The 56,442-nt window shown below is 71.3% G+C and carries 51 protein-coding genes and 2 pseudogenes (1 of these 53 only partly in view); 23 read left to right on the top strand and 30 right to left on the bottom strand.

The window, feature by feature from the left end; translation table 11 throughout:
- The 4 genes from fxsT to ACFQS1_RS20225 all read right to left on the bottom strand — a co-directional run.
- Positions 1 to 1,876 carry the 5' portion of an FxSxx-COOH system tetratricopeptide repeat protein gene (gene fxsT / locus ACFQS1_RS20240; protein ID WP_378970518.1) on the bottom strand. It extends 1,865 nt beyond the left edge of the window, so the window shows 1,876 of its 3,741 coding nt (coding positions 1–1,876); its start codon is at positions 1,874 to 1,876; the stop codon falls past the left edge of the window.
- The gene (locus ACFQS1_RS20235) at positions 1,873 to 3,930 is read right to left on the bottom strand and encodes a VMAP-C domain-containing protein (protein ID WP_378970515.1); all 2,058 of its coding nucleotides are present in this window, start codon (positions 3,928 to 3,930) and stop codon (positions 1,873 to 1,875) included. Before ACFQS1_RS20235 ends, fxsT begins: the two co-directional genes overlap by 4 nt.
- A 525-nt stretch (positions 3,931 to 4,455) precedes the next feature.
- Positions 4,456 to 6,273 carry an HEXXH motif domain-containing protein gene (locus ACFQS1_RS20230; RefSeq protein WP_378970513.1) on the bottom strand — a complete coding sequence of 606 codons (1,818 nt, stop codon included), beginning with the start codon at positions 6,271 to 6,273 and terminating at the stop codon, positions 4,456 to 4,458.
- 11 nt (positions 6,274 to 6,284) lie between these two features.
- A complete protein-coding gene (locus tag ACFQS1_RS20225) occupies positions 6,285 to 6,434 on the bottom strand; it encodes a hypothetical protein (protein WP_378970511.1) in 150 nt (49 codons plus the stop codon).
- A gap of 316 nt (positions 6,435 to 6,750) precedes the next feature.
- On the opposite strand from ACFQS1_RS20225, the gene ACFQS1_RS20220 reads away from it, so the two are divergent.
- Both ACFQS1_RS20220 and metH read left to right on the top strand, forming a co-directional pair.
- Positions 6,751 to 8,424 (top strand): bifunctional 3'-5' exonuclease/DNA polymerase, encoded by a 1,674-nt coding sequence (locus tag ACFQS1_RS20220; RefSeq protein WP_378970508.1) that lies wholly within the window; start codon positions 6,751 to 6,753, stop codon positions 8,422 to 8,424.
- Positions 8,425 to 8,542: 118 nt separating this feature from the next.
- Positions 8,543 to 12,172, top strand: coding sequence for a methionine synthase (gene metH / locus ACFQS1_RS20215; RefSeq protein ID WP_378970505.1), 3,630 nt, complete (start codon positions 8,543 to 8,545; stop codon positions 12,170 to 12,172).
- A gap of 21 nt (positions 12,173 to 12,193) precedes the next feature.
- Here metH and ACFQS1_RS20210 read toward each other — a convergent pair whose 3' ends face one another.
- The 3 genes from ACFQS1_RS20210 to ACFQS1_RS20200 are packed head-to-tail and all read right to left on the bottom strand — an operon-like array spanning position 12,194 to position 14,620.
- Complete coding sequence (locus tag ACFQS1_RS20210; protein WP_378970503.1) at positions 12,194 to 12,718, bottom strand: RBBP9/YdeN family alpha/beta hydrolase; 525 nt, start codon at positions 12,716 to 12,718, stop codon at positions 12,194 to 12,196.
- Between the two features lie 10 nt (positions 12,719 to 12,728).
- Positions 12,729 to 13,763 carry an L-glyceraldehyde 3-phosphate reductase gene (mgrA, locus tag ACFQS1_RS20205; protein ID WP_378970500.1) on the bottom strand — a complete coding sequence of 345 codons (1,035 nt, stop codon included), beginning with the start codon at positions 13,761 to 13,763 and terminating at the stop codon, positions 12,729 to 12,731.
- Between the two features lie 11 nt (positions 13,764 to 13,774).
- Positions 13,775 to 14,620, bottom strand: coding sequence for an aldo/keto reductase (locus tag ACFQS1_RS20200; RefSeq protein ID WP_378970498.1), 846 nt, complete (start codon positions 14,618 to 14,620; stop codon positions 13,775 to 13,777).
- Between the two features lie 78 nt (positions 14,621 to 14,698).
- On the opposite strand from ACFQS1_RS20200, the gene ACFQS1_RS20195 reads away from it, so the two are divergent.
- Positions 14,699 to 15,556: a LysR family transcriptional regulator gene (locus ACFQS1_RS20195; protein ID WP_378970495.1), complete on the top strand. Its 858-nt coding sequence runs from the start codon at positions 14,699 to 14,701 to the stop codon at positions 15,554 to 15,556.
- Between the two features lie 9 nt (positions 15,557 to 15,565).
- The gene (locus ACFQS1_RS20190; RefSeq protein ID WP_378970493.1) at positions 15,566 to 16,432 is read left to right on the top strand and encodes an NAD(P)-dependent oxidoreductase; all 867 of its coding nucleotides are present in this window, start codon (positions 15,566 to 15,568) and stop codon (positions 16,430 to 16,432) included.
- Between the two features lie 112 nt (positions 16,433 to 16,544).
- Here ACFQS1_RS20190 and ACFQS1_RS20185 read toward each other — a convergent pair whose 3' ends face one another.
- The 3 genes and pseudogenes from ACFQS1_RS20185 to ACFQS1_RS20175 form a co-directional block, all read right to left on the bottom strand.
- Entirely contained in the window at positions 16,545 to 16,697 is a 153-nt protein-coding gene (locus ACFQS1_RS20185) for a hypothetical protein (RefSeq protein WP_378970788.1), read from the bottom strand.
- A pseudogene (locus tag ACFQS1_RS20180) lies at positions 16,690 to 17,031 on the bottom strand (MmyB family transcriptional regulator); the annotation flags it as partial. The gene ACFQS1_RS20185 and the pseudogene ACFQS1_RS20180, both read right to left, overlap by 8 nt.
- Positions 16,971 to 17,330: a helix-turn-helix domain-containing protein gene (locus tag ACFQS1_RS20175; protein WP_378970490.1), complete on the bottom strand. Its 360-nt coding sequence runs from the start codon at positions 17,328 to 17,330 to the stop codon at positions 16,971 to 16,973. The gene ACFQS1_RS20175 and the pseudogene ACFQS1_RS20180, both read right to left, overlap by 61 nt.
- Before the next feature lie 68 nt (positions 17,331 to 17,398).
- On the opposite strand from ACFQS1_RS20175, the gene ACFQS1_RS20170 reads away from it, so the two are divergent.
- Positions 17,399 to 17,704 carry a hypothetical protein gene (locus tag ACFQS1_RS20170; protein ID WP_378970488.1) on the top strand — a complete coding sequence of 102 codons (306 nt, stop codon included), beginning with the start codon at positions 17,399 to 17,401 and terminating at the stop codon, positions 17,702 to 17,704.
- A 193-nt stretch (positions 17,705 to 17,897) separates the two neighbouring features.
- Positions 17,898 to 19,085: an SGNH/GDSL hydrolase family protein gene (locus tag ACFQS1_RS20165; protein ID WP_378970486.1), complete on the top strand. Its 1,188-nt coding sequence runs from the start codon at positions 17,898 to 17,900 to the stop codon at positions 19,083 to 19,085.
- Positions 19,086 to 19,118: 33 nt separating this feature from the next.
- Here the strand turns inward: ACFQS1_RS20165 and ACFQS1_RS20160 are convergent, their stop codons facing one another.
- A complete protein-coding gene (locus ACFQS1_RS20160; RefSeq protein WP_378970483.1) occupies positions 19,119 to 20,483 on the bottom strand; it encodes an MFS transporter in 1,365 nt (454 codons plus the stop codon).
- A 159-nt stretch (positions 20,484 to 20,642) separates the two neighbouring features.
- On the opposite strand from ACFQS1_RS20160, the gene gntF reads away from it, so the two are divergent.
- The gene (gene gntF, locus ACFQS1_RS20155; protein ID WP_378970480.1) at positions 20,643 to 21,974 is read left to right on the top strand and encodes a guanitoxin biosynthesis pre-guanitoxin forming N-methyltransferase GntF; all 1,332 of its coding nucleotides are present in this window, start codon (positions 20,643 to 20,645) and stop codon (positions 21,972 to 21,974) included.
- A 441-nt stretch (positions 21,975 to 22,415) separates the two neighbouring features.
- Here gntF and ACFQS1_RS20150 read toward each other — a convergent pair.
- Positions 22,416 to 23,450, bottom strand: a pseudogene (locus tag ACFQS1_RS20150) (aminotransferase class I/II-fold pyridoxal phosphate-dependent enzyme); the annotation flags it as partial.
- Positions 23,451 to 24,250: 800 nt separating this feature from the next.
- Between ACFQS1_RS20150 and ACFQS1_RS20145 the strand changes: the two are divergent.
- Entirely contained in the window at positions 24,251 to 24,466 is a 216-nt protein-coding gene (locus ACFQS1_RS20145) for a hypothetical protein (RefSeq protein ID WP_378970478.1), read from the top strand.
- Between the two features lie 152 nt (positions 24,467 to 24,618).
- Here ACFQS1_RS20145 and ACFQS1_RS20140 read toward each other — a convergent pair whose 3' ends face one another.
- The 8 genes from ACFQS1_RS20140 to murD all read right to left on the bottom strand — a co-directional run bounded on the left by ACFQS1_RS20140 (position 24,619) and on the right by murD (position 34,051).
- Positions 24,619 to 25,536 (bottom strand): carbohydrate ABC transporter permease, encoded by a 918-nt coding sequence (locus ACFQS1_RS20140; protein ID WP_378970475.1) that lies wholly within the window; start codon positions 25,534 to 25,536, stop codon positions 24,619 to 24,621.
- Positions 25,537 to 25,545: 9 nt separating this feature from the next.
- Positions 25,546 to 26,451, bottom strand: a complete 906-nt coding sequence (locus ACFQS1_RS20135; protein WP_378970473.1) for a carbohydrate ABC transporter permease — start codon at positions 26,449 to 26,451, stop codon at positions 25,546 to 25,548.
- Between the two features lie 19 nt (positions 26,452 to 26,470).
- The gene (gene ngcE / locus ACFQS1_RS20130) at positions 26,471 to 27,910 is read right to left on the bottom strand and encodes an N-acetylglucosamine/diacetylchitobiose ABC transporter substrate-binding protein (RefSeq protein ID WP_378970470.1); all 1,440 of its coding nucleotides are present in this window, start codon (positions 27,908 to 27,910) and stop codon (positions 26,471 to 26,473) included.
- 42 nt (positions 27,911 to 27,952) lie between these two features.
- Positions 27,953 to 28,849, bottom strand: a complete 897-nt coding sequence (locus ACFQS1_RS20125; protein ID WP_378970467.1) for a carbohydrate ABC transporter permease — start codon at positions 28,847 to 28,849, stop codon at positions 27,953 to 27,955.
- Positions 28,849 to 29,826 carry a carbohydrate ABC transporter permease gene (locus ACFQS1_RS20120; RefSeq protein ID WP_378970465.1) on the bottom strand — a complete coding sequence of 326 codons (978 nt, stop codon included), beginning with the start codon at positions 29,824 to 29,826 and terminating at the stop codon, positions 28,849 to 28,851. Before ACFQS1_RS20120 ends, ACFQS1_RS20125 begins: the two co-directional genes overlap by 1 nt.
- 61 nt (positions 29,827 to 29,887) lie before the next feature.
- Entirely contained in the window at positions 29,888 to 31,201 is a 1,314-nt protein-coding gene (locus ACFQS1_RS20115) for an extracellular solute-binding protein (protein WP_378970462.1), read from the bottom strand.
- A 43-nt stretch (positions 31,202 to 31,244) separates the two neighbouring features.
- On the bottom strand, positions 31,245 to 32,195 hold the full coding sequence (locus tag ACFQS1_RS20110) for a MurR/RpiR family transcriptional regulator (RefSeq protein WP_378970460.1): 951 nt from the start codon (positions 32,193 to 32,195) through the stop codon (positions 31,245 to 31,247).
- A gap of 506 nt (positions 32,196 to 32,701) precedes the next feature.
- A complete protein-coding gene (gene murD / locus ACFQS1_RS20105; RefSeq protein ID WP_378970457.1) occupies positions 32,702 to 34,051 on the bottom strand; it encodes a UDP-N-acetylmuramoyl-L-alanine--D-glutamate ligase in 1,350 nt (449 codons plus the stop codon).
- Between the two features lie 77 nt (positions 34,052 to 34,128).
- Between murD and ACFQS1_RS20100 the strand changes: the two genes are divergently transcribed.
- Both ACFQS1_RS20100 and ACFQS1_RS20095 read left to right on the top strand, forming a co-directional pair.
- Entirely contained in the window at positions 34,129 to 35,415 is a 1,287-nt protein-coding gene (locus ACFQS1_RS20100; protein WP_378970779.1) for a MurL-like N-terminal domain-containing, read from the top strand.
- Complete coding sequence (locus tag ACFQS1_RS20095; protein ID WP_378970455.1) at positions 35,412 to 35,786, top strand: cupin domain-containing protein; 375 nt, start codon at positions 35,412 to 35,414, stop codon at positions 35,784 to 35,786. Before ACFQS1_RS20100 ends, ACFQS1_RS20095 begins: the two co-directional genes overlap by 4 nt.
- Positions 35,787 to 35,798: 12 nt before the next feature.
- On the opposite strand, the gene ACFQS1_RS20090 is transcribed toward ACFQS1_RS20095, so the two are convergent.
- Positions 35,799 to 37,685 (bottom strand): flavohemoprotein, encoded by a 1,887-nt coding sequence (locus ACFQS1_RS20090; protein ID WP_378970452.1) that lies wholly within the window; start codon positions 37,683 to 37,685, stop codon positions 35,799 to 35,801.
- 115 nt (positions 37,686 to 37,800) lie between these two features.
- A complete protein-coding gene (locus ACFQS1_RS20085; RefSeq protein WP_378970450.1) occupies positions 37,801 to 38,685 on the bottom strand; it encodes an LLM class flavin-dependent oxidoreductase in 885 nt (294 codons plus the stop codon).
- 66 nt (positions 38,686 to 38,751) lie between these two features.
- Here ACFQS1_RS20085 and ACFQS1_RS20080 point away from each other — a divergent pair, with 66 nt between their 5' ends.
- The 5 genes from ACFQS1_RS20080 (at position 38,752) to ACFQS1_RS20060 (ending at position 41,764) form a co-directional block, all read left to right on the top strand.
- Positions 38,752 to 38,979 (top strand): DUF3072 domain-containing protein, encoded by a 228-nt coding sequence (locus ACFQS1_RS20080; RefSeq protein WP_378970777.1) that lies wholly within the window; start codon positions 38,752 to 38,754, stop codon positions 38,977 to 38,979.
- 197 nt (positions 38,980 to 39,176) lie between these two features.
- The gene (locus ACFQS1_RS20075; protein ID WP_378970447.1) at positions 39,177 to 39,932 is read left to right on the top strand and encodes a GNAT family N-acetyltransferase; all 756 of its coding nucleotides are present in this window, start codon (positions 39,177 to 39,179) and stop codon (positions 39,930 to 39,932) included.
- Between the two features lie 57 nt (positions 39,933 to 39,989).
- Positions 39,990 to 40,181 carry a hypothetical protein gene (locus ACFQS1_RS20070; RefSeq protein ID WP_378970445.1) on the top strand — a complete coding sequence of 64 codons (192 nt, stop codon included), beginning with the start codon at positions 39,990 to 39,992 and terminating at the stop codon, positions 40,179 to 40,181.
- A 47-nt stretch (positions 40,182 to 40,228) separates the two neighbouring features.
- Positions 40,229 to 41,023, top strand: a complete 795-nt coding sequence (locus ACFQS1_RS20065; RefSeq protein WP_378970443.1) for a TrmH family RNA methyltransferase — start codon at positions 40,229 to 40,231, stop codon at positions 41,021 to 41,023.
- A 93-nt stretch (positions 41,024 to 41,116) separates the two neighbouring features.
- Positions 41,117 to 41,764, top strand: a complete 648-nt coding sequence (locus ACFQS1_RS20060) for a cellulose binding domain-containing protein (protein ID WP_378970440.1) — start codon at positions 41,117 to 41,119, stop codon at positions 41,762 to 41,764.
- A gap of 7 nt (positions 41,765 to 41,771) precedes the next feature.
- Here the strand turns inward: ACFQS1_RS20060 and ACFQS1_RS20055 are convergent, their stop codons facing one another.
- A complete protein-coding gene (locus ACFQS1_RS20055; RefSeq protein ID WP_378970438.1) occupies positions 41,772 to 42,710 on the bottom strand; it encodes an EamA family transporter in 939 nt (312 codons plus the stop codon).
- 78 nt (positions 42,711 to 42,788) lie between these two features.
- On the opposite strand from ACFQS1_RS20055, the gene ACFQS1_RS20050 reads away from it, so the two are divergent.
- Positions 42,789 to 43,664, top strand: coding sequence for a LysR family transcriptional regulator (locus ACFQS1_RS20050; protein WP_378970436.1), 876 nt, complete (start codon positions 42,789 to 42,791; stop codon positions 43,662 to 43,664).
- Positions 43,665 to 43,808: 144 nt separating this feature from the next.
- Here ACFQS1_RS20050 and ACFQS1_RS20045 read toward each other — a convergent pair whose 3' ends face one another.
- Positions 43,809 to 44,396, bottom strand: a complete 588-nt coding sequence (locus ACFQS1_RS20045; protein WP_378970433.1) for a dihydrofolate reductase family protein — start codon at positions 44,394 to 44,396, stop codon at positions 43,809 to 43,811.
- A gap of 160 nt (positions 44,397 to 44,556) precedes the next feature.
- A complete protein-coding gene (locus ACFQS1_RS20040; RefSeq protein ID WP_378970431.1) occupies positions 44,557 to 45,234 on the bottom strand; it encodes a hypothetical protein in 678 nt (225 codons plus the stop codon).
- Positions 45,235 to 45,685: 451 nt separating this feature from the next.
- Between ACFQS1_RS20040 and ACFQS1_RS20035 the strand changes: the two genes are divergently transcribed.
- Positions 45,686 to 46,405, top strand: a complete 720-nt coding sequence (locus tag ACFQS1_RS20035) for a hypothetical protein (protein ID WP_378970429.1) — start codon at positions 45,686 to 45,688, stop codon at positions 46,403 to 46,405.
- A gap of 61 nt (positions 46,406 to 46,466) precedes the next feature.
- Here ACFQS1_RS20035 and ACFQS1_RS20030 read toward each other — a convergent pair whose 3' ends face one another.
- Complete coding sequence (locus ACFQS1_RS20030; RefSeq protein ID WP_378970427.1) at positions 46,467 to 47,585, bottom strand: SPFH domain-containing protein; 1,119 nt, start codon at positions 47,583 to 47,585, stop codon at positions 46,467 to 46,469.
- 9 nt (positions 47,586 to 47,594) lie between these two features.
- A complete protein-coding gene (locus ACFQS1_RS20025; RefSeq protein WP_378970425.1) occupies positions 47,595 to 48,044 on the bottom strand; it encodes an NfeD family protein in 450 nt (149 codons plus the stop codon).
- Positions 48,045 to 48,143: 99 nt separating this feature from the next.
- Between ACFQS1_RS20025 and ACFQS1_RS20020 the strand changes: the two genes are divergently transcribed.
- The 3 genes from ACFQS1_RS20020 to ACFQS1_RS20010 all read left to right on the top strand — a co-directional run bounded on the left by ACFQS1_RS20020 (position 48,144) and on the right by ACFQS1_RS20010 (position 51,549).
- Complete coding sequence (locus tag ACFQS1_RS20020) at positions 48,144 to 49,448, top strand: serine hydrolase domain-containing protein (protein ID WP_378970422.1); 1,305 nt, start codon at positions 48,144 to 48,146, stop codon at positions 49,446 to 49,448.
- Positions 49,449 to 49,748: 300 nt separating this feature from the next.
- Positions 49,749 to 51,188, top strand: a complete 1,440-nt coding sequence (locus ACFQS1_RS20015) for a glycosyltransferase family 39 protein (RefSeq protein ID WP_378970419.1) — start codon at positions 49,749 to 49,751, stop codon at positions 51,186 to 51,188.
- 1 nt (position 51,189) lies between these two features.
- Entirely contained in the window at positions 51,190 to 51,549 is a 360-nt protein-coding gene (locus tag ACFQS1_RS20010; RefSeq protein ID WP_378970416.1) for a VOC family protein, read from the top strand.
- Here ACFQS1_RS20010 and ACFQS1_RS20005 read toward each other — a convergent pair.
- Positions 51,495 to 52,469, bottom strand: a complete 975-nt coding sequence (locus ACFQS1_RS20005; protein ID WP_378970413.1) for a DMT family transporter — start codon at positions 52,467 to 52,469, stop codon at positions 51,495 to 51,497. The two genes, ACFQS1_RS20010 and ACFQS1_RS20005, sit on opposite strands and share 55 nt — an antisense overlap.
- Positions 52,470 to 52,491: 22 nt before the next feature.
- On the opposite strand from ACFQS1_RS20005, the gene pdxR reads away from it, so the two are divergent.
- Entirely contained in the window at positions 52,492 to 53,916 is a 1,425-nt protein-coding gene (pdxR, locus tag ACFQS1_RS20000) for a MocR-like pyridoxine biosynthesis transcription factor PdxR (protein ID WP_378970411.1), read from the top strand.
- On the opposite strand, the gene ACFQS1_RS19995 is transcribed toward pdxR, so the two are convergent.
- Positions 53,903 to 54,700, bottom strand: coding sequence for a DUF3097 domain-containing protein (locus ACFQS1_RS19995; RefSeq protein ID WP_378970408.1), 798 nt, complete (start codon positions 54,698 to 54,700; stop codon positions 53,903 to 53,905). The genes pdxR and ACFQS1_RS19995 overlap by 14 nt on opposite strands.
- A gap of 89 nt (positions 54,701 to 54,789) precedes the next feature.
- Between ACFQS1_RS19995 and ACFQS1_RS19990 the strand changes: the two genes are divergently transcribed.
- Complete coding sequence (locus ACFQS1_RS19990; RefSeq protein WP_378970406.1) at positions 54,790 to 55,572, top strand: hypothetical protein; 783 nt, start codon at positions 54,790 to 54,792, stop codon at positions 55,570 to 55,572.
- Positions 55,565 to 56,059 carry an NUDIX domain-containing protein gene (locus ACFQS1_RS19985; protein ID WP_378970403.1) on the top strand — a complete coding sequence of 165 codons (495 nt, stop codon included), beginning with the start codon at positions 55,565 to 55,567 and terminating at the stop codon, positions 56,057 to 56,059. Before ACFQS1_RS19990 ends, ACFQS1_RS19985 begins: the two co-directional genes overlap by 8 nt.
- On the opposite strand, the gene ACFQS1_RS19980 is transcribed toward ACFQS1_RS19985, so the two are convergent.
- Complete coding sequence (locus ACFQS1_RS19980) at positions 56,034 to 56,330, bottom strand: DUF1905 domain-containing protein (RefSeq protein WP_378970401.1); 297 nt, start codon at positions 56,328 to 56,330, stop codon at positions 56,034 to 56,036. The genes ACFQS1_RS19985 and ACFQS1_RS19980 overlap by 26 nt on opposite strands.
- Positions 56,331 to 56,442: the final 112 nt, after the last annotated feature.

Raw genomic sequence — 56,442 nt, 5'->3', positions numbered from 1 at the left:
TGGCCAGCGGCAGGTCGTCGAGCACCGCGGCGAGCCGGTCGGCTTCTTCCTCGGTCAGATCGGGATTGCGCTTGCGCAGCAACGCGATGCTCTCGTCGCGGGCGAACACCCCGATCTCCAGCGTCTCCGCCAGCCCGGACCACTGCACGTTACGCGAGGTGACCAGCACCTTGCCGGTTCCGCCCGTGGGCAGGTAGGGCTGAACGGTCTCCAAGGTCTCCGCGTTGTCGAAAATCAAGAGCCAGTTGGCGTACGGGTGTCCGGCCTGCAAGGTCTCCTGCACCGCCGCGACGGCGGTCTTCGCGTCCTGCCCGAGCGCCAGTCCGAGGCGTTCGCCCAGCTCCATCAGGGCTCGGAAGATCTGGGTCGGTTGCTCCGAGGGAACGAACCACACCACGTCGTAGTCGGCCAGGTGCCGATATGCGTATTCCGTGGCTATTTGCGACTTCCCAACGCCACCCATACCGTGCAAGGCCTGCGGCAGAACCGCCGTGACCCGCTGGCGGCGCAGCTGCCGGTCGAGCATGTCCAGCAACTCCTCCCGTCCGGTGAAGTCACCGTTGCGCGGCGGCAGGTTCCCCCAGACCGCGGCCTCGCCCTCGGGCTGGAGCAACGCGTTGATCGCGGTCGGGGCCGCCGGGCCGGTGTAACCCGACGGGCGTGCGGCACGGCGCGAGCCCTCCGCCCCCGCCGGAGCCGGCATCGTAGTGGCAAAGGCACCCGCCGGTTCGTCGCCGAGCCCGCCGATGGCGCGCTCCAGGCGCGCGGCGCGCACGGCGTACGGGCCGGACAGCGCCCGCAGCACCGCCAGCTCGAGCCGGGCGAACTCGGCCGTCTCCGGAGTCACCTCGGTGTCCGGCTGCACGTCCGGCTCCTCGATCGCGCGGAGCAGGTTCCGCGCCGGCTCACCCAGGTATCCGGAGACCACTTCGACGACCCGTACGGTGTCCTCCCGCGCCGCCAGCGCGAGCAGCTCCTCCCGCACCCCGGGCCGGAAGGCCAGCTGCCGGCGGTCGTCGATGAGCAGCGGACTGGTGACCACCTCGGCCAGGTGCACCGGAAGCGAGCCGGGCAGCAGCGCGCCCTGCACCATCCGCAGCGCGTCCAGCTCCAAGGGAGCCGAGGCGACGAAGGTGGCCAGCCGGAAGGCCGGCGCCGAGGCCTCGGCGCGGAAGCGGCCGACCAGCTCGCGCGGCCCGGCGTCCACCGGCACCGGGTCGGCGGCCGGGCGGCCGGGGCCGGGCGAGCGGTCCGGGTCGGCGATGTGCGCCACCGCGTCCAGCCAGCCGCCCGCCGGCCCGCCCAGCAGCGAGGCCCACCAGGTGAGCCAGCGCGGGCTCAGCTCGAGCAGCGGCACCACGACGGCGGCCTCGTGCAAGGGGTCGTCGAACGGGTTGGTCCATTCGGCCGGCTCGCGGATTTGCAGCTCGGCGTTCGGCGACATGGCTCGGGACGCGGCCAGCTGCACCATCCGCGGCGAGAGGTTGGAGCGATACCAGCGCTCCTGCGGGTACGGGTTGACGATGGCCACCGGCACGTCCCGTCCCCAGCCCTGCAGCACCCGATCGGCGGGCGGCTGCGTCCAGAACTCGGCCAGCCCGTCGCTGAGCACCATGACCAGTTGCCCGTCCGGCGACCCGGGTGCCTCGGAAGTGCGCCGGAACGGCTCCAGGGAATAGGTGTTCACCTCGTCGAACACCGTGGCGGCCAGCTCGTGGAAGGCGCTCGTGGTGGGCGCCCAAACGCGCATGGACGGGCTGTCGTCGACGACCAGGGCGAGCGTCGTCACCGGAACGAACCGGCGCAGCGCCTGCGCGAGCTGGTCCCGTCCGGGGAGCGCGGTCACCGGGTGCGGATCGAACGGCCGGCCGGTCACGACTCGGCCCCCGGTCCGGTCAGCAACCGCCGGGGATCGTCCCAGAGCAGCGCCACCCAGCGGCCGAAGTGCTCGGGCTGGGTGGCGGCGGCAAGGTGGGCCTCGATACGTACCCGCCGAGTGTTGCCGGGCAGCTCCGGCGGTTCGGCAATCAGCCGATCGAGGCCGTGCGTGCCGTCCGGCGGCCGGGACAGCCGCTGGTCCCAGAGGATGACCGGCACCCCGGCAACGAGCGCGGCGTGCAGCTCGTGCCGGCCCCACGGGGAGTCCGGCGGCTCGCTGAGCACGACCACCGCGTACCGGTCGTCGGCGCGCAGCCGGCCCGCCCAGGTCTCGAGTGTCTGGTCGTCGCCGCGGCCGGCGCCCCACAACACCCGGCCGGTGAACGGCTTGGCGTCGATCTGCCGCCAGCGGTTGCCCCACGAGCGGCGGACTCGCGTCTCGTGCATCCGCTCGCGGCTGCGCACGGTCACCGTGTACTCCAGGCAGAGCGGGTCGGCCCGGTCGAACAGTCGCGGCCCGCTGAACCATTGCACCGGGAGGTTGAGCAGGCGCAGAGGCATCACGAACTCGATCGAGGCCGGCTCGTCGGACCGCGTCCACATCCGCTCGGCCTCGGCGACGAGCTCGCGGGCCGCGTCCTCGAGGCCGGACACCGGCACGTCGGCCGGGCCGCCCGGCACCGGCCGGGGCAGCGATCGGTCGCCGTCCTGGAGGTACGGGACGATGCGGCAGCTCTCGCGGTCGATGCCGTCGGCCATGATGTCGACCAGCAGAACCGGTCCCGGGCCCGGCGGTCGCTCACCCGGCACGCCCAGCCGGTCTTGCAGTGCCGCGCCGGCCCTCGCCGCCGCGGCACGCGCCTCGGCCCAGGCGAGGAGCTCGGCGCCGACCGGATCCGCGACGAGCGCCTGGCCCAGCCGCCCGACGAAGACCACGGCCGGGTGCAGTCCGGCGGCGTCCGCGTTCAAGCCGGTCAAGTACTCGATCGCGGCGGCCGGCGTCGCCAGCATCTCCGGCGACGGCCGGGGCAGCTCAGGCACCGCCGCCTGCCACACCGCCTGGACGTCCACTCCGGACGGTATGCGCTGCAGCAGCGCCTCCAGCTCGACCTGCTCGGCCGCAGCGAGCACCGGCAGCGCTCGCCCGCCGAGCCGCATGGCCTGGCCGGCGAGTGCCGGCGTCCTCTCCAGCAACGCCCGCACATAGCACGCGGCGGCGTACGACGCGAAGGGATGCCAGAGATCGTTCTTCCCGGATGCCTCGGCGTAATCGGCCACACCCCGGACCATGAACCACGCCCGATCCTCAGCCGCCGTGCTCGCGGCTATCCCCGACCCTTCCATCTCGATCGCGAGCATGTCCGGGAACCTCTCGGCCAGTTCGTCCCGGGCGTCCTCGTCCCGCATGAGCACATCGCCCGATCCGATCACGCCGTGGTGCACCCGCGGCAATCCGTCGAGCGACGGACCGCCCGGCCGGTCCGGGTGCGGCACCCGGATGTCGCGCACGTAGAGGACGTCGGTGTCGGCGGGTGGGCGCACGGCGAGCGGGCTGCGCTCCGGGTTCAGGTAGTGCGCCCACCGCCGGACATCGCGCAGATCTTCCAGTTGAAGCTCGCGGGCCGCGCGGAGCAGGCGCTGGGAGATCAGGCCGGCGGCCTGCCGCCCGCGGGGCTCGGCCCGGCCGCGCTCCCGGCGTACGTGCGAGATGTCGATGATGCCGTCGGCCGCCACCACGATGTCGCCGAGCCGGACGTGCCGTTCCGGCGTTCGTGGCCGGGGCATACCCCCGGCGATGCCCGCCATGATCACGACCTGGATGCCAGGGAAGGTCCGTAACATGTTCGCGCAGTAGTACGCGGCCGACCGGGTGCCGTCCCTGGACATCATGAGTACGGTCACCGCGTGCGGCCGCGCCGGGTCGGTGCTCGGCACGGTGCCGAGCCAGTAATGGTTCTGGTCCTGCGGATCGTGGAAATTGCCCACGTCGTCGAGCAGGCTCACCACCGCGTTCGCCTCGCACGGCAGCGCGGTGAGGATGCCGATGGTCACCGCCTCCGGCGGGGATCCACTCGGCCAGGAGGGAAGAGAGGACGGCGACATCGGCCACGCTCCAGGATCGGTCCCGGCGCAGGTCGGCCCAGCGGCCGATCTGCCGCGCACGAATCAACACCAGAGTGATCCCGAGAGCCGCAATTGCGGCCATCAAGATCCAGACGCCGGCCAGCGTAGGGCGGACGATGACCGCGATCAATCAGGGCAATCCGAATATGAGCACGGCGACGCGGCGGGCAATGACTCCGCATCAACCGATAACCGAGATCGTCACGTCGCTCATCAGGCGTTATCTGCGCGACGCCGCAGGTTGGAGGGGCAGCATGAGGGGCGAATCGAGCGACCTCATCTCCCTTGGACACGCCCCCGCTCCGTCCGGCCGTGATCAACTGCGGTCCGCCGCGCAACGACGGGAACCAAGTATCGCGCACGAATCCGCCTCGCGTACAGGCGTGAAATGACCCACCATTCGCATTTACCGATAAGACTGTGCAGCCGAATTCGCGGATTCCCACGATGGCGTCACGTGCCGGGCGCGCGCCGTTCCGGTCCCAGCGTCACCCGCTCGACCCACGCCGCGACCGCAACGGGCTCGGGCTCCCCGTTCAGCTCGCGATGCAGTGCCAGCACAAGCTCCGGGCGATCGAGCAAGGCGTCGCCGCCAGGTACGCGCTCGCCGGCCAGCGCGAGGCCGAGCCCGGTCCACGCGTCGGCCTCGTCCGGGTCGTCGCCGAGCCGGTCGGCGAATCCCTTCCGCGCCGCGACCGCGTCACCGATGAACAGCGAGAAGTCGGCGTCGGTCAGGCCGGTGCCCCACGACTCGTTCCGGACGTCCGCGTACCGGTCCGGCATGGCCAGCCGCCGCCGGGCCAGCCCCAGCCGGGCGTTGGACCATTGCCGCATCTGATGGTCGGGCAACACCTCGGGTGGGCCGATCGGCACCGCATCGGTGCGGCCGGCGCGCCACTCACGCGCCAGCGCGGCCACTTCCGCGGGCGCCGGGCGGCAGTGCCGGATGCGCCAGCCCGCCCGGTGCCCGTCTGCGACCAGGGCCGCGAGCCGCCGGGCGTCCGGATCCAGGCGGTCGTCGCCCCACTCGTCCATCTCGGCCGCCAAGCGATCGGTGAACCGCCGGCCGGCCTCGGTCAGCGCGCCGTCGACCCGGGCCACCGCCAACGCCTCGCGAGTCTGCGCGCGCGAGTAGGCGTACTCGAAATCGGCGAGCCGGTTCGGCCCGGTGGCCGCGTGCCGCTGCCCCCGCCAGAATCGTGCAATGCCGAAAAATGCGTAAATTCCCTGGAGCAATCCCGCCGCCGGTCGCGGGTCGTCCCGCCAAGGTGCGTAAAGGCATGGCCGGCCCGGCCCGTCGGTGAGCGCGGTCAGATGCATCAACCCGCCGAGTTTGATGTGCATGAATTCGTGCGCCAGCGAGACCGCCAGCGTCTCGGCGTCGGGCGGCAGCGAGCACATGATCGCCCCGAACGCGTCTCCGCTCGACGCGCTACGGGTGTCCCGTCCCGCCCCGGACGGCAACGGCACCAGAGAGGTGACACCGACGGCGAGCGCCTCCGCGACCGGCCGGTGCCGATCGACGAGAATGGCCCAGGCGCCGGCCAGCAGACCGGTCCAGCGTTCGACCGCGGCATCCGAGAGCCGGGCCGGCGGAACCGGGTCGGCCAGATCCCGCATCGGGTCGAGGTCGTCCAGCCACACGGTGAGCCGCGGCCCGTCGCCAACCGTCACCGACCGCAACGACCACCATCCCGGAGCATCCGCGCGGCCCGGCGGCACGTCGATCCGCACACCTTCGCGGCACAACCAGACCCGCCCGCCTTCAGTCGCCACCTCGGCGGTATCCCAGGCCTCGCAACCATCGAACGTGGCCATGCCGAGCCGCGGCAGCATCACCCGGCCATCCCGCAACGGCACCACCGAGCGGTACGACAGCCCGGCGGCGGCCGACGCGACGATCGCGACCGCGTGCACGAAGCCGAAGTCGACCCACGACGGCGCGGCCGAGGTGGCGCCTCCGCGGTGGCGGCGCAGGGAATACCCGAGCGCCCCGCCGACGTGCGGATGCAGGAGGATCGCGGCTACCGTCTCGGGCGCAACGACCTCTACGGCTTCGAGCGCCGGCCACGCCTGTTCGACCGGCGGCAGGGGCCCAGCCGATGCCGGGTCCGCGGCGGCCGCATCAAAAAAGGCGCGCAGCAACACGAGCCGCCGGCTGAGCTCGGCGGTCCACAGCTTGCCGATCACATGCGGATCGCCGCCACCGGATGCGAGCTGTTCGAAGGCTTCCTCGGACGGCCGGATCCGGTGCGCACCATAGGTCATCATGCCGCGACCCGTCAGTCGGCCCGGCCAGGCGGGCCGGAACCACCGAGGTTGACCCGGGGACGCTCGACCTGCCGCAGCACGAGTCGGATGGCCTCGGTCAGCTCCGGGCTGCGGTCGGCCCGCAGGTCGGCAAGCGAATGGCCGGTGAGCGTCCGGCCCACGTGGGAAGGCGGATCCGTTTCGGCGGCATCGCCCCGCAATGCGCCCATTGGCGGGCCCCCTTTACTAACGACCACTAGTCGTGTGCTCAACATTTATGCACAACAGGGATCCGCTCGCAAGTCACCAACACTGATCGTGAGACAAACTCGCGGTTTGCCGCCGGATATTTCGTGATTTTGTGGTCACAGAACATAGGTTGCTGCGGCATTATCCCTAGCCGAACGGCCAGATCCAAGTCATCCGAACGGCGCGTTCCCGGCAAATGCCACCTTAGTACCTCCCCGGAATGTCGTACCCCTCAACGACGATGGCTCCATGCACGTTGCGGTGGCTTCCGATCCCGACGGCCCTGGCGGCCGCCTGGCGGATCTGCCGGCCGGCGCCCCGAGGCACGTGCCCGACCTCGCCGCCGCCATCGCCGAGCGCGAGACCACCGACCAGCCACGCTGGGTCTGGCCCGCGACCTCGGAGATCTATCCGGCGCTGCTGCGCGCCGGCGTGCGGGTGGCTCGCTGCCACGACCTCGAGCTCACCGAAGCCCTCCTGCTGGGCCACGAGGGCCGCTGGGGCGCCCCCCGGTCCCTCGCCGCCGCCCGCGCCCGCCTGCACCATCTCCCGGTCCCCGCCGATCCGCCGCCGCGGCAGCCCGAGCCGCCGGGCTTTGCCCAGGCGGCGCTCTTCGAGACCACTTCCGCGCCGCCGTCCGCCGCCGGCTTCGACGTTCTTCAGGCGATTCGTGAGGTGTACGAGGATCAGCAGGCCCGCACCGCCGCCACCGAGCATCCGGGGCGGTTCCGGCTGCTGATCGCGGCCGAGTCGGCGGGGGCGCTGGTCGGGGCCGAGATGGGGCATGCGGGGCTGCCCTGGCGGGCCGACGTGCACGATCAGTTGCTGCGCGAGCTGCTGGGGGCGCCGCAGCCGGTCGGGCCGCCCCGGCGGCTGGCCGAGCTGACCGCCGCGATCAACGACGCGCTCGGCATGCGCGGGCTGCACCCGGATTCGCCGGCCGAGGTGGTGCGGGCCTTCGCGCGCAACGGTGTGGAGATCCCCAACACCCGGGCCTGGGTGCTCAAGCGGGTCGACCACCCGGCCGTGCGTCCCCTGATCGAGTACAAGGAGCTCTACCGGATCTGGACAGCGCACGGCTGGTCCTGGTGCGACTCCTGGGTCAAGGACGGTCGCTTCCGGCCCGAGTACGTTCCGGGCGGGGTGGTCTCGGGCCGGTGGGCCACCCGCGGCGGCGGCGCCCTGCAGGTGCCCAAGGTGGTGCGCCGGGCGGTGATCGCCGATCCGGGATGGCGCTTCGTGGTGGCCGACGCGGGGCAGCTGGAGCCGCGGGTGCTCGCGGCCGTGTCGGGCGACCGGCGGCTGGCCGCGGCCGCCGCCGCGGGTGACCTCTACGCGGCGCTCGCCACCGATTCGTTCGACGGCGACCGGGCCAAGGCCAAGGTCGCCCTGCTCGGCGCCATGTACGGGCAGACCGGCGGCGCCGCCGTCCCGGCGCTGGCCGTGCTGCGCAAGCACTACCCGGTGGCGTTCGAGTTCGTCGAGGCGGCGGCCCGCACCGGCGAGGCGGGCGGCCTGGTCCGCTCCTGGCTGGGCCGCACCTGTCCGCCGGCGGCCGCCGCGTGGCGCGACGCCGGGCTCGATCCGCCCGAGGAGGCCGGCTCGGCCGAGCTGCCGCAGGGCGGCGCCTCCGGCCGGGCCCGGGGGCGGTTCACCCGCAACTTCGTGGTGCAGGCGACGGCCGCCGAGTGGGCGCTGGTGCTGCTGGCGACGTTGCGCACCGCCCTGGAGGGCAGCAAGGCCGAGCTTGTCCTGTTCGTGCACGACGAGGTGGTGGTGCATTGCCCCGAGGAGGAGGCGGCCGGCGTCGCCGAGGCGGTGCGGGCCAGTGCCGTGCAGGCCGGGCGGCTGCTCTTCGGCGACACGGCGGTGCGGTTCCCGCTCGACGTCTCAGTAGTTGGCGCGTACGCCGACGCCAAGTGACATTGAGGTAAGTTTGGTGGTCCGATGCGAGAGGCGCTGCAACGGGGTGACACCCGCCACGCTCGCTCGGTGAATTCCGACCAAGGGCGCCTCCGTTGTTACCACGGAGGTGGTCGGTATGCAGAGAAGAGCCCGTGTCGCCGAGCTGAAGCGGCTGCTGAGCGAGCGTGTCCTGGTGCTCGACGGCGCGTGGGGCACGATGCTCCAGGGCGCCGACCTCAGACCCGGGGACTACCGCGGCGAGCTGATCCCGGCCGATCATCCGCAGGACGTGACCGGCGACCCCGACCTGCTCATCCTCACCCGGCCCGACCTGATCCTCGACGTCCACCGGCAATACCTGGCGGCCGGGGCCGACATCACGACCACCAACACGTTCACCGCCACGAGCATCGCCCAGGCCGATTACGGCCTCGAGGCGTACGTGAAAGAGATGAACCTCCGCGGCGCGCAACTGGCCCGTCAGGCGGCCGATGAGGCCGCCGCCGCGGACGGCCGGATCCGGTTCGTGGCCGGCTCGGTCGGCCCGCTGAACGTGACGCTCTCGCTCTCCCCCAAGGTCGACGACCCGGCCTACCGCGCGGTCACCTTCGACCGGGTCAAGGCGGCCTACGCGGAGCAGATCGCCGGGCTGGCCGAGGGCGGCGTCGACCTGCTGCTGATCGAGACGATCTTCGACACGCTGAACGCGAAGGCGGCCATCGCGGCGGCGCACGAGGTGGCGCCCGAGCTGCCGCTGTGGATCTCGGTGACGATCGTCGACCTGTCCGGCCGCACGCTGTCCGGGCAGACCGTCGAGGCGTTCTGGCGATCGATCGAGCGCGCCCGCCCGCTGGTCGTCGGCGTCAACTGCTCGCTCGGCGCGACCGAGATGCGCCCGCACGTGGCCGAGCTGGCCCGGCTGGCCGACACCTTCGTCGCCGCCCACCCCAACGCCGGCCTGCCCAACGCGTTCGGCGGGTACGACGAGACCCCGGCCCAGACCTCGGCCCTGGTCGGCGAGTTCGTCCGGGCCGGCCTGGTCAACATCGTCGGCGGCTGCTGCGGGACGACGCCCGCGCACATCGGGCGGATCGCCGCCGAGGCCGCCGGGCAGGCGCCCCGCCGGATCGACGCGCCGGCGCCCACCACCCGGTTCAGCGGCCTCGAGCCCTTCGAGATCGGCCCCGACACCGGCTTCGTGATGATCGGCGAGCGCACCAACGTCACCGGCTCGGCCCGCTTCCGCCGGCTCATCGAGGCCGACAACTACCAGGGCGCCGTCGAGGTGGCGCTCGACCAGGTGCGCGGCGGCGCCAACCTGCTCGACGTGAATATGGACGCCGACCTGCTCGACAGCGAGCAGGCGATGACCACGTTCCTCAACCTCATCGCCACCGAGCCCGAGGTCGCCCGCATCCCAGTCATGATCGACAGCTCCAAGTGGAGCGTGCTCGAGGCCGGGCTCAAGTGCGTGCAGGGCAAGGGCGTGGTCAACTCGATCAGCCTCAAGGAGGGCGAGGAGGTCTTCCTCGACCACGCCCGCCGCATCCGCGAGTTCGGCGCCGGCGTGGTCGTGATGGCCTTCGACGAGCAGGGCCAGGCCGACACCCGCGACCGCAAGGTCGAGATCTGCGGCCGCGCCTACGACCTGCTGGTCGGCGCCGGCTTCGCGCCCGACGACATCATCTTCGACCCGAACGTGCTGGCCGTCGCGACCGGCATCAGCGAGCACAACGGGTACGCGAAGGCGTTCATCGAGGCGCTCCCGCTGATCAAGCAGCGCTGCCCCGGCGCCCGCACCAGCGGCGGCATATCCAACCTGTCGTTCTCGTTCCGCGGCAACGACGTGGTCCGCGAGGCCATGCACTCCGCTTTCCTCTTTTACGCGGTCCAGGCCGGGCTCGACATGGGCATCGTCAACGCCGGCCAGCTCGCCGTCTACCAGGACATCCCGGCCGACCTGCTGGAACTGGTCGAGGACGTGCTGTTCGACCGCCGGCCGGACGCCACCGACCGGCTGGTGACCTTCGCCCAGACCGTCACCGGCAAGGGCAAGCAGCGCGAGGTCGACCTGTCCTGGCGCGAGGGCCCGGTCGCCGAGCGGCTGTCGCACGCGCTCGTGCACGGCATCGTCGACTTCATCGAGGAGGACACCGAGGAGGCCCGGCAGCTGTACCCCCGGCCGCTCGAGGTGATCGAGGGTCCGCTCATGGACGGCATGAAGATCGTCGGCGACCTGTTCGGCTCGGGCAAGATGTTCCTGCCCCAGGTGGTCAAGAGCGCCCGGGTGATGAAGCGCTCGGTGGCCTACCTCGAGCCGTACATGGAGGCCGAGAAGGAGCAGGCGCGCCTGGAGGGCCGGGCCGAGACCAGCCGCGGCCAGGGCAAGGTCGTGCTGGCCACGGTCAAGGGCGACGTGCACGACATCGGCAAGAACATCGTGGGCGTGGTGCTGGGCTGCAACAACTACGAGGTGATCGACCTCGGCGTGATGGTGCCGGCCGCCAAGATCCTGGACACCGCGGTGGCCGAGGGCGCCGACGTGGTCGGGCTGTCCGGCCTGATCACCCCATCGCTCGACGAGATGGTCGCGGTGGGCGCCGAGATGGAGCGGCGCGGCCTCAAGGTCCCGCTGCTGATCGGCGGCGCAACCACGTCCAAGCAGCACACGGCGGTGCGCATCGCCCCGGCGTACGCGGCGTCCACGGTGCACGTGCTCGACGCCTCCCGGGTCGTCGGCGTGGTCTCCGACCTGCTCGACCCCGACCGCGCGGAAAAGCTGGACGCCGCCAACCGGGCCGAGCAGGAGCGGCTGCGCGAGCAGCACGCCAACCGGCACGCTCAGCCGCTGCTCTCGCTGGCGGCGGCCCGCGCCAACCGCGAGGTGGTCGACTTCAGCGACCTGCCCACGCCCGCTTTCACCGGGGTACGGGTGGTCGAGCCGTCCATCGCCGAGCTGCGCGAGATGGTCGACTGGACGTTCCTGTTCCTGGCCTGGGAGCTCAAGGGCAAGTTCCCGCAGATCCTCGAGCAGCCGGTGGCCCGCGAGTTGTGGGACGACGCCAACACCCTGCTCGACAAGATCATCGCCGAGGGCTCGTTCCAGGCCCGCGGCCTGTACGGCTTCTGGGGAGCGCACGCCGAGGGCGACGACATCGTGTTGGACAACGGCGCGAAGTTCCCGATGCTGCGCCAGCAGACCCAGAAGCCGGCCGGGCGCGCCAACCGCTCGCTGGCCGACTACATCGCGCCGGCCGGCGACCACCTGGGCGGCTTCGCGGTCGCCATCCACGGCGCGCAGGAGCTGGCCGCCCGGTACGAGGCCGAGAACGACGACTACCGGGCCATCATGGTCAAGGCGCTGGCCGACCGCCTGGCCGAGGCGTTCGCGGAGTACCTGCACCTCAAGGTCCGCCGCGAGTGGTTCGAGCCGGACGCCCAGCCCGCCCTGGAAGACCTGCACGCCGAGCGCTTCCGCGGCATCCGGCCGGCCCTGGGCTACCCCGCGAGCCCCGACCACAGCGAAAAGAAGGACCTGTTCGACCTGCTCGGCACCGACGCGATCGGCGTGGACCTGACGGAGTCGTACGCGATGACCCCCGCCGCGGCCGTGAGCGGCCTGATCTTCGCGCACCCCGACTCCCGCTACTTCACCGTCGGCCGGCTCGGCGCGGATCAGATCGCCGATTACGCGGCCCGGCGCGGCATGCCGGTCGAGGAGGTCGAACGCTGGCTGCGGCCCAACCTGGCCTACGAGCCCGAGTGACGCCCCCGCTGCCGGGCCGGGTCAGCCGATGAGCCGGTCCAGCAGCGGGAACTCGTCGTAGTCCTGGTTGTAGTCGCCGAAGTGCCCGTCGTTGCGCACGATCTGGGTGCCGCCGAGCCGGTCGAACATGGCCCGCCCCTGGCCGGCGTCGCAGCCGTAGGGGTCCTCGGCGGAGTTGATGAAGTAGATGTCCCGCACGTTCGAGCGGATCACGTCCCAGTCGTAGCTCTCCTGCAGCACGGGCTCGTCCGAGGTGTTCGGCTGCGTGCTGTAGCCGGCCACCAGGAACGCCCGGTCCACCCGCACGTGCTCCAGGACCGCGAGCAGCAACGCGGCCCCGCCGGAGTGCCCCACCAGCACGGTGTGCTCGTCGAACTCATGGTTGGCGAGCACACCGGGGAGGAAGCCGGCGATCGGCGCGACGTTCAGGTCCGGGTAGGGCGGCACCTCGACCTCGTAGCCGCGGGACCGGAGTCGTTCCGCCAGCCACGGATACCACGCGACGTCCGGATTTCCCCCGGTCCCATGGAAGATGATCGCTTTCACGCCGTGGACTCTAACCGGCCTCGCTGGACCGCGCCCACAGGTTGATCCCCGACTCGGTGGCGTACTTGTCGATCTCGGCCAGCTCGTCGGCCGTGAAGGACGCGTTGGTCAGCGACGCCACGTTGTTCTCCAGTTGGGCCACGCTGCTCGCGCCCAGCACGACCGACGTCATCCGCGGGTCGCGGATGGACCACGCGATCGCCATCTGGGCCAACGACTGGCCGCGGCGGGCGGCGATCTCGTTCAGCGCCCGGATCTTCTCCAGATTGCCGGACGAGAGCAGCTCGGTGGAGAGCGACTTGCCCTCGCTGGCCCGCGAGCCCGACGGAACCCCGTCGAGGTAGCGGTCGGTCAGCATGCCCTGCGCCAGCGGGGAGAAGCCGATGCAGCCCGCCCCGGCCTCCTCCAGCACGTCGAGGAGCCCGTCCTGTTCGATCCAGCGGTTCAGCATCGAGTACGACGGCTGGTGGATCAGCAGCGGCGTCCCGAGGTCGCGCAGGATGCCGGCGGCTTCGGCGGTTTTGGCCGGCGAATACGACGAGATGCCGACGTAGAGCGCCTTGCCCGCGCGCACGGCCGAGGCCAGCGCCCCCATCGTCTCCTCGAGCGGGGTGTCGGGGTCGAGCCGATGCGAATAGAAGATGTCGACGTAGTCGAGGCCCATCCGCCGCAGCGACTGGTCGAGCGAGGCGGTCAGATACTTCCGTGACCCCCACTCGCCGTAGGGGCCGGGCCACATGTCGTACCCGGCCTTGGTCGAGATGATCAATTCATCCCGGTGGCGAGCGAAATCCGCCGCCAGGTGGCGGCCGAAGTTGGTCTCGGCCGAGCCGTACGGCGGGCCGTAGTTGTTGGCCAGGTCGAAGTGGGTGATGCCGAGGTCGAAAGCGCGCCGCAGGACGGCCCGCTGGGTCTCGAACGGCCGGTCGTCACCGAAGTTGTGCCAGAGGCCGAGCGAGATCTCGGGCAGCTTGAGCCCGCTGCGGCCGGTGCGCCGGTACGCCATCGACGAGTACCGGTCCGGGAAAGCTTCGTAGGCAGACACGCCATTGATCCTCAGGGAAGAAGAGCGAGATCGTCGGCCGAAAGCGACAAATCAGCCGCCGCGGCCGAGTCGGCGATCGAGGACGGGCGGGACGCGCCCGGGATCGGGATGACCACCGGCGACTTGGCCAGATGCCAGGCCAGGCACACCTGCTGCGGGCTGACCCCGTACCGCTCGGCCACCGTGGCGAACCCGCCGGCCAGATCGCCGGCCCGCCCGATGCCGCCCAGCGGCGACCACGGCAGGAAGGCGATGCCCAGCTCGTCGCAGAGCGCGAGCTCCGGCGCCGAGGAGAGGAACGACGGGGAGAACTGGTTCTGCACCGAGACCAGGCGGCCGCCGAGGATCTCCTGCGCCTCGCGGATCCGCGCGGGGTTCGCGTTCGAGACGCCGGCCATGCGGATCTTGCCGGTGTCGAGCAGGTCGCGGATCGCGCCGATCGAGTCGGCCCACGGCACCCGCGGGTCGGGCCGGTGGTACTGGTACAGGCCGATCGCCTCGACGCCGAGGCGCTTCAGCGACGCCTCGCAGGCCGCGAAGATGTGCGACGGCGACCCGTCGATGGTCCAGCTGCCGTCGCCGGGGCGCAGGTGGCCGCCCTTGGTGGCGACCAGCACCGACGAGGTGTCCCCGCCGTACGACGCGAGAGCCCGCGCGATCAGGGTCTCGTTGTGCCCGACCTCGTCGGCGTGGATGTGGTAGGCGTCGGCGGTGTCGATCAGGGTGATGCCGGCGTCCAGCGCGGCGTGCACGGTGCGGACCGAGCGGTCCTCGTCGGGCCGTCCTTCGATCGACATCGGCATGCCGCCGAGACCGATGGCGCTGACCTGGACATCGCCGATACGTCGAGTTCGCATGCGTCCCAGCCTGGTTCACGCGCGCGGTCCCGTCCAACAGAAGAAACCGCTCGGATTCAGCACCTAGACTTCTGAATCGTGGAGCTTCGCCATCTCGAGTATTTCGTCGCGGTCGCCGAGGAGCGGCATTTCACCCGGGCCGCCGAGCGGATGCGGGTGGCCCAGTCCGGGCTGTCCGCGTCGATCCGGGCCCTGGAGAAGGACCTGGACGCCGACCTCTTCGTGCGCAACACCCGCCGGGTCGAGCTGACCGACGCGGGCCGGGCGCTGCTCGCCGAGGCGCATCGCACGCTGGCCAGCGCGTCGGCGGCCCGGGACGCGGTGGCGGCGGTGCGCGGGCTGCTGCGCGGCAGCCTCACCGTCGGATCGGAGCACTGCCTCGGCGTGATCGACCTCCCGCCGGTGCTGGCGTCGTTCCGCCGGGCCCATCCGGGAGTGGAGATCCGGCTGCGCTACGCGGGCTCGGGCCAGATCGTGGAGCAGATCCGGCAGGGCCGGCTCAATGTCGGTTTTGTCGCGCTGCCCGGTCCGGCGCCCGAGGGCGTACGTCTGATGCACCTCGCCACCGAGGACATGATGCTGCTCACGCACCCCGGCCACGCACTTGCCGATCTTGACGTGGTCGCCGTGGACGATCTCCGGGACGAGGACTTCGTCGACTTCAGCGCGGATTGGGGCGCCCGCCGGGTCAACGATCTGGCGCTGGCCGACCGGCGGATCAGCGTCGAGGTCAACGACGTGCACACGCTGCTCGACTTCGTGCGCCAGGGCCTCGGGGTGGCGCTGGTGCCGGCCCCGGTGACCCGCAAGCCGCAGGCCAAGGGCTTGCACGCGGCGGCGCTCAAGACCCAGGAGGCGTCCTGGCAGGTCTCCGTGGCGCTGCCCGCGACGCCGCCGGGCCCGGCGACCGAGGCGCTGCTGAAGATGGCGTTGTAGAAAGGGCGTATGAGTGAAGGACTGAAGGTAGCCGTCCTCGGCGCCGGCATCATGGGCGCCGCGATGGCGAAGAACATCGCGACGGCCGGCCACACCGTCACCGTGTGGAACCGCTCGCCCGAGAAGGCCGAGGCGACCGGCCTGCCCACCGCCGCCACCCCGGCCGAGGCCGTCCGGCACGCCGACGTCGTGCTGACCATGCTCTTCGACGGCGAGACCGTGCGCGAGGTCATCGAGCAGGCGGCCGGCTCGCTGCGCCCCGGCACGTACTGGATCCAGTCGACCACCTCCTCCCCCGCCGACGTCGCGAAGCTCGCCGCCGCGGCGGCCGAGCGCGGTGTGATCTTCTTCGACGCGCCGGTCCTGGGCACCCGCCAGCCGGCCGAGGCCGGGCAGCTCAGCGTGCTGGCCGCCGGCCCGGCGCAGTACCGGTCCGCCGTCCAGCCGATCTTCGACGCGGTCGGCGCCCGGACCGTCTGGACCGGCGACGACGCCGCCGACGCCAGCGCCACCAAGCTGAAGCTGGTCGCCAACAGCTGGGTGCTGGCGGTGACCCACGGCGCGGCCGAGACGCTGGCGCTGGCCACGGGCCTGGGCGTGGCGCCCGACGCGTTCTTCCAGCTCATCGCGGGTGGTCCGCTGGACATGGGCTACCTGCACGCCAAGTCCCAGCTGATCCTCGAGGACCGGCTCACGCCGGCCAGCTTCGCGGTGGGCACGGCCGAGAAGGACGCCCGCCTGATCGTCGAGGCCGGCCAGGACAACGGCGTACGCCTGGATGTGGCCGCGGCCGGCGCGGAACGCTTCCGCCGGGCCGGCGAAAAGGGCCACAGCGACGCCGACATGGCCGCGTCGTATTTCGCCAGCTTCGACTGAAAGTTACGCTTTTTTCGCGTACGGGCCCCGCACCAGCACCCGGCGCGCCGGACGGCCTGGCTGCAACAACAGCCCCGCGCCCGGCCGCCGGGCGGGCCCGGTGGCAGACGCGTTACGGTCCTCGCGTGAAGAACGAGGCGCTCTCCGCGTCGGCCGGGTAGTAGGACTCGATCGCGATCTCGTCGATCGTGATGTCCATCGGGGTGCCGAACGTGGTGATGGTCGAGAACAGCCGCACCTCGCGGCCGCCGATGCGCAGAATCATCGGGATGACCACGTCGGCGCCGGCCCGTGGTCCCGCCGCGTCGCCGGGGTGGGGAGGTCAGCAGTTCCTCGTAGAGAGCGGTGAGCTCCGGATCGGGGGCGGCGGCGAGCTGGCGTGAGATGCGGCTGCGGAAGACCGCCCGTACGTCGGCGAGGTTGACCACCATCGGCGCGAAGCCGCGCGGGTCCAGGCCCAGCCGCACCAGGTTGACCGGCGGCCGGAGCAGCTCGGGATCGACCCGCGCCAGGAACGGGTCGACCGCGCTGTTGGTCATCACAATGTTCCACCGGCGGTCGAAGACCAGCGCGGGATAGGGCTCGTGCGCCCGGAGCACCCGGGCACCGCGTCGAGGGCGGCGGCCATCGCGCCGTCGTCGAGCGGGCTTTCCGCGTACCGCGGTGCGAAGCCGGCGGCGAGCAACAACCGATTCCGGTCACGCAGCGGAACGTGCAGTTGATCCGCGAGCCGGAGGACCATGTCGGCACTCGGCTTCGACTTGCCGGTCTCGAGCAGGCTGACGTGCCGCGCCGACACGTCCGCGGCGATGGCCAGGTCGAGTTGACTGAGGCCCCGGCGCTGCCGCCACTGACGCAGAAGCTCTCCCACCCCGTACACCACCGCGAGCGTACTCATCCTCCCGCCGGACGCCATGAACTCCCATTTCATCGACAGCCGGCGGCGGGGGCCAGACACTTGCGGTCATGACCACGGAGAACAAGCGCATCGTCCAGCAGGCGCTGGCCGGCCTGATGGAACCGGGCGGCGTCGACGCGCTCGGCCCGACGGTCGGCATGCAGATCGAGATCCACCACCTGCTGTCCGACGGCGACCACGTCATGGTCCACTCGCGGCGCCGCCTGCCCGACCATGGCTCGGACGTTGTGGTCGTCGACATCCTGCGCCTCGACGGCAAGCTGGTCACCGACATCTGGGAGATCATCGAGCCCACAGCCCACGCGGCCGCCAACGCGACGTGGTGGGAGCCCATCCCAGCGCCCGCTCAGTGACCCCGGCCAGGCCTCTCGCCACCGGGCGATTTGTCGCCGCGAGCGGGTCACAGGCAAGCACCGATGAGCTCGACGCCGCCAGACTGTCTACATCCTCAGGCAGATCGATATGGCGGAGAGCGAGGTACGAATGATGACCAGGGCCTTACGCGCGGCGGGCGCAGTTGTGCTCGCGGTGCTGCTGGCGACACCCATGACCGCTGCTCCTGCGACCGCACATCCCGGCCACCCGGGACGGCAATGGACCGCGACGTGGGCGACGGCGAACATCGCCGCGGCTCCGGACCCCTTCGGGGGTGTGAACTGGGCCGATGGCTTCGAGAACCAGTCCCTTCGACAGGTTGTCCGGATCAGCCGCGGCGGCTCCGAGGTACGCGTCCGGTTGTCCAACGTTTACGGCACCGGTCCGCTGCGTCTCACCGGCGCCACCATCGGCCGGACGGCCGAGGGCGCGTCCATCGTGCCGGGTTCGCTGCGCCCGGTGCTTTTCGCCGGCAAGCGTTCGACCGTCGTCCCGGCGGGCCGGCAGGTCGCCTCCGACGCCGTGCGGCTTCGCGTCGCCCCGCTGGAGCGGCTGACCGTGACCTTCTACTTCGCGAAGCGCACCGGACCGGCCACGTTCCACCCGTTCGCGCTGGCGACCTCCTACCGCGCCGCGGGCAACCATCTGCGGGACGGGTCGGCCGGCTCGTACACGGAAACGTCGCAGTCCTGGTACTACCTTTCCGGCATCGATGTGTCCGGCCGGCATGGCGGCGCGGTCGTGGCGTTCGGCGACTCGATCACCGATGGGTCGTTCTCGACGCCGGATGCGAACAACCGCTACCCGGATGAGCTGGCCGAACGATTGGTCGCCGCGCACTGCGACAAAGGCGTCGTCAACGCCGGCATCGGGGGCAACCGGGTCCTGACCGACAGTCCGGGCTTCGGGGACCGGGCCATCGCACGGTTCGGCCGGGACGCGCTGGGCCAGCCGGGCGTACGAACGGTGATCGTGCTCGAGGGCATCAACGACATCGGTCTGGGCGTCGGCCCCGATTCGAAGGCGGTGACCGCGGAAGAGTTGATCGCCGGGCACCGGAAGCTGATCCGGGCCGCCCACGCCCGGGGGGTCACGATGGTCGGCGCGACCATCCTGCCGTTCGCCGGCGTGACGTATCCCGGCTACTACACCGAAGACGGTGAGAAGGTTCGCGACGCGGTCAACCAGTGGATCCGCACCAGCGGCGAGTATGACGAGGTGGCCGACTTCGACCGCGCGCTGGCCGACCCGGCCGATCCGGACCGGTTGAACCCGGCCTACGACGGCGGCGACGGCCTGCACCCCAACGACGCCGGGATGCGGGTCATGGCCGAGACGATCGATCTGGACGAGCTTTAGCAGTGGCGCCGGGCGGATCCACGATCCGCCCGGCTACCTCGGCTGATCGGGGCGGGCGACGTGATCGGTGACCGACGCGTCGGCCCCGGTGAGCGACGGGACCTCGACCAGATCGCCGGTATCGGGGCCGGAGGCGCGGGCGTCGTTCAACACGTCGGGCGGCACGTGGGTCTCGAGGAACCGCCGCGCCAGCCGGGTCGAGGGGTGCACGCCGATGGTGGCCACCACGACGATGCCGGCGATCACCAGCCAGCCGGCGGCGCCCCAGTTCATGGCGAGGAAGGTGTACACCGCCGGCGCCCACACCTTGCCGAGAGTGCCGGCCATGTCGGCCGCGCCCTGGTATGCCCCCCGCTGCCGCGGGTCCATCAGCTCGGCCTCGAACGTCCAGTTGGCCGCCGAGAGGTAGAGCTCGGCCCCGGTCACGGTGACGTGCCCCAGCCAGACCAGGAAGATCGTGACCCAGCCGACGGTGTCGTGCGTCACCAGCGTGATCAGGCAGGAGATCACGAAGAAGGTCGACGACACCCGGACCGCCCGCAGCGCGGTGGAGATGCCGGTGACCCCGCGCGCCGCGACCATCGGCAGGAAGATGCACATCACCGTGTTGGTCCCGAACAGGAAGGCGAGCAGCACCCGCGGCGCATCGGTCTGCTCCACCAGCCACAACGGGATCACGACGTTGAGCAGCACCTGGTTGGTCCAGAACACCCCGTCGAAGAAGTTGGTGAGCAGCCACCCGGGGTTGCGCAGCGGCCCCGGCCCGGGCACCTTCACCTTGCGTTCCACGGGCGTGCGGTTGTCGTGCCGGGCCCGTGGCAACCGGCTGATGGCGGCAGCGTTCACCAGGAAGACCGCGGCGGTGAACCAGGGCAGCGCGTGCAGGATCTCGTTGGAGTGGAATGCCAGCGCGACGCCGCCGATGAGGGAGCCGAGGGTGAAGCCGAGATTGAGCGCCGAATACATGTAGGCCCGTGACTTCACCCGCTCGCCGGGCGGCAGGGCGTCGATCGTGTACGCGCCGTGCGCGGCGCCGCCGAGGGCGCCGATGACCTCCATGACGACGGCCATCGCGACGTAGCCGCGGAAGTCGGTGATGAGCGGCCAGACCGCGAACATCGCCGCCTGCCCGCCCGCGCTGACCGCCCACATCCGCTTCGGCCCGAAGCGGTCGACCAGCTTGCCCATCGGCAGCGCCGCCAGGAACGCGGCGATCCCCGCGCAGGTCAGGCCGAGTCCGACCTGGGCCGCGGACAGCCCGACGATCTGGGTGAAGAAGACCGCCGAGCCGGTCAAAAAGGCGCCTTCACCGAGGGCGAAGAGCAACGACTGGACCGAGAGCCGTCCGGCCAGACGTGACGGCGGACGCGCTTGGCGAAGGACTGCGTCGACGATCACCCGGAAAGTTTCCGGGTCCGGGCGACAGATGTCGCGCCATTTTCGCGTACGTACGGACGGAGCCGGGCGCCATTGGACAGTATCTGGCCTGGAAAGTGAGCACCCGGCCGGCCGATCCTCGGGCCACATCTCTTCCACGAGCCAAACGGGGATATCACCATGAACGCACGGGCGGTCGGGCTCAGAAACTGGACTGTCAGCCTCGCCGCCACCGTGGCGTCGAACTACGCACTGGACGCCTTCGCCGCGGCGGCCGGGGTCGCCCTGGTCGCTTCCGGGCTGATCGCCGGCCTCGACCGCTCGTGGCTGCTGCTGTTCCTGGCGCTCACCTATGCTGCCTGGGCCGTCGGGCTGCGGGCCAGTCTGCGGGCCAACTGGAATTTGCTGCTGACCACCGGGACCAGCACCAACGTCCTGTCCAAGGCGGCGTACGACCTCGCCCGCCGCACCTCGAGCAACACCGGCGTGTCGCGGCTGGCCGCGGCAATCGGGTACGCCGGCACGCAGGTGGCCGCGGAGGGCGTCTACTACGCCGGCGCCTTCGGTACCGCGGCGCTCAGCGACACCGTCACCGGCACCGATGCTCTCGCCTTCCTCGCCGGCGCCAACCTCGCCGCCGCACTGTACGAGTACGGCCTCGCCGGCATCACCGTCGGCCTGCTGCGTCGCTGCCGCCGGTACGCGTCGTTCGACACCGACTGGGAACCGGCGGAGTACCTCGCCGGCTACTACCGCACGGTGGAACCGGACGAGGTGGCCACCGTCGCGTTCCTGGTCGACGCCATCCGGCACGCCGAAGCCGGCCGGCCGGTGCTGTTCTTCGGCGTCGGGCCCACCCTGCACCACGTGTTCGCCGCGGCCGAGACCGCGTCCGAGATCCACCTGGGCGACTACCTGCCGGCGAACCTGGCCGAGATCCGGCGGTGGATCCGCCGCGAACCGGGAGCCCACGACTGGCGTCCGTTCGTCCGCTACACCCTGCAGTGCGAGGGCATCAGCCACCCCACCGACGAGGAGATCGCCGCACGCGAGGACCTCACCAGAACAAAAATCACCAGACTCGTACGGGTCGACGCCCGCCACCCCCGCCCGGTCGACCGTCACTACGCCACCGTGATCAGCCCCTACTGCGCGGACTCCGCCACCGCCGACCGCACGACCTGGTTGCTGTTCATGCGGCACATCACCGGCCTGGTCCAGCCCGGCGGCCTGTTCATCACCGCCGCGCTACGCCGCTGCCGGGGCTACACCGTCGCCGGAAAGACCTTTCCCGGCGCCGACGTCGACGAACACGACCTCCGCGCGGCGCTGCGGCCCGAGTTCGACCCACTCGACGGCTCGATCCAGGTCCGAGAGACGTCGCAGGACGCCACCCACGGCTACTCGGCGATCGTGCTCTGCCGGGCCCGCAGACGCACCCAGCCGAACCACAGCGGCGACGCCATCGAGGCCGGCCCGGACTCTTTCGACCCGGTCGGTAGCACCCCGTAGCACAATCGCGACCCCGCCGAACGGGCCAGGCGGACCAGCGTCCTGCAGCACCCCGAGACGACCTTCGACCCCATCGCGGCGGCGAACCGGCTTCCGCTCTACACCACCCATCCCGGCGATTTCGTCGGGCTGGATCGGCTGGTCAAGGTTGTGGCCGTGCCGCGTCCGGCCGAGCGATGACGACAGGCGCTCGGCGTCCGGCAAGGGTGGAGCATGCAACGTTCCGCCGAGCCCGGGCGCAAAGGACAGTCGCGCCGTGCGCATGATTACATCGTCGCTTGCGTCGGAACAGAGCCGGTCGGGTGCGGCTGCCGGGTCAGGCGGCGGCGGGCAGGGCGGGCTGTCGCCGCCGTCCGGCTCGAACGCCCAGCCGAGGCTCGCGAGGCTCTCGCCCTCCTCGGCAAGCGCCTGTGGCAGCGCCTCGGCCAGGACGTCCACGATCCCGGCGATGTCCTCGTCGGTGTGGTGGGCGGTGATGGTGATGCGGGCGCCGGAGCGCTTCGCCGGTACCGCCGGGGAAGTGGCGACATCGGTAAAATATCCGGCGGCGCGGAGGCGGTCGGCCAGATGGAACGCCACCTGCGGGCCGCCGGCCGCGATGCAGCGGATCGGCGCCTCGCTGCGGCTCACGAGCGGTAGCCCGCGGTCGGCGGCGAGCCGGTTGAAAAGCCGGATGAGGTGCAGGAGGCGCTCCTGGCGCTCGGCCACCTCCGCGGTTCCGTGCAGCTGGACGGAGGCTAGGACGGCGCCGAGCATCGGCGGCTGCACCGGACCCGAGAAGATCAGGGGCCCGCCGAGAGTGAACACCCGCCGGCGCATCTCGGCGTCGGGGAAGCTCAGCGCGCCACCGGCGGCGGCGAAGGACTTGTTCAGCGATCCCGCCACCACACTGCGTGACAGCGCGAGCGGGCTGAGCTCCTCCAGCGCCCGGCCTCGACCGTGCCGTCCGGTCCACGAGAAGGAGTGCGCGTCATCGACGTACAGCCAGAGCTGCTCGTGCTCGGCCATGAGGTCGTTCAGCTCCGCGAAAGGAGCGAAGTCGGCGTACATGCTGTAGAGCCCGTCGAGCGCGTACCAGATCCGCGGGTGCGCATGCCGGAGATCTCGAATGCGCTGCCGCAGCGTGTGCAGCTCGTTGTGCGGGATGACCTCGACTCGGCTGCCCTGCGCCTGGGCCAGCTTGGCGGCGGTCTGCACGCTGTTGTGCACCTGGTGGTCGAGCAGCAACAGGTCGTCGCCGCCGATGACGGTCGGCATCGCGGCCATGTGACCCATGGTGGTGCTCGGGGCGAGGATCGTGGGACGGCCGAGCAGCTCGCCGATCGCCGATTCGACCACGGGGTAGCCCGGCGACGACAGATACGCCCGCGACGAGGAGAACTGGGTACCGAACCGATCCAGGGCGTCGACCACGCCGGCCCGCAGCGCCGGATAGGTCTCCAGCCCCAGGTAGCTGCAGGAGCCGAAGTTCACCATCGGCCGGCCGCCCAGCGTGATCGTGCGCCCGTCGAGCCGCTCGTCCTCGGCGACGTTGTGCACCAGCCCGCGCCGGACCGCTTCCGAGATCACCTTGTCGTACCGACGCAGTACGTCGTCGGCCTTCGCCATGAACGGGCTTCCTCACTGTCGATTCCGGCAGTGCCCATCGGCCCCGACGGGACGCCCATGACGCAACGTGACCCAGCACACGGGACGATCCACCATGCGTCCGCGGTGCCGAGCTGACGTCAGCGTGCCGCACGGCCTGCTCCGGCACCATCTGCTCCGGCACGATCTGCTCCGGCGCGATCGGTTCCGGCATGCTGGGCGTCGACTCTGGCGAGACAGCCGACCGGCTGTGTGCCTGCTCGGACGTTCCGGACGCGGACGCCGCCGTGCCGCGGTCGCGCCCCTCGGCCCTCAATTCCTCGTCGCTCGGGATGTGGCCGTAAATGGAGCGCAGTTTGCGCGCGTGGCGTTGTGCCAAACCCCAAACGCGATGCCGCTGATGCTCCCGCCGGAATCTCTCGGCCTCGGCGGAATAGTTGCGACGCTTCGTCGTATCGCGCATCGTCGCCAATTGCGCCGTGGTGAACAACTGCAGCTGCCGCATAAACCATTTTCCCGCAGACCGACCCGGCCAGGCCACTGTTCGATCATTCCGAAGGACAATAAGTTTTCACGGGATCCGAAGGCACCGGGGCATCGAGCTGATTGGCGAACAAACGGACAGAAGAACGCCCTGCCCGGCCGCCAACCGCGAAGTACCATAGGGTCTCCCGGGGAGGCGAGGGCCTGTGAATCCGTTTCGTCAAGACGGTGTCGGGTGGACCTCGGTCGCGCTGTTCGTGGTCGGGCTGGTCATCGTGCTGGCCAATGCGCTGGATGCGGACGTCTGGTTCCTGAGTGCGCTGAACGCCATTCCGATGGTCTTCGGGTGGGTGGTCCTGGCCGTCGGCGGAGCGCTGATCCTGGCGGGACTCTTCGGCGGCAAGGAGACGGAGGGCGCCTGACCGTCCGCGAGCGCTGAGTTGATGGGTAGTCCGCCGGCCACGCGGGACAGCCCGGCGGCCGCGCGCGGAGGGTGACCCACTGCGGCGCCGGGCGGCTCGGCGGGGGCTTATGCGAACGCGTACCGGAAAAGAAGCGCAACCACGGCGGACGTCTACTTCACCGCGCCGGCCGTGAGGCCGGCCTGGATCTGGCGCTGGAAGATGGCGTAGACGACGATCATCGGGAGGATCGACAGGGTCAGGGCGGCGAACAGCGTCGACCACTGGGCGTGGTAGCCGGCCGAGACGCTGATCTGGGCTATGCCCTGGGTGAGCAGCATTTTCTGCTCGGCGCCGGGGCCGCTGATCACCACTACCGGCAAGAGGTACTGGTTCCACTGGCCGACGATGTTGAAGATGGTGATGCTGACCAGGCCGGAGCGGGCCATCGGCATCATGATCTGGAAGAACTTGCGAGTGTGTGAGGCGCCGTCGACGGTGGCCGCCTCCTCGATCTCGTAGGGCAGCGTCTTGAAGAACGCCGCCAGGAAGAAGACCGTGAACGGCAGCGAGTAGGCGATGTAGACCAGCACCAGGCCGGTGTACGTGCCGAGCAGGCCCATGTTGCGCAGGATGTAGAACAGCGGGCCCAGGGCCATGAAGGTCGGGAAGGCCAGGCCCGAGACGAACAGGTAATAGATGAACCGGTTGCCGAAGAAGCGGTAGCGGGCCAGCACGTAGGCGGCCATCGAGCCGAGGACCATGGTGCCGGCGGTGCTGAGGAGGACCACCAGGACGCTGTTGAAGAAGTAGCGACCGATGTGCGCCTCGGTCCACGCGTCCACGTACGTCTGGAACGAGAAGCTCTGCGGCAGCGCGAACGGCTTGCCGAGGAAGATCTCGGTGTTGCTCTTGAAGGACGCGAGCAGCACCCAGATGAGCGGGCCGGCGGTGACGATCGCCCACAGGACCAGGCCGATGTGCGCCATGCCGGTGAGCGCGTTGACCTCGCGCTTCTGGCTGGGCTTGACGCCGGCGCTCTTGGCCGTGGTGTCCGGGACGATCGCGGGAGCGTTGGTGACGTTGGTCATCGCTCGACCTCAGGCTTCGACGGACTCGCGCCGGGTGACCCGCAGGGTCAGCGCCGCGAAGGTCAGGGTCAGGAAGAACAACACGACGCCGAGCGCGGAGGCGTAGCCGACCTGCGAGAACTCGAAGGTGTTGCGGTAGATCATGAGGCTCAGCACGGACGACGCGCCGTTCGGGCCGCCGCGGTCGACGGTGATGATGTTGACGATCGCGAACGCGTCGAAGGCCGCGATGCCGAGGTAGACCCAGGCGACCTGGATCGTGCCCCACAGCAGCGGGACCGTGATCCGGAAGAACAGGGTGATCCGGGAGGCGCCGTCGAGGGCGGCGGCCTCGTAGATGTCGGACGAGATCGAGCCCATGCCGGCCGAGAACAGCACCACGTAGAAGCCGATCGCCTGCCAGATCAGCACGACCAGGATGCACGTCATGGCCCAGCGCTCGTCGGCCAGGAACAGCCACGGGCTCCACGAGTCGGGGAACAGGCCGTTGAGCATGCCGCTCTTGTCGGGGCCGAACACCCGGCCGAAGATCACGGCGACGATGGCCAGCGCCAGCAGCTGCGGGAAGAAGAAGATGATCCGGTAGACCTTGGAGCCCCGCACGCCGCGGGTCACGCCGCCCTTGTGGCTGCCGCCGACGTTCAGCAGGAACGCGAAGACCAGCGCCACCGCGATCGTGATGATCGGCAGCAGGATGAGCAGGAACAGGTTGTGCCGCAACGACTCCCAGAACAGGTCGTCGTGCCAGAGCTTGGTGAAGTTGTCGAAGCCGACGTACTTGATCGGCCCGAAGCCGGACCAGTTGGTCACCGATAGCTGGAAGGCCTGGATGTAGGCCGCCACCACGAAGGTGCAGTAGAGCGCCACCGGCACGACAAGGAAGCCGATGATGAAGGGATACTTGCCGTGCCGCATGGCGCCTACCTCTTGGTACTCAGCTACGGGTGAACTTGGTGATCGAGGAGTCCTTGGCGACGGCCTGGGAGGCCGCCTCCATCCGCTCGCAGAACTTGTTGGCGTCGCCACCCTTGAACATCAGGTCGTTGACGGCCGCGCGCGACTCGTCGTCGAGCTTCTTGTACCAGGTGTCGAACAGGTAGCCCATGAACACGTCCTTGCCGGCCTTGCCGAGCACGTCGTTCGCACTGGTCAGACCGGGCGAGATGGTCTGGCCGTCGGCCGCGCCCGCCACCACCGTAAGCGACTTGGTGAGCTTGGTGAAGCCCAGCGCCGCCTCCTTGGAGAGCATCGCGCGGATGTACTCCTTGCCGCCCTGCGGGTTCTTGCCCTTGGCCGCCGCGAAGTAGATCTCGCCGGCCGCCGCGTTGATGGCGGTCGCCGGGAGCTTGTCCGAGCCGGTCACGCTCGGGTACGCCTGCACGGCGTACTCGAAGGTGGGCGGGGTGTCCTTCGCCTGCTCGTTCTCGAGCCAGGAGCCGCAGGGGTAGAACGCCAGCTTGTCCTGGTTCTGCTGCAGCTGGACCTCGGTGTGCTTGAGGCCCAGGAAGGTCTTGTTGATGTACTTGGTGCCGATCTCGCCCCACGCTTGCGCGGCCTGCTTGATCGGTTCGGCCGTCCACGCGCCCGGCTTGAGGTTGTCGATGTCCTTGAGCGCCTGCTCGGTGCCGATCTTGGCGGCGCTGGTGAGCAGGGCGCGGACCATGTAGTACGACGCGTTGGCGCCGGCGTAGCCGAACGGCGTGATGCCGGCCGCCTTGATCTGGTCGCAGAGCGCGGTGAACTCGGCCCAGGTGGCCGGGTTCTTCCAGCCCTTGGAGTCGAAGAGCTTCTTGTTGTACCAGAGGCCGAAGACGGTGAACGAGTAGTTCATCGCGAACGGCTTGCCGTCGTACGAGCCCTGCTCGACGGCGCCCGGCACCAGCGTCTCGGCGACGGTCTTGCCGGCCACGTCCCAGGACGGCGCCGCGAACAGGTCGGTCAGGTCGGCCGCCTGGCCGGCCTTGACGATCGCGCCGAAGTCCATCAGGTTCGAGCCCGAGTTGTTGATCATGTCCGGCGGGGTGCCGGCGTTGATCCGGGGCTGCACGACCGTCGAGATCTGCTCGGTGGCCGAGTAGGTGATCTTGGCGTCCGGCCACTTCTTGTTGAACAGCGGGGTGTCCACGTCGGTGGCGTAGGCCGTGCCCAGGCCGCCGTTGAAGATGATGATCTCGACGCCCGCCTTGGGGTCGATGCCCAGCGGGTTCTCGGCCGACTTGGTGCCGGTCGACTGCTCCTGGGACTTGTCGTCGTCACCGCCGCCCACGCAGGCGCTCAGCATGCCCACCGCCGGGGTGGCCATCAGGCCGACGGCGGCCGCGCGACGCAGCAGCGTACGGCGATCCACCTCGGCCTTGGCGAATATCTCGGTCACAGCATCTCCTCAGTGCTTGTGCTCATCTGTGGGGGAACCCGATCAGCCCTTCACGGCACCGGCGGTGAGACCGGTGGCGATGTTGCGTTGGATGATCAGGAAGAAAATCACCACCGGGATCGAGGTGATGATCGCACCGGCCATGAGGGGACCCCAGGCGGTACCGCGAGTCGTCTGGTTCTGCAGCAGCCAGGCCATCAGGTTCTGCTTGGCCGGGCTGTTGAGCGTGTTGATGATGATGAATTCGTTCCAGGCCTGGATGAATCCGTAGACGCTGGTGGCCACCAGGCCGGGCCCGGTCAGCGGCAGGATGATGCGCCAGAACACCTGCCCGCGCGAGCAGCCGTCGATCAGAGCCGCCTCGTCGAGCTCGCGGGGAATCCCGGAAATGAAGCCACGCAATGTCCACACCGTATAGGGCAAGATCAGGACCAAATAGGTGATACTCACACCGATCAGACTGTTGGTCAAGTTCGCGCTCTGCAGCATCAGGAACAGCGGGATCAGCAGCGCCAGCAGCGGCACCAACTGCACGCCGAGGATGACCAGGATGATCGCCTTGCGGCCGTAGAAGTTGAACCGGGCGATCGCCAGCGAGGCCAGGAAGCCGACCACCAGCGCGCCGGCCACCGCCAGCAGCGTGACGATCAGGCCGTTGAGCATGTTCTGCAGGAACAGCGGCGCCTTGAACGCCGACACGAAGTTGTCGAAGGTCGGGTGCTTCGGCACGAACGTCGGGGTCAGCGCGAGCACCTCGTCGGCCGGCTTGAAGGCGGTGTTGAGCACCCAGTAGACCGGGAACAACATCAGCAGCGAGAAGATCACGCCGGTCGTGTTGGCGACGATCGTGCCGCCGCGGCTGCGGCCGACGGTCACCACGCCGTCGTCGGTGCGCCGGCGCCGGCGCACCGCGGGGGCGCCCGGAGTCGTGGCGACCATCAGTCCACCTCCCCGATCTTGAACATCTGCCGGATGTAGAACGCCATCACGCCGAGCATCAGCACCACGGTGATCACCGAGATCGCCGAGCCCAGGCTGTAGCGGGACTGGCCGAACGCCTGCGTGTACGAGTAGGTCGCCAGCGTCTGGAACTGCGGCTCGGGGTGGCCGTCGCGCAGCGCCCAGTTCTGGGTGAACAGCCCGAAGTCCCAGATCACCGACAGCGTCGTGACGATCGTCAGCAGCGGCTTGAGGATCGGCAGCGTGATGCTGCGCAGGGTCTGCAAGGACGATGCGCCGTCCACCGTGGCCGCCTCGACGAGCTCCTTCGGCACCTGGGTGAGCCCGGCGTTGAGGGTGATCGCGAGGAACGGGATGCCGGCCCAGACCACCAGCGTGGTGATCACCGACCAGCCCTGCCACGGGTTCACGAACCAGCTGTGGTTCTGGTAGTCGACGCCGGGCAGCATGTCGATCAGGTAGTTGAGGACGCCGAAGTCGGAGTCGGTGATCCAGCGGAAGGCCTGGGCCGCGACCAGCTGCGGCATGGCCCAGACGAACATCATCGCGACGATCATGAGCAGCCGGACCCCGCGGGCGACCCGCCGCATCAGCAGCGCGATCGCGAGTCCGATGACGACCGAGACGGTCACGGTGACCACCGTGAAGGCGACGGTGCGGCCGACCACGGTCCAGAAGACCGAGTCGGTGAGGACCTTGGTGTAGTTGTCGAAGCCCACCCAGGGTGGGGTGCGTCCGCTGAGCAGTTCGCGCAGCCGCATGTTCTGGAAGGACAGCACGATCATCCGCACCAGCGGATAACCGAGCAGCCCGGCGAGCAGCAGCAGGGTGGGGATGGAGAGCAGCCAGGGCAGGCCGGCGATCTGGCGGCGGCGCGTCCGGGTCGCGCGGCCGGGGGCACGGTGCGGTGTGGACCCGCCCGTCCGGCGGGTCGCCGGGGTTTCGACGACGGACATCAACAATCCTTCTCGTGATCAGCTCGCCGCCCGCCTGCGCAGGCGGGCGGCGAGCGGAAGATCAGCTCTCGTTGAGGGTCGTGTTGATCTGGTCGTCGGCCCACTTCGCGCCGTCGGCCACGGACTTCTTGCCGGTCAGGATGTCGGTGAGCATCGTCTGCAGGACGTTGCCCTTCTCCACGTCCGCCCACTTCTCGGCGTTCGGCGTGAACCAGCTGCTCTTGGCGGCCAGCGCGGCCGGCGCGATGGTCGGGTTGTCAGTCGCCGCCTTGTCCAGCAGCGCGGTGGAGTTCGGCAGCGCGTTGGCCTTGATCAGGCCGGTCATCGCGGTGCTGTCGGTGAAGTACTTGATCCACTGCGCCGCCAGCTCCTTGTTCTGGCTCTTGGCCGCGACGCCGAGGTTGGAGCCGCCGAGGAAGGACGGGACGTCGGGCATCGGCGCGGCGGCCAGCTTGCCCTTGACCTTGGTGTCGACCAGCGGGGAGTTCGGGTCGTTCGGGTCCTTCTTCACCTGCTCCGCGGCGCCCTGCTCCCAGGCGTTGCCGTAGAACATGCCGGCCTGGCCCTGGGCGAAGATGCCGGCCTGGTCGTTCTCGTTCTTGGTCGGGTCGGCCTTCGAGTACTTCTTGACCATGTCGACCCACTTCTGCAGGCCGGTGATCGAGGCCGGCTGCGACAGCTGGCCGACCCACTTGTCGCCGTCCTGCTTGGCGATCTCGCCGCCGGACGACTTCACCCACGACATCGCCGCGTACCAATATTGGCCGGGCATGTAGACGGCGCCGAACTTCGCGTCCGACTTCTGCGCGGCCTGCAGCTTGTCGGCGTCGGCCAGGAACTCGTCGTAGGTCTTGGGGGCGTCGGCGATGCCGGCCTTCTTGAACAGGTCGGTGCGGTAGATCAGCACCCGGGCGCCGGCGTAGTAGGGCACGCAGTAGGTCTGGCCCTCGAAGTCACAGGCGCCCTTGAGGCCCTGCAGCCAGGTGCCCGAGTTCTCGTAGTCGGCCGGGTTGATCGCGGCGAACGCCTGCGAGAACACGTACTTCGGGAACTCGGTGTTGCCGAGCTCGATCACGTCCGGCACGTCCGAGCCGGCCAGCGTGGCATCGAGCTTGGTGAGGTGGTTGGCCCACTGCTGGTACTCGACGTCGACCTGTGCGCCGGTCGCGTCGGTGAACCGCTTGGACGCGTCGTCGACCACGCCCTTCCAGGCGCTCTGCGCGTCGACCATCAGCCAGACCTTGAGAGTCTTGCCCTTGCCGTCGACCGGGCCGGAAGCGGACGTCGTGGGGGAGTCATCGTCGTTGGAGCCGCAGGCGGCGGCCCCGAGCAGCGTTGCGGCGATGGCCGCGGCTGCCACGATCTTGCGCTTCACGCTTCCTCCATATTTTCGTCATTTATGAGGGGATGAGAGTGATTCAGGATGTGTGCCCGTCCTTGACAGCCTTGTGGCCGTGGACGGCTTGTGCGGTTACCTGGAAGGCCGCGTGCGAACGTTCGTGGGTCCGCTGCGCGACCGCGACATAGAGAAGATCGAGGACGACCAGCTGGGGATGCCGCGCGGAAAGCGCGTCCGGCCGGAAGGTCGTCGCCTGGGTGGCGGTGAGCAGGACGATGTCGGCCAGCTCCGCCAGCGGCGACTTGGGGAAGCTGGTCAGGGCGATCGTGGTCGCGCCCCGGCTGCTGGCCTCGGCCAGCAGCTCGATGGTCTCGCCGGTCTCGCCGGAGTGCGAGATGCCGAGCGCGACGTCGCCGGGCCGGGACAGAGCGGCGCTCGCCAGGCCGTTGTGCACGTCGGTCCAGGCCCACACCGGCACGCCGATGCGGTGCAGGCTGAACTGCATCTCCTCGCCGACCAGCGCGCTCCCGCTGGCGCCGAAGATGTTGACCCGGCGCGCCGCCGCGATCGCCGTCGCGGCCCGCTCCACCTCGGCGAGGTCGAGCAGCGCGGCGGTGTCGTGCATCGCCCGGGTGTCGGCCGCCATGATCTGCCCCAGGACCCGCTCGAGCGGGTCGCCGGGCTGGATCTCGCGGCCGATGTCCACCGTCCAGCCGGCGCTGCGGGCACGGCCGGTCTCGGCCGCGATCCCGAGCCGAAGGTCGGCGTATCCGTCGAAGCCGAGCGCGCGGCAGAACCGGGTGACGGTGGCCGGTGAGGTGCCGCTGCGCTCGGCGAGCTCGACGATGGTGGCGCGGGAGGCCCCCGCCGGGTCGGTGAGCACCTGCTCGGCCACTCGCCGGAGCGCGCCGGTGAATTCCGGCAGCAGCGAGCGGACCCGCAGGAGCACGCCGTCCGATGGCCGGCCCTGATCGGCGGCCAGGGAGTCGACGACCGCGGTCGGCGCGGCGCCGTCCGATGGCTCGCTCATGGGCCACCCCTTCAGGAAGGACTGTTTACTGTCGCGGTAAAAGTTCTTACTAACTGGGTCCCTGTGTCAAGGCCGTGGTCGAAGTTTTCAAACCGTTACCTGACCTGCGCCGATGAACGCGCGTGACGGCGCAACCGCTTGACGGTCATCGATCCGGAAATGTTCTTTACGACGTGACCGGCATCACGTGGGCGGTTTAGGACCGATTTATCCTCGGACTTTCGGCCAAGGCACCGCCATCTTCCGGCCCCATACATCCTCGCCCGTTCGGCCGACCTCACGAACGCTTTGTAACAACGACGAACCAAGATCAAAACTTTTACCGTACGGCGTGGGAGCGTTCCCGCCGATTTGCCCCGAACCCGCGTCCGCGGGCCGCCGGGCGTGTCCTCGCGCTGGTCACCCGGCTGCCGGGCGATGCCGCCGGCGCCTGGCGGCGCCGACGGCGTGCCGTCGCGCCGCCGGCTGTGCGGCCCGTCGATCGGTCACGCAGCGTGGCGAGCGACTCAGGCGGTCTCGCGGATCGCTTCGGTGAAGGCCTCGGAACGATGCTCGAAGTTGCGGTATCTGCCATAGCTCGGCGCCGCCGGGGAGAGCAGCACGACCCCGCCCTCCGGCGTCAGCTCGCGCGAGAGGCGGACGGCGGCCGCGAGGTCCTCGGCGATCTCGGTCCGGATGCCGGGCAGGCCTTTGACGGCCTCGACGATGCGCGGGCCCGAGTCGGGGATGCCGATCACGGTGAGTTCACGGTCGGCGAGAAACTCGCGTAACGGTGCGTAGTCGAGTCCGCGGTCGGTGCCGCCGACGAGCACGGTGAGCGGCCGCGAGGCGTACGCGTCGATCGCGTGCATCGTGGCGTAGGGGCTCGTCGAGAGCGTGTCGTCGACGAAGGTCAGCCCGGACGGGTCCTCGATCTCGGCGAGCCGGTGCGGCAGCCCCTCGAACGACTCGACCGCCGCCTGCAGCTCGTCCTTCGTCCCCGGGACGTCGACGCCGAGGCCGTCCAGGACGGCCAGCGCCACGCACAGGTTGCGGCCGTTGTGCGCGCCCTTGAGGTGCAGCGCCTCCCGGTGGAACAGCGGCTCGTCGGAGCACATGATCCACTCGTCCTCGGCCCGGAACCGCGAGTCGTCGGCGCCGGCCGGGATCGGCGGGAAGCCGTTCAGGTCGCAGATTCCCCGGATCTCGTCGCGCAGCCGCAGGTCGGCGCCGTTCACCACGATCATCTCGGGGCCGTGCCGCAGCAGGTTGAGCTTGTCGCGGTAGTACTCCTTCTCGCCGCCGTGCGCGTCGAGGTGCTCGGGGAAGAGCGAGGTCACCACCGCCACCCGCGGCGAGTCCATCAGGTCGGCGCACTGATAGCTGGACAGCTCCAGCACGTACTGCGCCGCGGTGGGCAGGTCGAGCAGGGGGACGCCGATGTTGCCGCCGAACACGTTGGGCCGCCCGACGGCGGCCAGCAGGTGGCTGATGAGGCTCGAGGTGGTGCTCTTGCCTTTGCTGCCGGTGACACCGATGGTTCGCGCAGCGTGATCGGCCATCCAGAGGGCGCTACCCCCGGTGATGGTCACGCCGCGCTCGCGCAGCTCCTTCATCCACGGGTGCGTCTGCGGCACGCCGGGCGAGCGCACGACCACGTCGGCGGTGACGAGGGCCGGGAAGGCATGGTCGCCACCCGCCAGGGGTGCCAGCGCGGCCAGCTCGCCTTCCCACGGGATGGAGAGGAAGTTGGCGCTGTCGTCGACCGCGATGAGCCGGGCGGGCTGGTGCGCCGCGATCGCGGTGACGGCCGCGCGCCCCTCCCGCCCAGTGCCCCAGACCGCCACCGACCGGCCGTTCAGGTCTGCCAGACGCACTGCGCATCCTCCTCGTCGGGTCGCACTAGTATTGCCGGTCGGTCACACGTCAGGAGTCTTGGGTGCGGTTCGACGTCATGCGCTTCCCCTCGTACGCGTTCGACGAGCGGACGGGGGTCGCCACGTTCGACTACCTGCTCGACGGCCCGGCGCCGCTGACGTTCACCGAGACCATCACCTTCCCGGTCGCCGACCGCCCGGTCCCCGAGACCTTCCACCGGGTGCTTGATCTGCTGCATGTCGTCGCGGGCGTGAGCTACTACAAGGTCGGCGCCCCGGCCCGGGTGGTCGCGCCGACCGCGGTGCCGCCGGCCGCGGCCGACTTCTTCACCGCGATCTACACCCACGGCATGGCCGAGTACGCGTACCGCAACCAGCTCCCGCACGTGCTCGAGCAGACCGTCGAGGTGCCGGGCGTGTCCGCGGACGCCGACCCGGTCGACAACTCGCAGGCCCGCCCGCTCTCCGCGGTCGGCGGCGGCAAGGACTCGATCGTCACGCTCGAGATCCTGCGCGCGGCCGGCCTCGACCCGGTCCCGTTCTCGGTCAACCCCAACCCGGTCATCAAGGCCGTCGACGCCGCCTCCGGCCTCGACGCGCTGGCCGCCCGCCGGCAGCTCGACCCGCGCCTGTTCGAGTTGAACAAGGCGGGCGCGCGCAACGGCCACATCCCGGTCACCGCGATCAACTCGCTGATCGCGATCGCCACCGCCGCCTGGCACGGTCTCGGCCCGGTGGTGATGTCCAACGAGCGCTCGGCCAGCGACCCCAACCTGATCTGGAACGGTCACGAGATCAACCACCAGTGGTCCAAGGGGGTGGCCGCCGAGGGGCTGTTGCGGGCGGCGGTGGCCGCGCACAGTGGGCTGACCGAGCCGTACTTCTCGCTGTTGCGCTCGTTGTCGGAGCTGCACATCGCCCAGCTGTTCGCCCGGCACGACGCCTACGACGACGTGGTGACCAGCTGCAACAAGGCGTTCAAGCTGCACGACCCGACCGCCCGGTGGTGCGGCGATTGTCCGAAGTGCCGGTTCGTCTACCTGGCGATGGCGCCGGCGATGCCGCGCGAGCGGCTCAACCACATCTTCGGCCACGACCTGTTCGGCGACGTGGCGCAGGTGCCCGGCTTCCTCGAGCTGCTCGGCATCGACGCGCACAAGCCGTTCGAGTGCGTCGGCGAGGTGGCGGAGTCGCTGGTCGCGCTGTCGATGCTGACCGACGACGCGCCGGTGCTGGTGGCGCTGCGAGCCGCGGTGCCGCCGTCGGCGTGGGCCGAGGCCTCCCGCGAGGCGGTCCTCACCCCCGGCGGGGAGACGTTCGTGCCCGACGCGTACGCGAAAATCCTCGACGCCGCCCTCGCATGACCGATCCTGGCGAGATCTATGTCGGCAGCGCCGACATCGACGGCCCGAAGGAGCGGGGCTGGCTGCTGGGGCACTTCCTGCCGCCCGGCGATCCGCGGCACAGCGACGAGGTCGAGATCAAATGGGGCCGGCACCCGGCCGGCGAGCGGCGGGCCGCGTGGGTGCGCGGCGAGCACCGCACCGCCGTCCTGTTCCTGATCAGCGGCCGCTTCACGCTGCTGTTCCCGGGCCGGACGGTGACGCTCTCGACGCCCGGCGAGTACGTGCTGTGGGGGATGGGCGTCGACCACTCGTGGCACGCCGAACAGGAGTCGGTGGTGCTCACCGTGCGCTGGCCGTCGGTTCCCGGCTACCGGGTGCCGCTCCCCTGAGCAAGCCCCGGCTTACTCCGGTGCGTCGTGGTGGATTCGGTCGGCGGTGACCCCGAGCAGGCGCAGCGCCGCGCCCGTGGCGGCCAGCATCAGCGGCGGCCCGGCCAGGTAGACCTCGTGCCGCGACCACTCGCCGTACGCCGCGACCGCGTCGGTGACCAGCCCCGACGCGTACGGCCCGGGGTCGCCCTCGGAGACCACCGGCACCACCGTGGCCCGCTTCGCCGAGCGCGCGATCTCGGCGATCTCGTCGATGTCGTAGAGCTCGCCGAGATCGCGTACGCCCCAGAACAGCACCGCCGAGCGCGGGTCGCCGGTGTCCGCGAGCTCGGTCAGCAGCGCCTTGAGCGGGGCCACCCCGGTGTCCCCGGCAATCATCAGCAGGTCCCGGTCGGGGCGGTCGGGCAGCCCCATCTCGCCCTCGGCCCGGCCGATCCGCACCTCGTCCCCGACCCGGGTGTGGTGCACGAGGGTGCCGCTCACGCCCGTCTCGGTCTTGGCCCGCACGTGCAGCTCGACCAGGTCGTCCCGGCGCGGCGCCCCGGCCAGCGAGTACGGCCGCCAGACGCCGGGCACCCGGTCGACCTCGACCCGGGCGTACTGCCCCGGGCGGAACGGCATCGGCAGATACGGCCGGAGCTTCACGACCGCCAGGTCGGGGCGGCGCAGCTGGTGCGAGACGACCCGCGCCGTCCAGACCGGCGGCTCGTATCCGGCGGTGGCCTCGCCGTGCAGGATCCACTCGTAGAGGTGCTGCCAGGTCGAGCGCCAGGCCAGCTCGAACTCCTGGCGCCACTCCCCCGGCCCGGAGCCGGCCCGGATGGCCTCGGCGATCGCCGCCCCGGCGAACTGCAACTGCGCGGGCTCGACACCGCAGGCGGCGAGGGCGGCGCCGAGGCGAGAGCTGCCGTCCACCAGGGTCGGCGGCTGGTCGAGGTGGTCGACGAGCCAGGTGAGGCCCTCGGCCAGCCGCTCGGTCTGGGTGGCGGCGTCACCGGGGAGCGCCTCGAAGAGCCCGGGGCTCGCCGTGACCAGGGCGGCGCGCAGCCGGGTGGCCACGGCGGCCGCGCCGCCGGCGAAGTCGAGGCTCTCGCGCAGCAGGCGCTGGGTCTGGCGCAGCAGGGCGTCGTCGGCCGGATCCATGCCGTCCACGGCCGCGCTCCGGCCGGGAGCCGCGGCGACCAGCGGCGCGGTGATGCCCTCGATGCGGGGCGGGCGCGCGCCGTCGAACGCGCCGGCGGGATCGAACGCGCCGGTGGCCTCAAATCCGCCGGTGGCCTCGGATCTGCTGGTGGCCTCGAATCCGCCGGTGGCCTCGGATCTGCTGGTGGCCTCGAATCCGCCGGCGGGGTCGAAGGTGGCGCCCGGCTCGGCCGAGGCCCAGGGCGGCCGGCCGGGCGGGGCCGGCTTCCCCGCCGCCGGGGAGGCGTCCTCCTCGGACCGGGCGCGCGGCCTGGGCTCGGCCCGGTCGTCTGGAACGCGCGGCGTGGGCTCGCCCCGGTCGTCCCGGATGCGCGCCGGGGTCAGGCCCGCGAAGCGGTTGCGGCTCAGCTGCCCGGCCCGGTCGTCGACGTCGGCATCGCCCGCCGGTTCCGCGCTCTCGCCGGGCCGTACCAGTGCGGCCTCCGGAGCGACGGCCCAGCCCGGCCGCACCACCGCCGCGCCGGTCACCGCATCGGGCCGCCCCACCGCTTTGCCGGTCACCGGCCCGGGCCGTGCCTCCGCCGTCAGCTCGGGTCGCTCCGGGGCCGCCGTCAGCGCCTCGTGCGCCTCGCCCGGGGTGAGTGCCGACCGCCCGAGTCCTTCGGCCGAGGTCAGTGCCGCCGCCGCGTCCGCCGACCCGGCCGCCGCGGCGTCCGGCGCGGCCTGGCGCAGCCGAATGGCCCGGAGCAGCGCCAACAGGTGCTCATCCGCCCCCGAACCCGAGGCCGATCCGGACGACACAGCCACACCCCCGCTTCAGCGGATCCCGCGAACAGTACAACCGTACTGCCGCGCCGGACCGGTCGTCCTCCTACCCACCCACGCCCCGGCCGAGCGCCGCCATCGCCGCGCGCGCCTGCCCGTCCGGGTCGTCCCCGATCGGCCGCAGCACCACGGTCGACGCGCCCGCCTCGCGCAGCGCAGCGACCCGCACCGGGATCCCCTCGGCCGGCCCGAACAGGCCGAACACCTCCGCCGGCGGCACGCCCAGCCACGCGGCCTGCCCGGCGACGACCTCGCGCACCGCGGCCACTGCCCGTTCCGGATCGTCGTCCACGTGCAGGAACGCGAACACGATCAGCTCGTGCCCCGGCCGGTCACCCGCGGCGCGCCCGCGCCCGATGTGCCCGAGCGACGCCGCGACCTCGGCCGGGCCCGCGCCCTCGGCCAGGATCGTCCCGTCCGCGACCCGCCCCGACAGCTCCAGCGACCGCGGCCGCACCACTCCCGTGACGATCGGCGGCACCTCGGCCGGCGGGTGCACCAGCCGCAACCCGTCGACGGTCACCTCCCGCCCGTGCAGCACCACCTCGTCGCCGCCGAGCAGCCCGCGGGCCGCCACGATCGTCTCCTCGAGCAGCGCCAGCTTCCGCGGCGTCTCGGCGCCCACCTTGCGCATCCATTCCGGTACGCCGTGTCCCACACCCGCCACCAGCCGCCCGGGATGCACCCGGGCCAGGTTGCCCACCTCCATGGCGAGCAGCGCCGCGTTGCGCAGTGCCACCGGCGCGATCCCCAGCCCGACCCGCAGCCGCTCGGTGGCCGCCAGCGCCAGCGCCGCCGAGCTGATCGACCCGGTCCACCCGAGGTCCTCGACCACCCACAGATCGTCGGCGCCCATCGCCTCGAGCTCCGCGGCGAACCCGGTCAGCTCCTCGGGCGGCCGCCCCCGGTCGAACATGAAACCTATGCGCACGGGTGAACCCTAGCGGCCTCGCCGGCTCGGATACATGAAGTGGGCCGACCCTGGGTAGTGGCACAGATGTTCGACGACGGCGAGGAGGACGCGATGGCTGACGTCACCACGGGCAACCCCGTGAAGGACCCGGACGACTGGTCGACCGGCGACGAACCGGCGACCGGCGCGCAGGAGTCGTACCTGCACACGCTGGCCACCGAGGCCGGGGAGCCGGCCCCCGAGGGACTGACCAAGGCCGAGGCCTCCCGCAAGATCGACGACTTGCAGGAGCGGACCGGCCGCGGCCGATGATCGGTTGACAGCCCCGGGAGCCTTTGACAGGCTCTCGGGGCACTCCCGCGCAGCGGGCGCGGGGTTTCGCATGAGGGAATGACGCCTGTGATCCGGGTTGGCCGAGCGGCCGCCTGACGCCTACGGCATTCGGCGGTCCGACGTTCTTGTCGTTCTGATCGTCCATTCTCTCATTCCCCGAGGTAATCACTTTGTCTGTGGATGCCCGCATCCAGAATTCCGTCGTCGCCAACCTTTCCGGCCGTCCCGCGCCGATCCATTCCGGCCCGTTTGTCCTCGGCATCGACCTCGGCACCGACAGCCCCGGAATCAACTACGCCACCCCCATTCCCGGCCAGCCCCTTTCCGCCGCCGGCGTCGCGGCAATGGTGGCCGCTTTCCGGGCGCAAAATCGCCAGCCCCGGCTCGAGTACGTGGTGAGCACCGCCCCCGGACTGGAGGCCCTGCTCCTCGCGGCCGGCTTCGAGGTCGAGGAGCGCCACGATTACCTGACCTGCAGTCCCGAGACCCTGTCGATCCCGCCCACGCCCGACGGCTTCGCTCTCCGGGCGCCCAGCACCGACGCGGATCGCGCCGCCATGATCGCCGCCCAGCACCTGGGCTTCGCCGGCGTGGCCGAGGCCGCGCCGGACCAGGTGGCCCGGATGTCCCGCCTGCAATCCCGGGGCGGCATCGCGGTCATGGCGGTGGAGACCGCGACCGGCGGGTGCGCCGGCGGAGGCCAGGCCGTCCCGCCCCACGACGGCGTCAGCGAGGTGGCCGGCATCGCGGTACCCAGCGCATACCGTCGCCGGGGCCTGGCCGCCGCCGTCACCGCCGACATCACCGCCCGCCTGTTCGCCGCCAAGGCGGAGATCGCCTGGCTCGAGGCCTCCGGCCCGGACTCCGGGCGCATCTACGAGCGGATCGGCTACCGCCCGGCGGGCAAGCGCCTGTACATCTCGCAGCCGTGACAACCCGGGCGGTCATCCGGGCGGCACGGCGCCGGGGGCGGCGATAGGCTGTCGAGCATGTCTGACGGTGAGGACGAGCAGCAGGACGAGCAGCCCGAGGAGTTTCTCAACCGGGCGGCCCGGCGGGCGGCCAAGCACAAGAAGCACGCGCACGGTGTCGCGACCGCGCAGACCTCCGACCAGCCGCACGGGCGCGGCACGGTGGCGGTCAAGCGGCAGCAGTTCGGCAACCGCCGCACGGGCGGCTGAGCCACGCCCGTCACGACGGCGGGATGCACGCCCGTCACAATGGCGGGATGGTTGTTCTTCAGGTGGCCGGCGCGGACGATCCGCGGATCGGTGACTATCGCGCGCTGACCGACCTGGAGCTGCGGACTCGGTGGGAGCCACCCAACGGGCTGTTCATCGCCGAGGGCGAGCTGGTCATCCGGCGCGCGCTGCGCGCCGGATACCGGCTCCGGTCGGTTCTGGTGGACGAGAAAAGGGTCGACCAGTTCGGCGATCTGCCCGAGCAGGCGCAGATCTACGCGGCGTCGCCGGCCGTGCTCGAGTCGATCACCGGGTTCCACGTGCACCGCGGCGTCCTCGCGTCGTTCCACCGGCGCGAGCTGCCCTCGCTCGAGGCGCTGCTGGCAACGGCCACCCGGCTCGCCGTGCTCGAAGGATTGAACACCCACACCAATCTCGGGGCGCTGTTCCGGTCGGCAGCGGCGCTCGGGATCGACGCGGTGGTGCTGTCGCCGAACTGCGCGGATCCGCTCTACCGGCGCGCGGTGCGGGTGAGCATGGGCGAGGTCTTCGCGATCCCGTACGTGAAGGTCGAGGACTGGCCCGGGGCGCTCAAGACGATTTCGGCGTCGGGATTCCGGCTGCTGGCGCTGACCCCCGGGGCGGATTCGGTGTCGCTGCGGGAGCTGAGCGCCGAGGATCGGGCGCGGCCGGCGCTGATGCTCGGGGCCGAGGGGCCGGGGCTGACGCGTACGGCGTTGTCGGCCAGCGATGTGCGGGTCAGCATTCCGATGCGCAACGGGGTGGACTCGCTGAACGTCGCCACGGCGGCGGCGATCGCTTTCTGGGAGCTCTGCCGCTGAATTCCTTCGCGACCGAGTTGTGAGGTCTTTCCCGCACGACCGTGGATCGATAGCCTGTCGCCGGGTTGCGAGCTTTCCGCGGGATGAGGGCAAATGCACGAGAAATCCGGCAATACGCGTCTTCTCCCCTGGGTCCCCACCATCGTCGGCGTCCTCGCGCTCATCGGATTCACCGCCGTCACGATCGGCCGGCTCGCTCCGGGCCATTCGGCGCCGCGAACTCTGCCACCGCCGGAGCCGGCGTTCACCCTTCCCGGGACGATTTCCGGGCCGCCCGCACCGGTCAGCCTCGTCCCGGCCTCCTCCGCCACGTCACCGGCGGGGCCGGCCGTGCCGGCCGAGGCCGCCGAGGTGACCCGCGCGACGACCAGGGCGACCGCCTCCGCCCCGGCGGTCATCCGGCCCCCGGCCCGGCCGACGGCCGCGCCCGCTTCCGTGACCGGCGAGTACCGGATCCTCGACTCCTTCGACGACAGCTTCATCGGCCAGGTGCTGGTCATCAACCGCACGAGCCGGCCGCAGGATTGGGTGGTCACGTTGACCTATCCCGGAAACCTGCGCACCTCCTGGCTCGAGTCGCTGCCGCAGCCGACCCTGGTGCGGCGCGGCCAGACCTACACCTGGACCTCTTCGGTGCCGCTCGCCGCCGGGGCGAACGGCCAGCTGCGGTTCCACTTCGACCGGGCGGGCGGCCCGGACACACCGAGTTCCTGCGCGGTAAACGGATCGAACTGCGCGTGATCCATCGTCAGCGTCCCGGGCGGATCAGGCGTCCCTTGCGGGTCTGCGGGACGAGTTGGCCCGCGACCAGGGCGGCCAGCGCCAGCGCGAAGCCCGCCAGCTGCGGCGCCGTCAGGGTCTGGTCCAGCAGGACCACGCCCGCCACCGCCGCCACCAACGGTGAGAGCAGCCCGAGCAGTGCCGTTGCCGTCACCGGGAGCACGCGCAGCCCGGCAAACCACAGCGTGTAGGCGAGCAGCCCGCCGATCAGGCCCAGCCACAGGTAGCCGCCGACCGCCGGGGCGTCGATGTGCGCGGGGATGCCCTCGGTGAGCGCCACCGGGAACAGCAGGACCAGCCCGCCGGCGGTCAGCTGCCAACCGGCGAAGGCCATCGGCCGCACGCCCTCGGGCCGTCCCCACCGCTTGGTCAGCGTGACGCCGAGCCCCATGGCGGCAGCGCCGGCCAGCCCGGCCGCGATGCCGGTGGCGTCGAGGGCGGCGTTCGGGCCGAGAACCACCAGGCCGACGCCGGCCACGCCCACCAGGCCCCAGGCCAGCCGCCAGGCCGAGAGCCGCTCGCCGAGGATCACCACCGCCAGGAAGGCGACGATGATGGGCTGGGTCGCGCCGAGCGTGGCGGCCACGCCGCCGGGGAGCCGCTCGGCCGCGAGGAACAGCAGCGGGAAGAACGCGCCGATGTTGAGCGCGCCGAGGACCAGGGCGCGGAGCCACCAGATGCCGCGCGGCAGCTGACGGGTGATCGCCAGCGCGAGCAGTCCGGCCGGCAGCGCGCGCATCAGGCCGGCGAACAGCGGATGCCCCGCGGGCAACAACTCGGTGGTGACGACGTAGGTGGTGCCCCAGACGGCCGGGGCGAAGGCGGTGACGGCAGTGGCGGCCACTCGCCCGCCGGCGGCGGGCGGTATCTGGGTCGAGGGAGTCGCGGGAGAAGCCGTGATGGTCATGCCTTCAGACTCGGCCTCATCCATTGATGAGTCCAACACATACTTTTCAGGACAGCGATCTCGTATCAAGATAGATCGGTGGAACTGCAGCAGATGCGCTACGTCCTGGCCGTCGCGGCCACCGGCAACTTCACCCGGGCGGCCAAGCAATGCCTGGTCGTGCAGTCGGCGCTCAGCCACCAGATCGCGGCGCTGGAACGCGAGCTCGGCGCCAAGCTCTTCGCTCGCACCAGCCGGCGGGTCGCGCTCACCCCGGCGGGCGAGGCGTTCCTGCCCGCCGCCCGGGCCTGTCTCGAGGCTGCCGACCGGGCCGCCGCCGACGCCGCGGCCGCCACCGGCGAGATCCGCGGCCGCCTGACCGTCGGCATCATCCCCACCGTGACCGGCATCGACCTGCCGTCGGTCCTGCACGACTTCCTGCGCGCGCACCCGAGGGTGCGGATCGCCCTGCGCTCGGCCGGCAGCGACGACCTGGCCGCCGGCATCCGCGCGGGCGAGGTCGACGTGGCCGTCCTAGGCCTGCCCGAGTCGGTCAAGCCGCGCGGCGTCCGCTATCGGGTCCTGAACCGCGATCATCACGTGGCCGTTCTCGCCCCCGATCACCCGCTGGCCGGCCACCGCCGGGTGGACCTCGCCACCCTTGCCCAAGAGCCCTTCGCCGACTTCCCCGCCGGCACGCCCGGCCGCGCCCAGAGCGACCTCGCCTTCGCCGCGGCCGCGCTGACCCGCGACGTCGCCTTCGAGGCCATGTCCACCGACCTGATGATCGGCCTGATCCGCCGCTCCCTGGCCGTCGCCCTGCTGCCCTCCCGCTTCGTGGCGGGCCTGCCCGGCCTGGTCACGATCCCGGTCACCGACGGACCCGCCCGCGTCGAATACCTGGCCTGGAGCGACTTCAACCCCACCCCGGCAGCCACGGCTTTCCTCGAGACCGCCGGCCACCCCGCCCCCTGACACCACCCGGCCGGGGCGCGGACAGCCGGCCGGGGCGCGCTCTCCAGGTCACGCCGCGGGCCCATGCCGGTGACGGTCGGACAGGCCGGGCCGGACACGCCGGAGCCGAGCATGTGGCGACCGGACACGTCTCAGGGCACGCGGTCAATCCACCCGGTACGTCAGGTGGGTTGCGTGGCCCGACGCCCGGACGTGGATCTGCCGCAGCGCCCGCGGCGCGGCCCCGGCGAAGAGCGGCACCCCGTCACCCAGCAGCACCGGCGCGAGGTGCAGCCGCAGCTCGTCGACCAGGCCGGCCTCGATCGCCCGGCGGACCGTCTCGCCGCCGCCCATGACGACGACGTCGCGGTCGTCGGCGACGGCGATGCCCTTGGCGACCGCGCTCGCGATGCCGTCGACCACGAAGGTCACCCGGTCGGCCAGGCGCACCTTGTCGGGCGGGGTGCGGGTCACGACCAGGACCGGCGGCTCGGCCGCCAGGCCGGCGCCATAGCCCATCTTGTCGTTCCACCCGTCGGGCGCGTCGACGATGTCGAACAGGCGGCGGCCCATGACGACCACGCCCGTGGCGGCGACCGTCTCCTCGAGAACGGCCCGGTCGACGGCGTCGGGCTGGAGCGCCCAGGTGTGCAGACCCTCGCCGCCGCGACCGAGGCCCATGCCGGGACCGACATCGGGGCCGGTGACGAAGCCGTCCAGCGACACCGAGATGTCGGCGACCACCTTGGCCATGATCGCTCCTTTCCGCGGCGGCACGCGAACGGTGCCGCCCTTCGGAGCATGCCACCCGGGCACGACACCCGCCGAGGACGAGGCATGCCACCCGGGTACGACACCCGCCGAGGACGAGGCATGCCACCCAGGCACGACCCGAGGACGAGCCGGAGCGGCGTCAGGCGCGCGGGATCAGGCGGCCGCCCGTCCACGCGAGCCCGGTACCGGCCGCGAGCAGCAGCAACGCCCCGACCGTCGGCAAGGGCCGGCCGGCGTACGAGCCGGCTCCCATCGCGGCGGCCGCCAGCATCAGCAGGATGCCGTCGGCGGGGTTGACCAGCCGGGAGCGGAAGACCGCCCAGCCCAGCAGGAGCCAGCCCGCGCCGGTCACGGCGGCGGCGACCACGCCGGCCACCTCGAGCTGACCGGCGGTCAGCGGGGCGCCCTCGGCCGCGACGCCCGGCGGCAGGGCGGCCAGCGGCAGCGTGAGCATCGCGCCGGCCAGGCCGGTCAGGAGGCCGGCCAGGGCGGAACGGCGGGTTCGGGTGGCGGCCAGGAGTGCGGCCAGGGCGATCATCGCGATGGTGGCGAGCCAGTCGGCGGCCAGGCTCACGGCCAGCGGGCCGGGCGGGGTGTCGATGCCGAGGGTCAGCCAGCCGTCGAGGACCGCGGCGGCGGGGAGCGACCAGAGGGCCAGCCGGGCGTACCGCCGGACCGACCAGATCCAGACCGCTTCTCGTACCGGAAGAAGGTGGTCCTGGTCCGCCGCGCCGGCGGCCGGGCGAGCGCCGCCGACCCACGCCGGAGAGACCCGCAGTGGCCTCCCGCTCGCCGTGTGGTGATGGCTGCTGCTCATGGCTCCGCCTCGCCTGGGCTCAAGCCGAGCGGCCCGGGGGCAACCGGTCGGGATCCTGCGCCAGAGCATTCCAAAAGGCCGCCGGGCGCGCAGGCGTTTCCGGGAAAGTCGCACACCGTCAGCGTCCGATTTGTCCTATCGTCACGCACAGTGATGCCACGACGGTTGACGCGACGCCGCCGGGAGGGCCCGGTCGGGCCGGGCCGACACCGGGCGGGTGAACCGGGTCGACGGATTTCGAATTTCTTCCCAAGGGCCACGAGCTGCCGAAACACCGCCCACCGAGGGGGATCGGGGCGGGGCGTCGGCAATTCGCGTTGAACCCCGTCGCCGGTGGGCTCCGTACTGGGACCCGACCGACCACATCGACATCCACGAACGAGGAGTGATGATGAGATCGCGTGCGTACCGGAGGAACCAGAGCCCCAACCGGCGGAAGGTGATAGGCGCCGTGGTCGTCGGGGGCGTTCTCGCGGCGGCCGGACTGGCCAGTGTTCAGCTCGCAAACGCCAGCACCACCCCCAAGGCCGCCGATGTGATCTCGGTCGAGGGACAGCAGTTCGACGTGTCGCGGTGCGCGGCTCTGGAGATCGCCGGCGGCGACGTGATCTGCGACGGCGAGAAGCTCGCGCCGCAGCAGGAGCAGGGCGCCGACGAGGCCGCCCTCGCCTCGGCCCAGGCGCTCGAGGCGGCCTGCGACACCTTCGCGGCGGACGCGGCCGCGGCCGAGGACCAGCAGGGCGCCGAGGACCAGCAAGGTGCCGAGGACCAGGGCGCCGGCCAGGAGGGCAAGGGCCAAGAGGGCAAGGGCCAGGCCGGCAAGGGCCAGAAGGCCGCAGCGGCGGCGAAGGCCAAGGCCAAGAACAAGAAGCTGGCCGCGAAGTGGGCCAAGGCCATGAAGGCCGCCAACGATCAAGCGGCCGAGGACGAGCAGGCCGGCCAGGGCGAGCAGGGCGCGGACCAGAACGCCGCGGCCGCCGCGGCCGTGGCCTCGGCGCAGAAGGCCCTCCTGACGACATGCCTGGCACTGGCCGACGCCAAGGCCGCCGCCGGCATCGCCGGCGCGGGCGACCAGGGCGCCGGCGACGAGGGCGCGGGCGAGGCAGGCGCCGACGACCAGACCGCCGAGCCCAGCGCCGCACCGGGCGAGGCCACCAAGGCCAGGAAGTAAGCGCGATCGAACAAAGAACGGCCGGCCCGGAGAAACCCGGGCCGGCCGTTTGTCTACCGCGTCAGGCGCGTTCCTGCTGCGCCACGCCGTTGTAGTCGGCCCCGCCAAGAGCCGCCGACGGCGGGATCGGCTCGGGCGCCGGCAGCGCCGCCGTACGATCGGGATCCGCCGAGACCTGGGCCTCCGCCACCCGGACCTGCTCGTCCACCTGGGCCGCGGCATCCGCGGCCGCCTGCGCCGCGGCCTCCGCCTCGCGCTCGACGGACGCCGCGTCCACCCGCTGGGAGGGCACGTCGCCGGCCATGTTGGCCAGCCCGCCGAGAGCGCCGCCGAGGCCTTCGAGCGCCTTGGACAGCTCGGTCGGCACGATCCACACCTTGTTGGCCGACCCGTTCGCGATCTGCGGCAGCGCCTGGAGGTACTGGTACGCCAGCACCTTCTGCGACGGGTTGGCCTGGTGGACCGCGTCGAACACCGTACGGATCGCCTTGGCCTGGCCCTCCGCCTGCAGGATGCGGGACTGCCGGTCACCGTCGGCGCGCAGCACCGCGGCCTGCTTCTCACCCTCGGCCGTGAGGATCTGGGCCTGCTTGTGGCCCTCGGCGTTGAGGATGGTGGCCCGGCGCTCCCGCTCCGCCCGCATCTGCTTCTCCATCGAGTCGCGGATCGAAGGCGGCGGCTCGATCGCCTTGATCTCCACTCGGGTGACCTTGATGCCCCAGCGGCCGGTGGTCTCGTCGAGCACCGTGGAGAGGTGCCGGTTGATCTCCTCGCGGCTGGTCAGCGCTCGCTCCAGGTCGAGGGAGCCGATCACGTTACGCAGCGTCGTGACCGTGAGCTGCTCGATCGCCTGCAGGAAGTTGGAGATCTCGTACGTGGCGCGAACCGGGTCGACCACCTTGAAGTAGAGAACCGTGTCGATCGACACGACCAGGTTGTCGGAGGTGATGACGGGCTGCGGCGGGAACGAGACGACCTGCTCGCGCATGTCCACCTTGCTGCGCACCGCGTCGACGAACGGGACCAGGACGTTCAGCCCCGGGGTCAGGGTGCGCTTGTACTTGCCCAGGCGCTCCACCACGTCCATCCGCTGCTGCGGAACGATGCGGATGGACCGGAGAAGCGTGACGATGGCAAATACCACGATCACCGCGACTAGTACACCGATCACTGCTTCCATGGCGCCTCTCTATATGTTGGGCAAATCGTCGCGCCACACGATCGCGGTGGCGCCATCGACCTTGACGACCCGGACTCGTTCGCCCGGGAGGTATTTCTCAGTGCCGTCGAAGGAGCGGGCCTGCCAGATCTCGCCCTCGAGCTTGATCATGCCGTGCCCGCCATCGACCTCCTCGATCACCTCACCGTGCCGGCCCTCCATCGCCTCGATGCCGAACGGCGTCTCGCCGGTCTCGAGGGCGGGCCGGGCGTGGCGCAGAATGATGGGGCGTAGTGCGCCGACGGACAGCCCGGAGAACAGGGCGAACACGATGACCTGCACGAGGAGCGGAGCGCCGAGCGCGGCCGCGCCGGCCGCGGCGAGGGCGCCCACCGAGAAGAAGATGATCAGAAGGGTGGCCGTGAAAGCCTCGGCGATCGCCAAGGCGATGCCGAGCACAATCCAGAGAATCGCTTCCACACCTCGATCGTGACACGCCCGCGCACAGACCGCGATGCCGCATCTCCGGCACGTGCCGAGCAGTTAATCAGAACAGTCATCATGTCGAGAGGGTCTACCGTGTCGCTGCTGCCGGAGACGGCCCGCCGGGTCGACGAGATCGCCGCCCGCGCGCAGGCCGGCGGGCGCGCGCCGTCGCTGGCGCTGGCCATCGTCCGCGACCGCGCGGTGTTGCACTTCGCGGGGGTCGGCGCGCACCCGGTGCCGGACGCGAAGACGCAGTACCGCATCGGGTCGATCACCAAGACGCTGACCGCCACCATGGTCATGCAGATGCGCGACGAGGGCTTCTTCGCCCTGGACGACCTGCTCTACCGCCACCTGCCCGGCACGCCGATCGGCGGGGTGACGCTGCGCCAGTTGCTCGGCCACGTCTCGGGCCTGCAGCGCGAGCCGGACGGCCCGTGGTGGGAGCGCAACACCGGCGGCGACGTCGACAAGCTGCTGGCCGACCTCGGGTACGACAAGCTGTCCGGCCCGCCGTTCCGCCGCTACCGCTATTCGAATCTCGCGTATGGCCTGCTGGGCGCGGTGCTGGCCCGGGTGACCGGCGAGTCCTGGGCGACGCTGGCCGCCAAGCGGGTGCTGGATCCGCTCGGGATGAAGCGGACGACGTACGCCCCGATGGAGCCGTTCGCCCGCGGCTATGTGGTGCATGCCCTGGACGGCAGCCTGCACGAGGAGCCGCGCCTGGACTCGGGCGCGATGGCGCCGGCCGGCCAGCTCTGGTCGACGGTCACCGACATGGCGAAGTGGGCCGCGTTCCTCACCGATCCGGCACCCACCGTGCTCCCCCGCGAGACCGTCGACGAGATGTGCGCGCCCGTCGTGATCAGCGACCTCGAGTCGTGGACCGGCGGCTACGGCCTCGGCCTGCAGCTCTTCCGCTCCGGCGAGCGGGTCTTCGTCGGCCACGGCGGCTCGATGCCCGGCTACGTCGCCCACCTGGCCGTGCATCGCCGCACCCGCCTCGGCGTGGTCGCCTTCGCCAACTCCTACGGCCTGCGCAACACCCACATCCGAGACGTCGCGCTGATGGCGCTGAATGCTGCTCTGGACGGTGAGCCCGAGACGCCGCAGCCGTGGCAGCCGCCCGCTCGGCCCACCGGCGAGGCCGCCGAACTGGCCGGCCGCTGGTGGTGGATGGGCCGCGAATACGAGATCAAAGCGGTCGGCGACGCGCTCGAGATGTCCGGTCCGAACCATTGGTCGCGTTTCACCCACGAGGCCCCCGACCGCTGGCGAGGCGCCGCCGGCGAGAACGAGGGCGAGATCCTCCGCCTCGTCCGCACCCCCGAGGGCGCCGTCGCCCACCTCGACATCGCCACGTTCATCTTCAGCCGAAACCCCTTCGATTTGGCATAAGACCCATTCACCATCAAAATCATTAATCGTACGATTTCACCACAGAACCACATGCACGCCCGGCGCGGTCGTCCGGCACGGCCGCACGCCGCCGCCGGGCCGGCGCGCCCGCACGCGCCCACACGGGCGCCCACCCGCCACACCCGCGCCCACCACACTCCCGCTGCCACCACACCGCGCCCACCACACTCCCGCGCCCATCACACTCCCGCGCCCATCACACTCCCGCGCCCCGGCTCCGGCCGCCGCCGCCTCTGAATCGGTCCCCGCGAATGGCCGTTCGCCCCTACGATGGGCCGCGTGATCGAGCGCCGCCGGTTCGCCTGGCTCCCCGTCGGTGTCGTCGCCGCCGCGGTCACCGTGCTGCTGCTGGTCACCGCCAACGGCTACGGCTACCACCGCGACGAGCTCTACTTCCGCATGCTCGGCATGCATCCACAGTGGGGTTACGTCGACCAGCCGCCGTTCACGCCGCTGATGGCGCGGGCCGGCATCGAGCTCTTCGGCGACCACGTCTGGGCCATGCGCGTCCCGGCCGCCGTCCTGCTCGGGCTCGCCGCCCTGATGGCGGCCGCGATCGCCCGCGAGGTCGGCGGCGGCGCGGTCGCGCAGACGCTCGCCGCGTCCGGGGCGCTCAGCGCGGTTCCGCTCTCCGGCGCCCACGTCAGCTCCACGGCCGACACCGATCTGCTGGTCTGGCTCGGGGTCATCTTCTTCGTCATCCGGGCCCTGCTGCACGACAATCCGCGGGCCTGGCTCGGCGCGGGGCTGGTCACCGGCCTCGGGCTCTACAACAAGCACCTGGTCCTGCTGCTCCTGCTCTGCCTCGGCGCGTCGCTGCTGCTGGCCGGCCCGCGCCGGGTGCTGCTCTCGCCGTGGTTGTGGGCAGGCGTGGGGCTGGCGGTGCTGATCGGCTTGCCCAACCTGATCTACCAGGTGGCCAACGACTTCCCGCAGGCCAAGATGGCCGAGGCGGTGGCGGAGAACAAGGGCGACGACTCCCGCACGCTGCTGCTTCCGCTTCAGCTGGTGCTGCTCGCCGTGCCGCCGATCTGGGTCGCCGGCATCGTCACGCTGCTGCGCGACCGCGAGCTGCGACGGATTCGCGCGCTGGCCGTCGCGTACCCGATGATGGTCCTTCTGGTTTTCGTGATCGCCGGTCAGCCGTACTACACGATGGGACTGCTGTACGGGCTGTTCGCGATCGGCGCCGTGCCGACCGAGCGCTGGGTGCGCGGACACCGGACGCGGCAGGTGTTCGTGGGCGCGTCGGTCGTGATTCTCACGGCGTTCGGCGTGGTCACCGCGCTGCCGCTGGTGCCGCCCAAGACCTTCGCCGGGCTCAACGAGACCATCGCCGACCAGGTCGGCTGGTCGGAATACGTGCGGCAGGTCGCCGCCGTCTACGCCACCCTGCCGCCGGACGAGCAGCGCAAGGCGGTGCTGTTCACCGGCAACTACGGCGAGGCCGGCGCGCTCGACCGCTACGGCGTGGGGCTGCCGCCGGTCTACAGCGGACAGAACGAGCTGCACCACTACGGCCCGCCGCCGGACGACAAGACCGTGGCGATCGTCGTCTTCCAGGCCCCGCCGACCGTCCTCGGCGGCACGTGCGAGGCCCGCGCGGCGTTGCACAACAGCGAGGGCGTGGAGAACGAGGAGCTCGAGGCCAAGGTGTACGTCTGCCACCTCGCCGAGCCGTGGCACACGCTGTGGCCGCGCGTGCAGCACTATGACTGACATGACCTTCGAAAGCGTCGCGCCGATCGTCCCGGTGCGCGATCTCGACGCCGCCATCGACCGCTACCGCCGGCTGGGGTTCGCCGTCCGCGCCTACGCCGGCCCGCAGCGATACGGCTTCGCCGACCGCGACGGCGTGTCGATCCACCTCAGCGAGCACCATCACGACCAGCACGACCACGAGCACCCGCACACGTCGGTCTACCTCTATGTCTCGGACGCCGACGCGGTGCGCCGGGAGTGGGACGGCGTCGAGGGACAGCTCTCCGAAGTGATGGACACCCCGTGGGGAATGCGGGAGTTCGCCTACGCCGACCCGGACGGCACTGTCTTCCGCGTCGGCCACCACCTGCCGCGCTGAAGCACCGACGGCGCGCCCTCGGGTCGGGACAGGCCGAGCGCCAAACCGCCGGTCACCACCGCGACGCCGAGCCAGACCAGCAGCGAGGGCAACGGGCCGCCGAGCGCCATCCCGGTCGCCGCGGCGGAGATCGGCGCGACCCCGGTGAGCAGGCCGGCCCGGGCCGCGCCGACCCGCTGGACGCAGGTGTACCAGAGGACGAAGGCCAACGCGGTCACCCCGACCGCCAGATAGGCGCCGGCCAGCAGGTCGGCGGTGGTCAGCCGCAGCACGGCACCCGGGCCCTCGTGGACCACGCCGGTCACCGCGAACAGCACGGCAGCCATCCAGGTCGAGTGCACCGACACGCCGAGCGGCCCGTGCCGCCGCAGCACCGGCACCGCGAGGAGGGTGAAGCCGGCCTCGCAGGCGAGCGTCACCACCGCCCAGAGCAGGCCGATCCCGTCGGCTCGGCCGAAGCCCTGCACCAGCGCGGCCCCGGCGGTCACCACCACGGCCGCGAGGACCGGGCGGGCCGCGGGCGCGTGCCCCTCCAGCATCGGGCCGAGCACGGCCAGCAGCACCGGCACGCAGGCCACCGCCACGCCCAGGACGGCCGGCTCGGCGTGCCGCGCCCCGAGCACGAGCGCCAGGTTGAAGACGAACATCCCGGTCACCACGACGCCGCCCAGCCAGAGCCACTCGGCGCCGCGCGGCCGGACCAGCCCGCGGGCGACCAGCCCGCGGGCGACCAGGCGGCGGGCCACCAGGCGGCGGGCCACCAGGCGGCGGGCCACCAGCGTGAGCAGCAGCGAGGCCACCGCATAGCGCAGGGCCTGGACGGTGAGCAGGGGCGTGCCGGCGAGCTCGCCGGAGACGGCGACGCTGCCGCCGACGAAGACCATGCCGGCGGCGCCGGCCAGGAGCGGTAAGGGTTTCACGCCACGTATGCTCCCGGCGGGTATGGTCCGGTTGAAGGGCCAATCCGGGCACTCAAAAGGAGGACCAATTTCCGACTTCCTCCAGCTGCGCGCCGACCAGGCGCCGGCCAAGGGCCTCACCGCCTGGCTGACGGCGGGCCTGCGGGACGCCATCGCCGCCCGTCGCCTGGCGGCCGGCGCCCGCCTGCCCGCGACCCGGGTGCTCGCCGCCGACCTCAGGATCTCGCGCGGGGTGGTGGTCGAGGCCTATCAGCGGCTGATCGACGAGGGCCTGGCGACCGGCCGCACCGGCGCCGGCACCACGGTCGCCGCCCTGGCCGGCGAGCCGGATGTCTCGTCGGACCGCCGGCGCACCCTCGACCAGCTCCGGCTTCCGCTGCCGCCGGCCGACGGCATCGACCTCTCCCCGGGCGTGCCGGATCTGTCGGCGTTTCCCCGGGCGCAGTGGCTGCGGGCCGAGAAGGCCGTGCTCGACGAGATCACCGGCGCGGATCTCGGCTACGGCGACCCGGGCGGCGCCCCCCGGCTGCGCGCGGAGCTGATCGGCTGGCTGCGGCGCACCCGCGGGGTGCGGGCGGACGCCGACGACATCGTGGTGGTGAGCGGCGTGGCGCAGGCCCTGGCGCTGCTGGCGCAGACGCTGCGAGCCGGCGGCGTGACCGCCGCCGCCGTCGAGGACCCGGGTTCGCGCGGGGCCCGGGATCAGATGGCCCATTGGGGCGTACGCCCGGCGCCGGTCCCGGTCGACGAGGAGGGCATCCGGGTCGACCGGATCACCCAGGAGGTGGCCGTCCTGACCCCGGCGCACCAGTTCCCGACCGGGGTGGTGCTGAGCCCCGCCCGCCGCCGCGCCCTGCTCGAGTGGGGCGGGCTGATCGTCGAGGACGACTACGACGCCGAGCACCGCTACGACCGGGCGCCGGTCGCGGCCCTGCAAGGATCGGCGCCCGAGCGCGTCGCGTACGCCGGAAGTGTCTCGAAGTCCCTCGCGCCCGGCATGCGTCTCGGCTGGATGATCGCCCCCCGCCGGCTGCAGCCGGCGCTGCTCGAGGCGAAGCACGACACCGACCTGGGCAACCCCGCGATCCCCCAGCTCGTGCTGGCCCGGCTGCTCGCGACCGGGGACTACGAACGGCACCTGCGGGCGGTCCGCTCCCGTCAGCGCCGCCGCCGGGACGCCCTGATCGCCGGGCTACGCCGGCACCTGCCGCACGCGCGGGTCACCGGGGTCGCGGCGGGCCTGCACCTGCTGATCCTGCTGGACGGCGACCACGACGACGCGGTGCTGGCCGAGCGGGCCGCCGCCAACGGCGTACGTGTGCAACCGCTCTCCTGGCACCGCCTGGAACCCGGACCGCCCGGCCTCGTGCTCGGCTACGCGGCGAATCCGCCGGACCGGCTGGCCGAGGCCGCGCAGCGGCTGGGCGCGGTGCTCAGCCCACGGTGACGAAGTCGATCAGGCGTTCCATCGAGTTGATCAGCGGCGTCTCGACGTCCTTGTAGCTGCTCACCTCGCGCAGGATGCGCCGCCACATGTCGGCCGGCTCGCGCACGCCGAACGCCTCGCAGACGCCCTCCTTCCAGTTGCGCCCGGGCGGGATGACCGGCCACTTCTTGATGCCCACCCGCTCGGGTCGCACCGCCTGCCAGATGTCGACGTACGGGTGACCGGTGATCAGCACGTTCGGGTCTGTCACGGCGGCGACGATGCGGCTCTCCTTGGAGCCCGGGACCAGGTGGTCGACGAGCACGCCGAGGCGGCGGTCCCTCGACGGCTGGAACGCCCGCACCGCGGCTTGAAGATCGTCGATGCCGTCCAGCGGCTCCACCACCACGCCCTCGATCCGCAGGTCGTCGCCCCAGATCCGCTCGACCAGCGCGGCGTCGTGGATGCCCTCGACCCAGATCCGGCTGGCCTTGGCGACCTGCGCCTTCACCCCGTCGAGGGCAATCGAGCCGGATGCGGTGATCTTGGTGGTCCGGGCCACCGCGGCGGCCGGCTTCCGCAGCGTGACCGGCTTCCCGTCGAGCAGGAACGCCGCCGGCGTCAGCGGGAAGTTGCGGCGCTTGCCGAACCGGTCCTCCAGCACCACCGCGCCCAGCTCGAAACCGACCACCGCGCCGCAGAACCCGGAGTCGGCGTCCTCCACCACCAGATCGGCTTCGGCGTCCACCTCGGGGACCACCTTCTTGCGGCGCCACTGACCCTTGAGCACGTCCTCCCCATACATGCAAGGCACCGTAACCCGTGCGTTGGGACACGCCCTTTCTGACGCTCCGGCCGAGACAACCTTCCCGATGGGCACGTACCCTTGCTCGCATGTCCCCCGCTGCAGATGCGGCCACCCGCACCGCGCGGCGCTCGACCCGGTTCGTGGCCTGGGTACGCGCCTGGCGCGCGGGCTTGGTGCCGTTCGACGAGCTGGCCGGTGAGATCGCCGCCGACGAGGAGCACCTCGTCGCCGACGCGCCCGGCACGTGGACCGACGTGCCTCTCCCCCAGGCCCTGCCCGTCTTCGCCAAGGTCCACCCCGACGACATCCGGCTGGTGCTGCCGGCGCCCGGCGACCCCCGCGGCCTGCCCGGCCCCGGCCAGCTCACCGGCGCCGCCATGCTGGCCGGCGAGGCCGTGATGACCCCCGACTTCGGCATCGTCCCCGAGCTCCGGCGGCACACGTCCGGCTCGGGCGTCGAGTTCGAGACGGTGCTCTGGCGCTTCTTCCCGGTGTCGGAATACAAACCGGTCTTCCAGATCGGCGCGGCCGAGGCCGAGGCCGAGCTGACCGCCGCGCTCGGCGAGGCCACCGCCCAGCTCACCAAGCTCGACGTGGCGCAGTGGAAACCCGAGCTGGCCGGCGCCCTGCAGGCGCTGCGCCGCCCGGAGAGCACGGCCACCCTGCCGGCCGGCTTCGACCCGCGTGCCCGGCGGCTGTTCGCCCGGGCCAGCGTGCTCGACCAGGTGCTCGCGCTGGCCGAGACCAACGCGCCCGGCGGCGCGATCAACGGGTACGAGGCGCAGCAACGCGACGCGGCGCTGCGGCCGCTCATGTCGGCCTGCCGCCAGGCGCTCGTGGCGGCCTGCAACTCGCCGCTGCATGCCTGACAAGTTCGCGCACTGCACCTTCTGCGGCGCCCGCTTCACTCCCGGCCAGCCGTGGCCGCGCCGCTGCGCCGCCTGCGGCGAGACGACATACCAGAATCCGAAGCCGGTCGCGGTCGCGGTGCAGCCGGTCGGCGCCGGCCTGCTGGTGGTGCGCCGCGGCATCCCGCCCGCCCTGGACCGGCTCGCGCTGCCCGGCGGCTACATCGATGTCGGCGAGTCCTGGCAGGCGGCCGCGTCCCGCGAGCTGTTCGAGGAGGTCGGCCTCGAGACCGACCCCGCCGCGGTACGCCATTTCGACACCGTCAGCGCGCCCGACGGCACCCTGCTGGTCTTCGGACTGTTCCCCGGCGTGCCGTCCGTCCCGCCCTCGGCGCCGAACGACGAGACCCTCGGCTGGGAGATCCTCTACGGCCCCACCGAGCTCGGCTTCAGCATCCACACCGCGATCGCGACCCGGTTCTTCACACCAGCTCGACGGCCAGTTTGACCACGTCGCCCGGCTCGATCGACTGCGCCTTTCGCACCGCCCTCTTGACCGGCAGCACGTAGGCGCCACTCTTGCTGTCCGGAAAGATCGACGTACGCCACGTGGTCAGCCCCACGGTCACCTCGACCCGCACCGACCCGAAGCCGCGCCGCTGCCCGCCGGTCAGCTCCCGAATCTCGTCCGACGCGTCGATCGGCAGGCTCACGAACGTCCAGCTGTCGTCCCGCCGCGCCTCCCACAGCCACAGCTCAGCCTCGAATTCCACCCGCACGCGCTCCAGAATCGCACCCGCCGAACGCGGTTACCAGAGCGCGGCGCGGCGCGGCGCGGCGCGGCGCGGCGCGGCGCGGCGCGGCGCGGCGTAGCGCGGCGCGGCGTTGCGC

Origin of the sequence: Paractinoplanes rhizophilus, from assembly GCF_042664765.1 — a bacterium.
GTDB lineage: Bacteria > Actinomycetota > Actinomycetes > Mycobacteriales > Micromonosporaceae > Actinoplanes > Actinoplanes rhizophilus.
Note: the sequence above shows the minus strand (reverse complement) of the source record. Positions and strands in the feature narration are given on the sequence as shown.

Bases quoted from the DNA above. Each gene is read 5' to 3' on its own strand.
- ACFQS1_RS20010 (WP_378970416.1), top strand. From the start codon at position 51,190: ATGACCTTCGAAAGCGTCGCGCCGATCGTCCCGGTGCGCGATCTCGAC.
- ACFQS1_RS20055 (WP_378970438.1), bottom strand. From the start codon at position 42,710: ATGACCATCACGGCTTCTCCCGCGACTCCCTCGACCCAGATACCGCCC.
- ACFQS1_RS20220 (WP_378970508.1), top strand. From the start codon at position 6,751: ATGCACGTTGCGGTGGCTTCCGATCCCGACGGCCCTGGCGGCCGCCTG.
- ACFQS1_RS20125 (WP_378970467.1), bottom strand. From the start codon at position 28,849: ATGGTCGCCACGACTCCGGGCGCCCCCGCGGTGCGCCGGCGCCGGCGC.
- ACFQS1_RS20200 (WP_378970498.1), bottom strand. From the start codon at position 14,620: ATGCGAACTCGACGTATCGGCGATGTCCAGGTCAGCGCCATCGGTCTC.
- ACFQS1_RS20065 (WP_378970443.1), top strand. From the start codon at position 40,229: ATGGTTGTTCTTCAGGTGGCCGGCGCGGACGATCCGCGGATCGGTGAC.
- ACFQS1_RS19990 (WP_378970406.1), top strand. From the start codon at position 54,790: ATGTCCCCCGCTGCAGATGCGGCCACCCGCACCGCGCGGCGCTCGACC.
- ACFQS1_RS20185 (WP_378970788.1), bottom strand. From the start codon at position 16,697: ATGATTCTGCGCATCGGCGGCCGCGAGGTGCGGCTGTTCTCGACCATC.
- ACFQS1_RS20110 (WP_378970460.1), bottom strand. From the start codon at position 32,195: ATGAGCGAGCCATCGGACGGCGCCGCGCCGACCGCGGTCGTCGACTCC.
- ACFQS1_RS20135 (WP_378970473.1), bottom strand. From the start codon at position 26,451: ATGCGGCACGGCAAGTATCCCTTCATCATCGGCTTCCTTGTCGTGCCG.
- ACFQS1_RS20045 (WP_378970433.1), bottom strand. From the start codon at position 44,396: ATGGCCAAGGTGGTCGCCGACATCTCGGTGTCGCTGGACGGCTTCGTC.
- ACFQS1_RS20070 (WP_378970445.1), top strand. From the start codon at position 39,990: ATGTCTGACGGTGAGGACGAGCAGCAGGACGAGCAGCCCGAGGAGTTT.
- ACFQS1_RS20040 (WP_378970431.1), bottom strand. From the start codon at position 45,234: ATGAGCAGCAGCCATCACCACACGGCGAGCGGGAGGCCACTGCGGGTC.
- ACFQS1_RS19995 (WP_378970408.1), bottom strand. From the start codon at position 54,700: ATGTATGGGGAGGACGTGCTCAAGGGTCAGTGGCGCCGCAAGAAGGTG.
- ACFQS1_RS20165 (WP_378970486.1), top strand. From the start codon at position 17,898: ATGACCGCTGCTCCTGCGACCGCACATCCCGGCCACCCGGGACGGCAA.
- ACFQS1_RS20120 (WP_378970465.1), bottom strand. From the start codon at position 29,826: ATGTCCGTCGTCGAAACCCCGGCGACCCGCCGGACGGGCGGGTCCACA.
- ACFQS1_RS20230 (WP_378970513.1), bottom strand. From the start codon at position 6,273: ATGATGACCTATGGTGCGCACCGGATCCGGCCGTCCGAGGAAGCCTTC.
- ACFQS1_RS20095 (WP_378970455.1), top strand. From the start codon at position 35,412: ATGACCGATCCTGGCGAGATCTATGTCGGCAGCGCCGACATCGACGGC.
- metH (WP_378970505.1), top strand. From the start codon at position 8,543: ATGCAGAGAAGAGCCCGTGTCGCCGAGCTGAAGCGGCTGCTGAGCGAG.
- ACFQS1_RS20080 (WP_378970777.1), top strand. From the start codon at position 38,752: ATGTTCGACGACGGCGAGGAGGACGCGATGGCTGACGTCACCACGGGC.
- ACFQS1_RS19985 (WP_378970403.1), top strand. From the start codon at position 55,565: ATGCCTGACAAGTTCGCGCACTGCACCTTCTGCGGCGCCCGCTTCACT.
- ACFQS1_RS20170 (WP_378970488.1), top strand. From the start codon at position 17,399: ATGACCACGGAGAACAAGCGCATCGTCCAGCAGGCGCTGGCCGGCCTG.
- ACFQS1_RS20175 (WP_378970490.1), bottom strand. From the start codon at position 17,330: ATGAGTACGCTCGCGGTGGTGTACGGGGTGGGAGAGCTTCTGCGTCAG.
- ACFQS1_RS20030 (WP_378970427.1), bottom strand. From the start codon at position 47,585: ATGGAAGCAGTGATCGGTGTACTAGTCGCGGTGATCGTGGTATTTGCC.
- gntF (WP_378970480.1), top strand. From the start codon at position 20,643: ATGAACGCACGGGCGGTCGGGCTCAGAAACTGGACTGTCAGCCTCGCC.
- ACFQS1_RS20060 (WP_378970440.1), top strand. From the start codon at position 41,117: ATGCACGAGAAATCCGGCAATACGCGTCTTCTCCCCTGGGTCCCCACC.
- pdxR (WP_378970411.1), top strand. From the start codon at position 52,492: ATGGTCCGGTTGAAGGGCCAATCCGGGCACTCAAAAGGAGGACCAATT.
- ACFQS1_RS20100 (WP_378970779.1), top strand. From the start codon at position 34,129: ATGCGCTTCCCCTCGTACGCGTTCGACGAGCGGACGGGGGTCGCCACG.
- ACFQS1_RS20140 (WP_378970475.1), bottom strand. From the start codon at position 25,536: ATGACCAACGTCACCAACGCTCCCGCGATCGTCCCGGACACCACGGCC.
- ACFQS1_RS20190 (WP_378970493.1), top strand. From the start codon at position 15,566: ATGAGTGAAGGACTGAAGGTAGCCGTCCTCGGCGCCGGCATCATGGGC.